The 55015-nt window shown below is 65.2% G+C and carries 56 protein-coding genes and 1 tRNA gene (1 of these 57 cut by a window edge); 36 read left to right on the top strand and 21 right to left on the bottom strand.

The genetic code is table 11. The features are described 5' to 3' along the window. Nucleotides 1-377, bottom strand: the 5' end (the start) of a protein-coding gene (locus G3572_RS20200) for a LysR family transcriptional regulator (RefSeq protein ID WP_164615255.1). It extends 529 nt beyond the left edge of the window; 377 of the gene's 906 nt are visible here — the first part of the coding sequence; the start codon lies at nucleotides 375-377; its stop codon lies off the left edge, out of view. Nucleotides 378-464: 87 nt separating this feature from the next. On the opposite strand from G3572_RS20200, the gene metF reads away from it, so the two are divergent. The 4 genes from metF (at nucleotide 465) to G3572_RS20180 (ending at nucleotide 4297) form a co-directional block, all read left to right on the top strand. Next, a complete protein-coding gene (gene metF, locus G3572_RS20195) occupies nucleotides 465-1331 on the top strand; it encodes a methylenetetrahydrofolate reductase [NAD(P)H] (protein WP_164615253.1) in 867 nt (288 codons plus the stop codon). A gap of 202 nt (nucleotides 1332-1533) precedes the next feature. Continuing rightward, a complete protein-coding gene (gene aroQ, locus G3572_RS20190; protein ID WP_164615251.1) occupies nucleotides 1534-1974 on the top strand; it encodes a type II 3-dehydroquinate dehydratase in 441 nt (146 codons plus the stop codon). Nucleotides 1975-2120: 146 nt separating this feature from the next. Then, nucleotides 2121-3227, top strand: coding sequence for a class I adenylate-forming enzyme family protein (locus tag G3572_RS20185; RefSeq protein ID WP_164615249.1), 1107 nt, complete (start codon nucleotides 2121-2123; stop codon nucleotides 3225-3227). Continuing rightward, on the top strand, nucleotides 3218-4297 hold the full coding sequence (locus tag G3572_RS20180; protein ID WP_164615248.1) for a thiolase family protein: 1080 nt from the start codon (nucleotides 3218-3220) through the stop codon (nucleotides 4295-4297). The genes G3572_RS20185 and G3572_RS20180 overlap by 10 nt, the downstream gene beginning before the upstream one ends. 25 nt (nucleotides 4298-4322) lie before the next feature. Here the strand turns inward: G3572_RS20180 and G3572_RS20175 are convergent, their stop codons facing one another. The 9 genes from G3572_RS20175 to G3572_RS20135 all read right to left on the bottom strand — a co-directional run bounded on the left by G3572_RS20175 (nucleotide 4323) and on the right by G3572_RS20135 (nucleotide 14218). Beyond that, complete coding sequence (locus G3572_RS20175) at nucleotides 4323-4865, bottom strand: biotin transporter BioY (RefSeq protein ID WP_164615246.1); 543 nt, start codon at nucleotides 4863-4865, stop codon at nucleotides 4323-4325. 72 nt (nucleotides 4866-4937) lie between these two features. Then, nucleotides 4938-5534: an energy-coupling factor transporter transmembrane component T family protein gene (locus tag G3572_RS20170; RefSeq protein ID WP_164615245.1), complete on the bottom strand. Its 597-nt coding sequence runs from the start codon at nucleotides 5532-5534 to the stop codon at nucleotides 4938-4940. Beyond that, the gene (locus G3572_RS20165) at nucleotides 5509-6252 is read right to left on the bottom strand and encodes an energy-coupling factor ABC transporter ATP-binding protein (RefSeq protein WP_164615243.1); all 744 of its coding nucleotides are present in this window, start codon (nucleotides 6250-6252) and stop codon (nucleotides 5509-5511) included. Before G3572_RS20165 ends, G3572_RS20170 begins: the two co-directional genes overlap by 26 nt. 155 nt (nucleotides 6253-6407) lie before the next feature. Further along, nucleotides 6408-6665: a YMGG-like glycine zipper-containing protein gene (locus G3572_RS20160; protein WP_164615242.1), complete on the bottom strand. Its 258-nt coding sequence runs from the start codon at nucleotides 6663-6665 to the stop codon at nucleotides 6408-6410. Nucleotides 6666-6848: 183 nt separating this feature from the next. Continuing rightward, nucleotides 6849-7187 (bottom strand): Hpt domain-containing protein, encoded by a 339-nt coding sequence (locus G3572_RS20155; protein WP_164615241.1) that lies wholly within the window; start codon nucleotides 7185-7187, stop codon nucleotides 6849-6851. A 31-nt stretch (nucleotides 7188-7218) separates the two neighbouring features. Further along, nucleotides 7219-8166: a response regulator gene (locus G3572_RS20150; protein ID WP_164615240.1), complete on the bottom strand. Its 948-nt coding sequence runs from the start codon at nucleotides 8164-8166 to the stop codon at nucleotides 7219-7221. Nucleotides 8167-8260: 94 nt separating this feature from the next. Then, the gene (locus G3572_RS20145) at nucleotides 8261-8668 is read right to left on the bottom strand and encodes a response regulator (RefSeq protein ID WP_164615239.1); all 408 of its coding nucleotides are present in this window, start codon (nucleotides 8666-8668) and stop codon (nucleotides 8261-8263) included. 203 nt (nucleotides 8669-8871) lie between these two features. Next, on the bottom strand, nucleotides 8872-12753 hold the full coding sequence (locus G3572_RS20140) for a PAS domain-containing hybrid sensor histidine kinase/response regulator (RefSeq protein ID WP_164615238.1): 3882 nt from the start codon (nucleotides 12751-12753) through the stop codon (nucleotides 8872-8874). Nucleotides 12754-12940: 187 nt separating this feature from the next. Further along, nucleotides 12941-14218, bottom strand: a complete 1278-nt coding sequence (locus G3572_RS20135; RefSeq protein WP_164615237.1) for a 4-aminobutyrate--2-oxoglutarate transaminase — start codon at nucleotides 14216-14218, stop codon at nucleotides 12941-12943. A 220-nt stretch (nucleotides 14219-14438) separates the two neighbouring features. Here G3572_RS20135 and dprA point away from each other — a divergent pair, with 220 nt between their 5' ends. Both dprA and topA read left to right on the top strand, forming a co-directional pair. Continuing rightward, complete coding sequence (gene dprA / locus G3572_RS20130; RefSeq protein ID WP_164615235.1) at nucleotides 14439-15581, top strand: DNA-processing protein DprA; 1143 nt, start codon at nucleotides 14439-14441, stop codon at nucleotides 15579-15581. 109 nt (nucleotides 15582-15690) lie between these two features. Beyond that, a complete protein-coding gene (gene topA, locus G3572_RS20125; RefSeq protein ID WP_164615234.1) occupies nucleotides 15691-18327 on the top strand; it encodes a type I DNA topoisomerase in 2637 nt (878 codons plus the stop codon). A 20-nt stretch (nucleotides 18328-18347) separates the two neighbouring features. Here topA and choV read toward each other — a convergent pair whose 3' ends face one another. The 3 genes from choV to choX all read right to left on the bottom strand — a co-directional run bounded on the left by choV (nucleotide 18348) and on the right by choX (nucleotide 21280). Next, entirely contained in the window at nucleotides 18348-19406 is a 1059-nt protein-coding gene (gene choV, locus G3572_RS20120) for a choline ABC transporter ATP-binding protein (RefSeq protein WP_164615232.1), read from the bottom strand. Next, nucleotides 19403-20239, bottom strand: a complete 837-nt coding sequence (choW, locus tag G3572_RS20115) for a choline ABC transporter permease subunit (RefSeq protein ID WP_164615230.1) — start codon at nucleotides 20237-20239, stop codon at nucleotides 19403-19405. The genes choV and choW overlap by 4 nt, the downstream gene beginning before the upstream one ends. Before the next feature lie 111 nt (nucleotides 20240-20350). Beyond that, a complete protein-coding gene (choX, locus tag G3572_RS20110) occupies nucleotides 20351-21280 on the bottom strand; it encodes a choline ABC transporter substrate-binding protein (RefSeq protein WP_240335658.1) in 930 nt (309 codons plus the stop codon). Nucleotides 21281-21368: 88 nt separating this feature from the next. On the opposite strand from choX, the gene betI reads away from it, so the two are divergent. From betI to G3572_RS20085, 5 genes are all read left to right on the top strand, one after another. After that, a complete protein-coding gene (gene betI, locus G3572_RS20105) occupies nucleotides 21369-21953 on the top strand; it encodes a transcriptional regulator BetI (protein WP_205518833.1) in 585 nt (194 codons plus the stop codon). After that, on the top strand, nucleotides 21950-23404 hold the full coding sequence (betB, locus tag G3572_RS20100) for a betaine-aldehyde dehydrogenase (protein WP_164615228.1): 1455 nt from the start codon (nucleotides 21950-21952) through the stop codon (nucleotides 23402-23404). The genes betI and betB overlap by 4 nt, the downstream gene beginning before the upstream one ends. 20 nt (nucleotides 23405-23424) lie before the next feature. Continuing rightward, nucleotides 23425-25074 (top strand): choline dehydrogenase, encoded by a 1650-nt coding sequence (betA, locus tag G3572_RS20095; protein ID WP_164615226.1) that lies wholly within the window; start codon nucleotides 23425-23427, stop codon nucleotides 25072-25074. 126 nt (nucleotides 25075-25200) lie between these two features. Beyond that, a complete protein-coding gene (locus G3572_RS20090; RefSeq protein ID WP_164615224.1) occupies nucleotides 25201-25860 on the top strand; it encodes a thermonuclease family protein in 660 nt (219 codons plus the stop codon). Between the two features lie 74 nt (nucleotides 25861-25934). Further along, complete coding sequence (locus G3572_RS20085; RefSeq protein WP_164615222.1) at nucleotides 25935-26189, top strand: HP1242/YdcH family protein; 255 nt, start codon at nucleotides 25935-25937, stop codon at nucleotides 26187-26189. 122 nt (nucleotides 26190-26311) lie between these two features. Here G3572_RS20085 and G3572_RS20080 read toward each other — a convergent pair whose 3' ends face one another. The 3 genes from G3572_RS20080 to G3572_RS20070 all read right to left on the bottom strand — a co-directional run bounded on the left by G3572_RS20080 (nucleotide 26312) and on the right by G3572_RS20070 (nucleotide 29411). Next, nucleotides 26312-27709 (bottom strand): helix-turn-helix domain-containing protein, encoded by a 1398-nt coding sequence (locus G3572_RS20080; RefSeq protein WP_164615220.1) that lies wholly within the window; start codon nucleotides 27707-27709, stop codon nucleotides 26312-26314. A 70-nt stretch (nucleotides 27710-27779) separates the two neighbouring features. Further along, nucleotides 27780-28991, bottom strand: coding sequence for a multidrug effflux MFS transporter (locus G3572_RS20075; RefSeq protein ID WP_164615218.1), 1212 nt, complete (start codon nucleotides 28989-28991; stop codon nucleotides 27780-27782). A gap of 63 nt (nucleotides 28992-29054) precedes the next feature. Next, the gene (locus tag G3572_RS20070) at nucleotides 29055-29411 is read right to left on the bottom strand and encodes a DMT family protein (RefSeq protein ID WP_164615216.1); all 357 of its coding nucleotides are present in this window, start codon (nucleotides 29409-29411) and stop codon (nucleotides 29055-29057) included. Nucleotides 29412-29603: 192 nt separating this feature from the next. Between G3572_RS20070 and G3572_RS20065 the strand changes: the two genes are divergently transcribed. The 6 genes from G3572_RS20065 (at nucleotide 29604) to G3572_RS21940 (ending at nucleotide 35715) form a co-directional block, all read left to right on the top strand. Beyond that, nucleotides 29604-30593, top strand: coding sequence for a serine hydrolase domain-containing protein (locus tag G3572_RS20065; protein ID WP_164615214.1), 990 nt, complete (start codon nucleotides 29604-29606; stop codon nucleotides 30591-30593). Nucleotides 30594-30857: 264 nt separating this feature from the next. Continuing rightward, nucleotides 30858-31997, top strand: coding sequence for a TRAP transporter substrate-binding protein (locus tag G3572_RS20060; protein ID WP_164615213.1), 1140 nt, complete (start codon nucleotides 30858-30860; stop codon nucleotides 31995-31997). Nucleotides 31998-32142: 145 nt separating this feature from the next. Further along, on the top strand, nucleotides 32143-32745 hold the full coding sequence (locus tag G3572_RS20055; RefSeq protein ID WP_164615211.1) for a TRAP transporter small permease subunit: 603 nt from the start codon (nucleotides 32143-32145) through the stop codon (nucleotides 32743-32745). A gap of 37 nt (nucleotides 32746-32782) precedes the next feature. After that, a complete protein-coding gene (locus G3572_RS20050) occupies nucleotides 32783-34207 on the top strand; it encodes a TRAP transporter large permease (protein ID WP_164615209.1) in 1425 nt (474 codons plus the stop codon). After that, nucleotides 34191-35549 (top strand): amidase, encoded by a 1359-nt coding sequence (locus G3572_RS20045; protein WP_164615207.1) that lies wholly within the window; start codon nucleotides 34191-34193, stop codon nucleotides 35547-35549. Before G3572_RS20050 ends, G3572_RS20045 begins: the two co-directional genes overlap by 17 nt. A gap of 4 nt (nucleotides 35550-35553) precedes the next feature. Further along, a complete protein-coding gene (locus tag G3572_RS21940; protein ID WP_205518832.1) occupies nucleotides 35554-35715 on the top strand; it encodes a hypothetical protein in 162 nt (53 codons plus the stop codon). 207 nt (nucleotides 35716-35922) lie between these two features. Here the strand turns inward: G3572_RS21940 and G3572_RS22330 are convergent, their stop codons facing one another. After that, entirely contained in the window at nucleotides 35923-36057 is a 135-nt protein-coding gene (locus G3572_RS22330; RefSeq protein WP_275897806.1) for a hypothetical protein, read from the bottom strand. Nucleotides 36058-36331: 274 nt separating this feature from the next. Here G3572_RS22330 and G3572_RS20040 point away from each other — a divergent pair, with 274 nt between their 5' ends. Further along, complete coding sequence (locus tag G3572_RS20040) at nucleotides 36332-36511, top strand: hypothetical protein (RefSeq protein WP_164615205.1); 180 nt, start codon at nucleotides 36332-36334, stop codon at nucleotides 36509-36511. 476 nt (nucleotides 36512-36987) lie between these two features. Here the strand turns inward: G3572_RS20040 and G3572_RS20035 are convergent, their stop codons facing one another. Then, a complete protein-coding gene (locus G3572_RS20035) occupies nucleotides 36988-37854 on the bottom strand; it encodes a hypothetical protein (RefSeq protein WP_164615202.1) in 867 nt (288 codons plus the stop codon). Continuing rightward, nucleotides 37851-39806, bottom strand: coding sequence for a DNA topoisomerase IV subunit B (gene parE / locus G3572_RS20030; protein WP_164615200.1), 1956 nt, complete (start codon nucleotides 39804-39806; stop codon nucleotides 37851-37853). The genes G3572_RS20035 and parE overlap by 4 nt, the downstream gene beginning before the upstream one ends. Before the next feature lie 136 nt (nucleotides 39807-39942). Between parE and G3572_RS20025 the strand changes: the two genes are divergently transcribed. Then, on the top strand, nucleotides 39943-40839 hold the full coding sequence (locus G3572_RS20025) for an NAD-dependent epimerase/dehydratase family protein (RefSeq protein ID WP_164615198.1): 897 nt from the start codon (nucleotides 39943-39945) through the stop codon (nucleotides 40837-40839). A gap of 172 nt (nucleotides 40840-41011) precedes the next feature. On the opposite strand, the gene G3572_RS20020 is transcribed toward G3572_RS20025, so the two are convergent. Further along, nucleotides 41012-41668 carry a glutathione S-transferase family protein gene (locus tag G3572_RS20020; RefSeq protein ID WP_164615196.1) on the bottom strand — a complete coding sequence of 219 codons (657 nt, stop codon included), beginning with the start codon at nucleotides 41666-41668 and terminating at the stop codon, nucleotides 41012-41014. Between the two features lie 242 nt (nucleotides 41669-41910). Between G3572_RS20020 and G3572_RS20015 the strand changes: the two genes are divergently transcribed. From G3572_RS20015 to G3572_RS19985, 7 genes are all read left to right on the top strand, one after another. Further along, nucleotides 41911-42567, top strand: coding sequence for a DUF1007 family protein (locus G3572_RS20015; RefSeq protein ID WP_164615194.1), 657 nt, complete (start codon nucleotides 41911-41913; stop codon nucleotides 42565-42567). After that, on the top strand, nucleotides 42552-43532 hold the full coding sequence (locus tag G3572_RS20010; RefSeq protein WP_240335657.1) for a nickel/cobalt transporter: 981 nt from the start codon (nucleotides 42552-42554) through the stop codon (nucleotides 43530-43532). The genes G3572_RS20015 and G3572_RS20010 overlap by 16 nt, the downstream gene beginning before the upstream one ends. A gap of 39 nt (nucleotides 43533-43571) precedes the next feature. Continuing rightward, nucleotides 43572-44954: an MATE family efflux transporter gene (locus G3572_RS20005; RefSeq protein WP_164615191.1), complete on the top strand. Its 1383-nt coding sequence runs from the start codon at nucleotides 43572-43574 to the stop codon at nucleotides 44952-44954. A gap of 340 nt (nucleotides 44955-45294) precedes the next feature. After that, entirely contained in the window at nucleotides 45295-46596 is a 1302-nt protein-coding gene (hisD, locus tag G3572_RS20000; protein ID WP_164615189.1) for a histidinol dehydrogenase, read from the top strand. Nucleotides 46597-46697: 101 nt separating this feature from the next. Beyond that, on the top strand, nucleotides 46698-47354 hold the full coding sequence (locus G3572_RS19995) for a glutathione S-transferase family protein (protein ID WP_164615187.1): 657 nt from the start codon (nucleotides 46698-46700) through the stop codon (nucleotides 47352-47354). Nucleotides 47355-47432: 78 nt separating this feature from the next. Continuing rightward, nucleotides 47433-47912, top strand: a complete 480-nt coding sequence (locus tag G3572_RS19990; RefSeq protein WP_164615185.1) for a UPF0262 family protein — start codon at nucleotides 47433-47435, stop codon at nucleotides 47910-47912. A gap of 3 nt (nucleotides 47913-47915) precedes the next feature. After that, nucleotides 47916-48389 carry an arsenate-mycothiol transferase ArsC gene (locus tag G3572_RS19985; protein ID WP_164615183.1) on the top strand — a complete coding sequence of 158 codons (474 nt, stop codon included), beginning with the start codon at nucleotides 47916-47918 and terminating at the stop codon, nucleotides 48387-48389. On the opposite strand, the gene G3572_RS19980 is transcribed toward G3572_RS19985, so the two are convergent. Then, nucleotides 48386-48793 (bottom strand): winged helix-turn-helix transcriptional regulator, encoded by a 408-nt coding sequence (locus G3572_RS19980; protein ID WP_164615181.1) that lies wholly within the window; start codon nucleotides 48791-48793, stop codon nucleotides 48386-48388. The two genes, G3572_RS19985 and G3572_RS19980, sit on opposite strands and share 4 nt — an antisense overlap. Before the next feature lie 95 nt (nucleotides 48794-48888). Here G3572_RS19980 and G3572_RS19975 point away from each other — a divergent pair, with 95 nt between their 5' ends. The 10 genes from G3572_RS19975 to G3572_RS21935 form a co-directional block, all read left to right on the top strand. Next, nucleotides 48889-49731, top strand: a complete 843-nt coding sequence (locus G3572_RS19975; protein WP_164615179.1) for an NAD(P)H-binding protein — start codon at nucleotides 48889-48891, stop codon at nucleotides 49729-49731. A 126-nt stretch (nucleotides 49732-49857) separates the two neighbouring features. Continuing rightward, nucleotides 49858-50268: a ketosteroid isomerase-related protein gene (locus G3572_RS19970; RefSeq protein WP_164615177.1), complete on the top strand. Its 411-nt coding sequence runs from the start codon at nucleotides 49858-49860 to the stop codon at nucleotides 50266-50268. After that, nucleotides 50265-50873 (top strand): GNAT family N-acetyltransferase, encoded by a 609-nt coding sequence (locus tag G3572_RS19965; RefSeq protein ID WP_164615175.1) that lies wholly within the window; start codon nucleotides 50265-50267, stop codon nucleotides 50871-50873. Before G3572_RS19970 ends, G3572_RS19965 begins: the two co-directional genes overlap by 4 nt. After that, complete coding sequence (locus G3572_RS19960; RefSeq protein WP_354004074.1) at nucleotides 50870-51739, top strand: carbon-nitrogen hydrolase family protein; 870 nt, start codon at nucleotides 50870-50872, stop codon at nucleotides 51737-51739. The genes G3572_RS19965 and G3572_RS19960 overlap by 4 nt, the downstream gene beginning before the upstream one ends. 189 nt (nucleotides 51740-51928) lie before the next feature. Further along, nucleotides 51929-52147 carry a translation initiation factor IF-1 gene (infA, locus tag G3572_RS19955; protein WP_054005112.1) on the top strand — a complete coding sequence of 73 codons (219 nt, stop codon included), beginning with the start codon at nucleotides 51929-51931 and terminating at the stop codon, nucleotides 52145-52147. A gap of 1 nt (nucleotide 52148) precedes the next feature. After that, nucleotides 52149-52724: a Maf family protein gene (locus tag G3572_RS19950; RefSeq protein ID WP_164615173.1), complete on the top strand. Its 576-nt coding sequence runs from the start codon at nucleotides 52149-52151 to the stop codon at nucleotides 52722-52724. Next, nucleotides 52721-53770 (top strand): ribonuclease E/G, encoded by a 1050-nt coding sequence (locus tag G3572_RS19945; protein ID WP_164615171.1) that lies wholly within the window; start codon nucleotides 52721-52723, stop codon nucleotides 53768-53770. The genes G3572_RS19950 and G3572_RS19945 overlap by 4 nt, the downstream gene beginning before the upstream one ends. After that, entirely contained in the window at nucleotides 53767-53946 is a 180-nt protein-coding gene (locus tag G3572_RS19940) for a DNA gyrase inhibitor YacG (RefSeq protein WP_164615169.1), read from the top strand. The genes G3572_RS19945 and G3572_RS19940 overlap by 4 nt, the downstream gene beginning before the upstream one ends. Before the next feature lie 492 nt (nucleotides 53947-54438). Then, nucleotides 54439-54514 (top strand) — tRNA-Phe (locus G3572_RS19935). A gap of 224 nt (nucleotides 54515-54738) precedes the next feature. After that, a partial coding sequence (locus G3572_RS21935; RefSeq protein WP_205518831.1) for a hypothetical protein occupies nucleotides 54739-55015 on the top strand: 277 nt, incomplete at its 3' end.

The raw sequence follows: 55015 nt of genomic DNA, 5'->3' as shown, positions 1-55015 counted from the left end.
ATGTCGACATCGACCTCGGGCCAGGCCTGCCGGAAAAGCTCCAGCACCGGGAACAGCCAGTCAAAGCAGGCATGGCACTGGATGGCGATGTGCAGCCGCCCCGTCTTGCCCGAGCGCAGGGCGCGGAATTCTTCCTCCATCAGCTCGATTTCCGGCAGGATACGGTCGGCGGCGCGCAGCATGCGGATGCCTGCCGCCGAGAGGCGCATGGGTTTGGAGCGGCGCACGAAAAGCTCCATCCCCGCCTGATCTTCCAGATTGGCGACCTGATGCGACAGCGCCGATTGCGTCATGTTGAGCAGGTCGGCGGCGCGGGCAAGGCCGCCCGCCTGATGAATCGCTCGGATGGTGCGCAGGTGGCGGAGTTCGATATACATGAGGTTTACCACAAGATCATCGTGAAGTTTATGAATTTGTCTCACATCGCCGAATCTGCGACAAGGGGGCATCAAAAGGAGACGACCATGGCAACGCCGCGCATTTCGTTCGAGTTCTTCCCGCCCCAGACGCTGGATGCGTCCTTCCGTCTTTGGGAAACCGTGCAGGCGCTGGCCCCGATGCAGCCGGAGTTTGTCTCGGTCACCTATGGGGCGGGCGGCACCACCCGCAAGCTGACCCATGAGGCAGTGACGGCGATCGGCAAGAATTACGGGCTGAACGTGGCGGCGCATCTGACCTGCGTCGATGCGACGAAGGCGGAGACGCTGGAGATTGCGGCAGCCTATGCCGAGGCGGGCGTGACCGAGATCGTTGCGCTGCGCGGCGATGCGCCCAAGGGGGCGGAGCGGTTTACCGCGCATCCTGACGGCTTTGCCTCGTCGGTGGAGTTGATCGAGGCGCTGGCGGCGACGGGCAGGTTCACGCTGCGCGTCGGGGCCTATCCCGAGCCGCACCCGGATGCTGCCGATACGCTGGCCGATGTGCGCTGGCTCAAGCGCAAGATCGATGCCGGTGCGTCGAGTGCGATCACGCAGTTCTTCTTCGATGCCGATACGTTTTTCCGCTTCCGCGATCTGTGCGTGAAAGAGGGCATCACCGCGCCGATCATACCGGGCATTTTGCCGATCACCAGCTGGGCGGGGGCGAAGAAATTTGCGCAGCGCTGCGGATCGCATGTGCCGGCGCGGCTGGACGAGGCCTTTACCACCGCCGCGCGTGACGGGCGCGAGGAGCTTTATGCCTTGGCGCATTGCACCCAGCTTTGCGACAGGCTGCTGGAGGGTGGGGTGCAGGATTTGCACTTCTACACGCTGAACCGTCCGCACCTGACGCGTGAAGTGGTGCGCGCGCTGGGCATCCAGCCCGAGGTGGTGCTGGAGAAAGTTGCCTGACATCAGGCTGATGGCGTCTCCCTGAGGCCCTTGCCCCGCGTGGCTCGGGCCTCTTTTTTTGCCCGGGGGGCTCTTCCAGCCTGACGGCTGTCATCGCTGGCGAAGAGGGCCATCAGGCCCGATGAGCGCTGGGCGGATGCAAAAGCCGGTTTCCTGCCGCGCGCGCTGTGGATAGCATGGCGCGAGTTGCGAAGAGGATATCATGGCAAAGCCCATCTACATTCTGAACGGTCCCAACCTGAACCTGCTGGGACTGCGCCAGCCCGAGATTTACGGGCGTGAAACGCTGGACGATGTGGCGGCATCCTGTGCCGCGCTGGCGGGCGATCTGGGCTTGGGGCTGCGCTTTTACCAGTCGAACCATGAAGGGGTTCTGATCGACTGGATCCATGAGGCCCGTGCGGAAGCGGCGGGGGTCATCATCAACCCCGGTGCGTTCACCCATACGTCGGTGGCGATTCTGGATGCGCTGAACGCCTTTGAAGGGCCGGTGCTGGAGGTCCACATCTCGAATGTGCACAAGCGCGAGACGTTCCGGCATCATTCCTATGTGTCGCTGCGGGCCGAGGGAGTGATCGCGGGATTTGGCACCGAGGGCTATCTGCTGGCGCTGCGGCGGATGCGGACGCTGGTCGGGTCCTGAGCGCGGTCGCGGGCGGGGCGCGGCGGATGCCTCCGGCGGGAGTATTTGGGAAAGCTGCAAGGGAGGGGTTTGCGCCCCATCCGGCGGCGCGTCTGGTCGGACCCGAGGGCGATGTTTTGCCGCTTGCGGGGCCGTTTGCGCCCGTGATGCCGGATCGGCCCGGGGGGGCGGCGCTTGCGTCGGTCTTGGCCGGGGCGGGGGCCGGGTTCAGGATTGGTGGCGAGGGCCCGCTGGAGGCGGGGTTCGGCTGTTTCGAGACGCTGACCGGCGGGTCTCTGGGCGGGGCGCGGCGGGTGCTGCGACGGCAGGCGACCTGGCTTGCGAGCTTTGCGGTCAACGCGGGGCTGTTTGGCATTGGGCCGGGGGTGCGGGTGGCGGTGCCGGGGCGGCTGTCGCAATCGCTGGCGCTTTATGCGGCGCTGGAGGGGCTGGCGCTGGGGGCGGAGGTGCATCTGCTGGATGGTTTGCGTCCCGACCGGATGGCGGCGGCGGTGGCGGCGCGGGGCATCGGGGTGATCTATGCCACGCCGGTGCATCTGGCGCAGATGGTCGCCTGCGGGCTGGACTGGCCCGCCTTGCGGCTGGTGCTGGTGGGCGGGGCCAAGCTGGAGGCGGGTTTGCGCGCGCGTTTGGCCGCGCTGGCACCTGCCGCCGTGGTGCGCGAGTTTTACGGCGCGGCGGAGGCGAGTTTCATCACGCTGGCGGGGCCTCAGGATGGGCCGGAGACGGTGGGCAGGCCCTATCCGGGGGTGGAGCTGCGCCTGTGCGATGCGGGCGGGGCCGAGGTGCCGCAGGGGGCGGAGGGGGAGGTCTGGGTGCGCAGCCCCTATCTGTTTGAGCGTTATGCCGGAGATGATGCCGGTGCCGCGCGCTGGCGGGACGGGTGGCTGAGCGTGGGAGAGATCGGGAGCATGACCGCTGCGGGGCTTGTCTTGCGCGGGCGGGCCGGGCGCATGGTGACGATTGCCGGGCAGAATGTGTTTCCCGAGGAGATCGAGCGCTTTGCCGCCAGCTTGCCGGGGGTCGCGCGGGTGGCCGTCTTGCCACGGGTGGACGGGCGGCGGGGCCATGTGCTCTGGGCGGTCATCATGGGCGAGCGAAGCCATGAAGCGGCGATTGTCGCGGCGATGCGGGCGCGCCTTGGGGCGATGGCCGCGCCGCGCGGCGTGATCTGGCGGGAGGACTGGCCGGTGCTGGCTTCGGGCAAGACCGATCTGGCCCGTTTGCAGGCCGAGGTGGACGCATGGCGGTGATTCTGTCGGCGCGACGGACGGCGGTGGTGCCGAAGGGCGGCGCCTTTGCACGGTTCTCGCTCGAGGAGCTGGCAGTGCCTGTGCTGCACGCCTGTCTGGCGGATGCGGGCATCGCGGCTGTGGACGAGGTGATTTGCGCCAATGCGATCGGGCCGGGGGGCAATCCGGCGCGGCGCGTCGCGCTGGCGGCGGGTCTGGCCGAGCGGGTGGCGGGGCTGACGATTGACCGGCAATGCGCGGGGGGTCTGGATGCGCTGCGGCTGGCGGCGGCGCTGGTCGATTCGGGGGCGGCCGATATTGTGCTGGCGGGAGGGGTGGAGAGTTTCTCGCGCCGGCCGCTGCGATTTTTGACCGACCCCGATGGCGGTGCGCCGGTAGCTTATGATGAGGCGCCCTTCACGCCTTGGCCTGCGCGCAATCCGCGCATGGCGGAGGCGGCTGCGGGTCTGGCGGAGAGCCGCGGCTATGACCGCGCGGCGCAAGAGGCTTGGGCCATACAAAGCCATGCCAAGGCCTTGGCGGTGTTGGCATGGCCCGAGGTCGTGTCGCTGGCGGGCGTGGCGCGCGACCCGTTTGCGCGTGGGCTGACGCCGCGCCTGCTGGCGCGCGCGCCTGTGGTTGCGGGAAGCGTGACGCGCGCCACGGCGGCGGTGGCGGCAGACGGGGCGGCGTTTTGTCTGGTTGCGGCGGATCGGTTCGCAAGGCCGGGGGCGTTGCACATCCTTGGGGCGCGCACGCTGGGCGCGGACCCCGAGCAGCCGGGGCTGGCCCCCGTGCCTGCGGGCTTGGCGCTGTTTGAAGACCTTGGCGTTGCCGCGCCCGATATTGCGCAGGCCGAGGTGATGGAGGCCTATGCGGCGCAGGCGATGGCCTGTGTGGAGGGCTTGGGGCTGGACCTTGCGCGGGTCAACACGGGGGGCGGCGCCCTGGCGCGGGGGCACCCCATCGGAGCCTCGGGGGCGATCCTTGCCGTGCGGCTGTTTCACAGCCTCGGGGACGGGGTGGGACTCGCCGCCATCGCCTCGGCGGGCGGTATCGGCAGCGCGCTGGCGGTCGAGCGCCAGCGCTAGGGAATGCGGGGGTGCCGCAGGGGCTTCAGGCCCGTGCCAGCAGGGCGGCGGGGCGCGCGCGCGCGATGGCCTGTGTCACCAGCCCCGCCACGACCGCCTTGATGACGTCGCCGGGCAGGAAGGCCAGCCCCAGCAGCGCGGCTTCGGACATCGTCTTGTCCAGCACGATGGCCATGCCGGTGATGCCAAAGACATAGAGCACTCCGATGCCGCCGATGACGGCGCCCGCCGCGGCGGCCCAGAAGGCGGGGAGTGTGGTGCGTTCCATCACCCAGCCCGCCACGAAGGCCGCGACCGGGAAGCCGATGAGGAAACCCGCAGAGGGGCCGACAAAGACGCCCAGACCGCCGCGCCCGCCCGACAGGAGCGGCAGGCCAAGTGCCACCAGCAGAAGAAACAGCAGCACGGCAAGCGCCCCGCGTTTGGCCCCGAGAACGGTGCCGCACAGCATGATCCCGAGAGACTGCGCCGTGATCGGCACTCCGGCGGCCAGATCGACGCGCGGGACAAGTCCCAGAACCGCGATCAGGGCGGCAAACAGGGCGATGTGGGTAAGGCTGCGTTCCATCTTGTCCTCGGAGATATGGGGGAGGCTGCCGCGCGGGGTCTTGCTGTGCTGCGGCGCAGGGTCGCGCTGTGTCTAGCCTGCACCACCGCGTGCGCGCAAGGCCTCGGCCGCAGTTTCGGCATCATCAAGGGCGGCGAGCGCGACCGGTGCGAAGAGCCGCCAGCGGGGCGCCTTGCCGGACCGGGCGCGCCATGCCTGTGCCAGTTGCGCCGCGCGTTCCGACAGGACGGGGATGAACCGGATCACCAGCGCGATGGCCAAGGCCAGCCGACGCGGCGGCAGGACAGGCGCAAGCGGGCGGGCCAGCCGTTCGAGCACTCCGATCATGTCGGAAAGGCGGGTTGTCATCGTCACCAGATTGGCGGCGGCGACGGCGGTGACCATGCGCATGATGATGGTGGCACCCGAGGCGGGGTCTTTCAGCCACAGGTGCCAGAGCGCGACCACCACCACGAAAGGCCAGAGCGGGCGCAACATGTGCAGTCCGTGCAGGCTAAAGCGGCGACCTGCGGCAAGATAGAGGCCCGCGACGACAAGAAGGGCCACGGACAGGACGAGCGGCGCGCTGACCCAGAAAAGCCCGAAGGTGAACACCGCCAGCGCGCCCAGTTTGTGGCCGGCGCGGAGCCGGTGCAGGGGGGTGTCAACCGGGGAGGTCAGCGTCAGCATCAAGGCCCCCCAGTCGGTGCATTTCGGATTCAAACTGCGGCAGGACCGCCGCTGGCGGACCATCGGCGGCCACGCGGCCAGCCTCGATCCAGATCACGCGGTCACTGCCCGCAAGGCTTGCCGGATCGTGGGTGATCGTGATGAGGCGTTGGGGCAGGGCAGCGAAGGCACGGGCGAGGCGGGCCTGGGTCGGCAGATCCAATCCGGCAAAGGGCTCGTCAAGCAGAATGGTGCGCGGCTGCATAAGCAGCACAGCTTGCAGGCAGAGCCAGTGCCGTTGTCCTTGCGAGAGGCTGGAGACGGGGACGCCCTGCCAATGGCTGCGACCATGTTCGGCCAAAAGCGCCCGAACCTGCGCCTGTGCCTGCGCTTTCGGCAGGCCCATCTGGATGAGCCCGAAGGCAAGTTCCTCATCCGCGGTGGGGAACAGGATCTGGTGATCGGGGTTCTGGAACAGGATGCCGATCTGGCCGAGCATCTCCTTGCGGGCGCGGGCAGGATCGAGCCCTGCGACGCGCACGCTGCCTGTCTCGGGGGCAATGAGGCCCGCGAGGAGGCGCAGAAGTGTGGATTTTCCGGACCCGTTGCGCCCGATGATCCCGATTCGCCGCTCTTGCAGCTGCAGCGTCAGATCATGCAGCACCCGTTTGCCGGACAACGCGGCGCAGGCCCCTTGCAGGACAAGAGCATCGCTGGCGGGTGCGGCGGGTTGGGTCATGCGGGGCGGCCTTTGTGCATGACCCGCTCTTATCGGCTGGGGCGCGGCCTGAAAAGCCCGCACAAGGGGGCAGGCGTGGCCCGTCAGCGTGGCGCGCGTATAGCAAAAGGCGCGCCCGGTTTCCCGGACGCGCCTTTGTGATCCGCCGGATCAGATCAGCAAGCGGCGATGAAGCGGTTGCCGTTCTGGTCGCGGTAGTAGCACTGACCGCGCTGCGGGGCGGGGCCAATCAGGGTCGAGGCGGCAACGCCCACTGCTGCGCCGATCAGAGCGCCGGTGGTGCGGTCTTCGCCGGAGGACAGTGCCGCGCCGACGGCAGCGCCGCCAAGACCGCCCAGAGCAGCGTTCTGGTCAGAGGTCTGGCAAGCGGCGAGCGACAGAGCCACGGCGGACAGGAGAGCGAATTTTTTCATGGGAAGGCCTCGTTTGTTGGCAGGTGTATTCGTTACATGCCCATACAACGCGTCAAAACGCGAAAAGGTTCCAGTCAGGAAAATGTGACTTGGCGGCTTCAGGCGCCTTTCCGCCTTTGCCGCTGCGTAACGCTCTGATCTGATTTAGGGACTTGGCCGCCCCCGCATCAAGGGCAAGGCCAGTCACACCGTGGTGACAAGCACCCGGTCAAGTTCCTGGTTCAGGTCATCGAGTGCGCGCAGCAGATGGCGCTTGAGTGCGGGGTCAAGATCGCGGGCAGGGGAGGCCGCGGCTTGGTGGCAAAGCGATTCTACCGTTTGCGCCTGCGCGCCAAGGCCGGGAAAGCCGAGGCTTGCGGCGGTGCCGGCAATCTTGTGCACGATTTTGCCGATCTCGCGGGCGGCATGTTTGGGATCGGTTCCGGCTTCGAGATTGCCGCGTTCGATTTCGATCTCGATCTGGCGGCTGGCCGTCAGATCGAGAAACTGCGGTATGATCGCCTGCGCCCACGACTCTGTCATGGTCTGCCCCGTGCTGGTTCCCACCAGCATCTTAGCCTGCCATATACTGCATGTGAAAGCCCGATTGCCCGCGCACAGAGGCGCGCGCGCGGCCCAGCATCGTCTTGACGGCCGAGGTCGAGAACAGGCCAGAATTGACCGTGGCCCCGATGCGCACTTCGAGCATCGGCAGGCCAAGGCTTTCATAGACGGCATCGAACACCATCAGTTCTGACGAAAGCTCCTGTTCCAGTTCCAGCATGTCGATCGGGTGTGTGCGATTGAGGATGCTGACAAACTCGGCGCTTCCGGCATAGGCGAGCAGGAAGTTCTGGCGCTTGAGGCAGGCGGCGATGGCTGATCCGACATCTTCCATGCAGTCCAGAAACTCCACCCGGTTCAGGCGGCGGAACAGCGCGGCCCCGCCCACAACCTGAAAGGCGAGCGCGGTATGGGCGTGCAGTTTCAGGCGGCTGAGCGTGAGCAGATGGTTTTCCAAGGCGAGATAGTCGATGAGAGAGCCGCATTTGGGCAGCGTCATCGGGTCTTCGAAGGCGAAGCCGAAGCTCTGGATATCGTCCATCGATTCCATTGCGAATTGAAGCGAACGGGCATGGGCATGCTCTTTCACCAGACGGTCAAGCATACCCAGACGCGCCTGCAATTCGATGCGGTTGATCGGCTTGGTCAGATAGTCGGTGGCACCGACCGCAAAGGCCTGATCGACGAACTCGCGCCCGTTCATGGTGGTGACCATCATGATGGGCGTGTCTTTGTGATGCGCCATCGCGCGGATGTGCTGGCAGGCCTCGATGCCATCCATGCCGGGCATCTGGATCTCGAGCAGGATCGCGTCGAAATGCTGTTTGGGGTCGGACAGGTAATTCAGGGCCTCTACCGCAGAAATTGCGCAGACAGGCGGTTGGTAGCCCAGATGGGTCATCATTTTGGTCAGAACAAAGTGAAATGCCGGATCATCGTCAACGGCCAAATATCTCATGCTGGCAGACATAATTACCACCCTCGGTTGCCTGAGCACAACCTAAGCTGGCATTTGCGGCATAAATGGGGCGCGAGGCAAAAATTTTGCCTGATTACTCGCAAGGCTGCCGGTTGAGCAGCCTCAGGACGGTAGAGCGGAACACCTCGCTCTGGATCGGCTTGGGAATGAGGACGTCTGCCTGATCGTGCGCGCGGTGGGTGACCGATGCATGTTGGGCATCGGCGGTGAACTGGATGATCGGCGTCGCAGTGTTGACGGTGCGCGCCGCCTTGAGGTGGCGGATCACCCGGTCGCCGGTGATGAGCGGCATCTGGCGGTCGAAGATCATCAGGTCGAACGGCTGCGAGATGGCCGCTTCCAGCGCCATCTTGCCATCGGAGGCAACCACGAGTTCGATAAAGGGGAAATCCGCAAGAAGATGACGAACAATCTGTTGATTGACTTCATCGTCTTCCGCCAGCAGCACGACTGCGGGCGAAGGACTGACATTCTGGGCCAACACTGAATCCCCCTCAAGACACACACTGACGCGAACATGACGTATGGATACGCCATAAGCTTAACGCAGAGCTAACTTATTTCATCAGAATGTGGCCGCACAAAGGACTAATCTGGGCGAGTGATGCCCAATTACACGGTTGAGAGTTGTCCATTTCCGTTTACACAATCTGGGGTTGTTTTTATACCGCTTTGGTTGTGCTGTCAGCGGGTGAGCAGGATAGAAATTGCGTGAAGCAGCTCTGCCTGCCGGAAAGGTTTGGGAACATGCGAATCAAATCCGGCCATGATGTATTCCGACACCTGATGCGACATCGCGTTGGCGGTCACCGCGATGGCCGGCACCTGTGAGCCTGCCAGATTGCTGTCACGGATCTGCTGGAGCGCGCCGGTGCCATCCAGAACCGGCATCGCGATATCGAGGATCAGCATGTCGAAGGGCGTTCCCGCCTCGGCCCGCTGACGCCAGGTATCCACCGCCTCGGCCCCGTTTACCGCCAGCACCAGTTCGGCCCCGGTGTCCTTGAGCATTTCGTTGATGACGATGCGGTTGGTTGCCGAATCGTCCGCGATGAGCAGGGACACCCCGTGAAGCGATTGCAGCACGGGCGTTTCGCCGCGCGCGGGTTCTGCGATGAGCGGCTCGCTCGTCTCCATCAGCGGGAGCGAGATGCGCACCCGCGTGCCTTGGCCGACGCGGCTGGTCACCGAGACGCTGCCGCCCATAAGCTCGACGAGGTTGCGCACGATGGGCATGCCCAGACCCGTGCCACCAAAGCGCCGCGTCGTGCCACCTTCGGCCTGTTCGAAATTGTCAAAGATACGGTCGACCTGTTCTGGCGACATGCCGATGCCGGTGTCGCTGACCTCGATCGTCAGCGGTTTGCCATCGCGGGCCGACATCACCAGAGAAACCGCGCCGCTTTCGGTGAACTTGATGGCATTGCTGAGCAGATTGTTTAGAATTTGCTGGATGCGGAACGGATCGCCGAGCCGCAAACGCTCTGCCCCCGAATTGGTGAGCACCTCGAAATCGAGGCCCTTTTCCTCGGCGCGCAGGCCGTGCAGCGGTTCGATCTGGCGGGCGATCTCGGCGGGGACGAAGGGGATCTGTTCGATCACCATCTTTCCGGCCTCGATCTTGGACATGTCGAGCACTTCGTTGAGCACATTCAGGAGCAATTCGCCGGAGCGGCGGATCGTGCCGATCATCTCTTTCTTGCGCGGGTCCTGAATGAGCCCGTCCAGCAGTTCGGCCATGCCCAGCACCCCGTTGAGCGGTGTGCGGATTTCATGGCTCATGTTCGCAAGGAATGTCGATTTCGATTGGCTCGCGGTTTTCGCTTCGACGAGCGCCTGTTCCAGCCGTGCGGCCTTGGTCAATTCTTCGGTGATGTCTACGAAAGAGGCGATCACCAACTTTTCGGCAGCCGTGGCATCAACCCCCTGATGCGGGACCGCGTTCACCGACAGGACGCGCCGCGTTCCATCGAGGCGGGTGATGGCAATCCGGATGTCTCTGACGATGGCGTTTTCGGCCAGCGCCCGCGATACCGGCAAATCCTCGACCGACATCTCGCTGCCATCGGGCGCGGTGATGCCCCAGACGGCATCGGCAAAGTTCATCCCTTCCAGCACGGTCCGGTCGCGGCCAAGGATGCGCTCCGCCTCGGCATTGGCATAGGTCAGCAGGCCCTGCGCGCTGACCACGACGATGGCGGAGATAGAGGTATCCATCACTTCGGTCAGGAAGGCTTGGTTGCTGAGCACGAGGTCCTCTAGCTTCTTGCGTTCTGTCACGTCGAGATGGATGCCGACGACAGCGTTATGCTTGCCGTCCTGCATCCGTTCGGTCACGGCAGAGCGTGACAGAATCCAAGCCCAAGTGCCATCCTTGCGGCGCATACGCAATTGATGCTCTCGCACGGGTTCGCGCCCGTCTGGCAGGGGGGCGAAATCATCATGCTCGGTCATGTCGAGGCGGGCCAGATCTTCGGGGTGCACGAGGGCGCGGAACATGGCATCCGAAGGCTCGCCCAATTCCTCGGGCGTGTAGCCCAGCATCTGGGCATAGCGGCCGCCAATGCGCAGCGCCCCCGTATCCACCCGCCAATCCCATGTGCCGACATCGGCGCTTTCGATGATCTGGGCGAGAGAGTCGCGCGCCTCGGCCAGCGAGCGGTGCGCCTCGTCGAGCGCATGCATCTGGCGGTGGCGTTCGGTTGTGTCGATGCGGACGGCGATGCGCCCCCCGTCGGGCGTGCGCAGGTCGACGCGGCGGATCCAGCGGTCATCCGCGCGCATCACCTCGTCGGTGTTGGGGTTGCGGTAGCGTTCCAGCTGTTCCTGAAACCATTCCTCCTCGCGGCCGAATGCCTCGGGAAACGCTTTCAGCTCTAACCCCATGCGCAGAAGGTCGACCTGAGCCACGCCGGGGACCAGATGGGGCGCGGCTTCGGGATACATGCGCTTATAGGCCGAATTGGCAAAGACCAGACGTTCGTTCGCATCCCAGATCAGGACGCCATCGGGCAGCGTTTCGATGGCGTCGTAAAGCTGCGCGCGCATCCGGTCGGCCTCGTCGGCGAGCTGGGCCATCTTGGCCTCACCCTCCTTTTGCGCGGTGACATCGGTTTCGATGGACACATAGCCGTTTACGTTGCCGTCGCGGTCATGCAGCGGCAGGATGTTGAAATCGATCCAATACCCCATGCCGTGACGGTCAAAGTTGATGGTGGCGCCGTGATAGGGCTGCTGTGTTTCGATTGCGCGGTCTACCTCGGCGGCATTGCGCGGATCACCGCGTCTGCCACGCACCACGTCGGCGAGGCGGCGCCCGATCACCTCGGGCAGGGTCCAGCCGGTGCGATGCTGCCACGCATTGTTGGCCCAGGTGATCTTCTGGTCCACATCGACAAGGACCACGAGGTTCGACATGTTCTCGACGACCCGGCCCAGCCGGCCCAGATCTTCGGATTTCTGCATGTCCTTGGTGACATCATGCACAACGAAAATCACCGTCGGCTGCTCGCCGGCGGCATGGGCCAGCTTGCGTGCGCCGGAGGTTTCATACCAGCGCATCCCCGCCGGCGAGTCGAGTTTGAAGCGCATGGGTGTGCTGCGCCCCGATTTCAGCGCTTCGGCCAGCGCCTTGCGGCTGCGCGCGGCCACATCTGGCGGCAGCACCTCTTCAAGGGTGCGGCCGGGAAGCGAGTCTCGCGCATCGCCCAGAAGTTCGGCAGGGCCTGCCATGAAGTCGGTGTAGCGCCCGTCTGCGGTGATTTCGAACACCAGATCCGGCAGCACATCGAGGACCGCCGACAGGCGCTGATAGGCCGAGATCGCCTGATGTTCCTGGTCGGACGGAAAGGGCCGTTCGGCGCTGACACCGGTATAGCCCAGAAACTGCCCCGTCCGGTCGCGCAGCGGTGTCGCATTGGTGCGGAGGGGCCGTTGGCTGCCATCGGGCAGGGTGATGGTGTGGAAAAGATCGCGGATCACGTTTTGCCGGGGCAGGCGGGCGCGAATGACAGACCAATCCGCACCGGCCCAATCCGCCTCGGCCAGAGGGGGGCCGTGCAGGCCGATGCCCGCGCCATCGGCCTTGGGCGGGGCCAGATGGGTGATCTGGCCCTGGCTGTCCATATCCCACAGCCAGGCCCCGGCCAATCCGGCAAGGTTGTTCAGCCGGTCCTGCTTGCGGCGCAGCAGCGTGTTTTCCAGCGCCAACCGCAAGAACGGGCCGAAGCGGGCCACATCGGCATCGGCTGCGGCAGGATTTGCCTGCGGCCCGAGATCAAGAAAAAGCGTGACGGGGCTGCCCTCAACCTCGCCCAGCGGGCGGGTGCGGTATTTGATCTTGTCGATCGGGGCGGCGGCCAAAGACTCCGAGAATTGCGCGAGACACCCCTCTGGCCAAGCCATCTGGAAACGTGCCGCTGCGTCATCCGCGCCCACCTGCACCATGCCCGCCGATGCGCCGCAGCGACGAATCAACCAGCACATCATGTCGTCCAGCGTGGCGCAGGCCGGAAAATCTTCAGTGTTTCTAAGCAGATCAGTGCCAAGCGCGGTCAATTTCGTCATTCTTTCGGTAATCGGTTTACCCAGTAGTCAGGACGAACATTTACAACCCATTAGCGAACACTTGCCACAGCTTCTGCAACTTGCGGCGCAGTTATGCCTGCCGCAAGGAGAATGGCGCCCGAAAAGCGCCGTCCTTGCGGCAGAACGCCATGCGCCCGCGCCCCTGTTTTTGCCATGCGGCCTGCGGTCAGGCGCTGCGCGCCGCCGCGATCGAGGCTTCGAGAATATCGAGCCCTTCGGCGAAATGGGCGTCAGGAATGGTGATCGGCGCGAGGAAGCGGACCACATTGCCGTAAACGCCGCAGGTGAGCAGGATCAGACCGCGTTTCTGCGCCTCGGCGCGCACGCGGCCGGTGAAGCCGGCGTCCGGCTCTTGCGTGCCGGGGTTCGCGAATTCTACCGCCACCATGAAGCCGGGGCCACGGATGTCGATGATCTCGGGTGTGGTCGCGCGGATGGCTTCCAGCCGCTGCTTCAGGCGGCTGCCCAGTTCATTGGCGCGGGCGCAAAGGTCTTCGTCTTCGATGACATCCAGCACCGCATGGGCTGCGGCGATGCCGAGGGGGTTGCCTGCATAGGTGCCACCCAAACCTCCCGGATTGGCGGCATCCATCAGTTCCGCCCGTCCCGTCACCGCCGCAAGCGGCAGGCCGCCTGCCAGCCCCTTGGCCATCGTGGTCAGGTCGGCGGCGACGCCGTAAGCTTCCATCGCAAAGAGATGGCCGGTGCGGGCGAAACCGGTCTGCACCTCGTCGGCAATCATCACGATGCCATGCTTGTCGCAGAGGGTGCGGATGGCTTTGACCAGATCGGCGGGCGCGGGGTAGAAGCCGCCTTCGCCCTGCACAGGTTCAAAGACGATGGCGGCCACGCGGGTCGGGTCCAGATCGGATTTGAACAGTTTCTCGATGCCCGCCATCGCATCCTTGGTGGAGATGCCATGCGGGGCCATCGGGAAGGGGACGTGGAACACATCCGGCATCATCGCGCCGAAGCCCTTCTTGTAGGGTTCGACCTTGCCGGTCAGCGACATGCCCATGAAGGTGCGCCCGTGAAAGCCGCCGCCAAAGGCGATCACCGCATTACGCCCCGTGGCGATGCGGGCGATTTTCACCGCATTCTCGCAAGCCTCGGCGCCGGTGGTGACAAAGATCGTCTTTTTCGCGAAATCGCCCGGCACTTTCTCGTTCAGGCGTTCGGCGAGGCGGATGTAGTTTTCATAAGGCATCACCTGATGGCAGGTATGGGTGAAGCGGCCCAGTTGCTCGGTGACGGCGGCCATCACGCGGGGGTGGCAATGCCCTGTGTTCACCACGGCGATTCCGGCGGCAAAGTCGATGTAGCGGTTGCCCTCGATATCCCAGACCTCGGCGTTCAACGCGCGGTCGGCGTAGATCTGGGTCATCATCCCCACCCCGCGCGAGATCGCGTCATCCCGGCGGCGGGCTACTTCGGCATTCAGCATGGCTTGGCGCTCCTTTTGGCCCGACATGGGCCGTTGTACGACATTTGATCAAACTTTGAAGGCTGCGTCCATCATCTTCCCGACCCTGTGCCGCCCGTTTTCGCCACGGGAGAAGGGCGAGGATGCGGGCCGTGCAAAAATCTTGGCGCGCGATGCGATGATTCACCTGCCGTTAACCTTGCGCGGTCCAAGGTGGCCCTGCGAATGAGGCGAGGCGGACATGGGACTGACATCCAAACCCACACCCCACCCCACACCCCTGGACGATGACCCGGTGGATTGTCTTCGTCTCATTCGTTCCCGGCGGGTCGGGCCGGTGACATGGCACCGGCTGATGGCCGAACATGGATCGGCCCGCGCCGCCCTTGCCGCCTTGCCCGATGTGGCCCGCGCGGCTGGCGTGGAAAATTATGCGCCCTGTCCGGTGGAAGTGGCCCGGCACGAAATGGCTCAGGGCCGCGCCGCAGGGGCGCAACTGATTGTCTGGGGCAGCGGCGCCTATCCGCCCGCCCTGTGTGATCTGCCCGACGCGCCGCCGGTGCTTTGGGTGCTGGGAGATGCGGGCCTGCTGCACCGCCCTCTGGTGGCGATGGTCGGGGCGCGCAATGCCTCGTCGCTGGGGCTGCGCATGGCGCGGCGGCTGGCCGAAGGCGTGGCGCAGGGCGGCTTTGCCACGGTATCGGGCCTTGCCCGCGGCATCGACACCGCGGTGCATGAGGCGACGCTGGCCAGCGGCACCGTGGCGGTTCAGGCTGGCGGTGTCGATGTGGCCTATCCCGAAGAGAATGCAACGCTCATGGCGCAGATCGCGGAAGACGGGTGTCTGGTATCGGAACAGCCGATGGGGATGCAGCCGCAGGCCCGCCATTTTCCGCAGCGCAACCGCATCGTCTCTGGCCTGTCGCGTGCCGTTGTCGTGGTCGAGGCGGCGGCGCGCTCTGGCTCGCTGATCACCGCGAAAACCGCGCTGGATCAGGGGCGCGATGTGCTTGCGGTGCCGGGCCATCCGTTTGATGCCCGCGCGGCGGGATGCAACCTTTTGCTGCGCGATGGGGCGACACTGGTCCGCGGGCCGGGTGATGTGCTCGACTCGCTGGGCGCGCAGGTGCTGCCCTTTGCCCCCGAGGTGGTGGAAGACGCGCCACCGCTGCCCGGCCCTGTCCCTGCGCGGCGCCCGCTTGCCGATGTTTCTGCCGTCCACAGCCAGATTCTGGCCCGCCTTGGTCCCAGCCCGCTGGCCGAAGACCAGTTGATCCGCGATCTGTCGATGCCGCCCGCCACCGTGGCGCAGCACCTTCTGACGCTGGAACTCGACGGCAAGGTTCACCGCGCTCCGGGCGGCCTGCTCAGCCGCGTAGAATGAGCCGCGCACAAATGCCCGCCGCGGCCCCGCCGTTTGTTGCATTGACATTCGCACCGCTTCGCCCACATCTTGCCGCGCCTCTCGGGGCGTGATGCAAAAAGGGTAATTCATGGCCGTCGTCGTAGTCGAGTCGCCTGCCAAGGCCAAGACAATCAACAAATATCTTGGGCCTGAGTTTACGGTTCTGGCATCCTACGGCCATGTCCGCGATCTGCCGCCAAAGGATGGCTCTGTCGATACAGAGCATGACTTTGCGATGAAATGGGAGGTGGCGGCCGAGTCCAAAAAGCACATCCGCGCCATCTCGGAGGCGCTGAAATCCGACGACACGCTGATCCTCGCCACCGACCCCGACCGCGAGGGGGAGGCGATTTCGTGGCACCTGCGGGAGGCGCTTGCGAGCAGCCTGAAGAAGGGCAAGACGGTGTCGCGCGTCACTTTCAACGCCATCACCAAAGAGGCGGTGACGCAGGCCATGAGGGCCCCGCGTGACATCGACACCCCTTTGGTCGAGGCCTATCTGGCGCGCCGCGCGCTTGATTATCTCGTTGGCTTCACCCTTTCGCCCGTGCTGTGGCGCAAGCTTCCGGGGTCAAAATCGGCGGGCCGCGTGCAATCGGTCTGCTTGCGCCTGATCGTCGAGCGCGAGATGGAGATCGAGGCGTTCCGCGCCCGCGAATATTGGTCGGTCAAGGCGGTGCTGGTCACCCCGCGCGGGCAGGAGTATGAGGCGCGCCTGACAGTGCTGGGCGGCAAGAAGCTTGACAAATTCGACATTACCACGTCGGAGGCTGCCGAACTGGCGGTTCAGGCTGTCACTTCCCGAACATTGACGGTGCAAAGCGTGGAGGCCAAGCCCGCCACCCGCAACCCCTATCCGCCCTTCATGACCTCGACCCTACAGCAGGAAGCGAGCCGCAAACTGGGCATGGGTGCCAAGCAATGCATGAGCACGGCGCAGCGGCTCTATGAAGCCGGACACATCACCTATATGCGGACCGATGGCATCGACATGGCCCCCGAGGCAGTGGCCCAGGCCCGCGAAGCGATCAAGGATCGCTTCGGGGCGGCCTATGTGCCGGATCAGCCGCGCATCTACAAGAACAAGGCCAAGAATGCGCAAGAGGCGCATGAGTGTATCCGCCCGACCGAAATGGCCGCCGCGCCCGAAAAGCTGCGCTTGGCCGAGAAGGATCAGGCGAACCTCTATGATCTGATCTGGAAACGCACGATTGCCAGCCAGATGGCAGCCGCGCGGCTGGAGCGGACCACGGTGGATGTGGGCAGCGCCGACGGGCAGGTTGTCTTGCGCGCAACCGGACAGGTCGTGCAGTTCGACGGCTTTCTCAAGGTCTATGACGAAGGCCGCGATGACGAGGATGAAGAGGGCGGCCGCCTGCCGCAGATCATGCAAGGGGAGCCTGCCGAAAAGCGCGCCCTGTCGCCCGAGCAGCACTTCACCCAGCCCCCGCCGCGCTATACCGAGGCGACCCTGGTCAAGCGCATGGAAGAACTGGGCATCGGCCGCCCGTCCACCTATGCGTCTGTCCTGTCCACGATTCAGGACCGCGAATATGTCCGCAAGGACAAGAACCGGCTGATCCCCGAGGACAAGGGGCGGCTGGTCACGGCCTTCCTGACCAATTATTTCCGCCGCTATGTGGAGTATGACTTCACCGCCGATCTGGAAAACCAGCTTGACGATGTTTCGGCCGGATCGCTGGACTACAAGGATGTGCTGGATCGGTTCTGGCGCGATTTTTCGGCCGCCGTGGCCGAGACTGCCGATCTGCGGATCGGTGAGGTTCTTGAAAAGATTGATGATTTTCTCTCGCCCCATCTGTATCCCTTGCGGGAGGATGGCTCTGATCCGCGCTCTTGCCCGACCTGTGGCACGGGCCGCTTGCATCTCAAGACCGCCCGTTCGGGTTCGGCCTTCATCGGCTGCGGCAATTATCCCGAATGTCGTTACACCCGCCCGATTTCCGGCGGGGACGAGGCGGGCGGTGCCGATGGCCGGATCTTGGGCCATGATGAGGCGGGCCAGCCCATCTCGCTGCGGGCGGGCCGCTTCGGGCCTTATGTCCAGCGCGGAGAGGCGAGCGAGGCCCAGCCCAAGCCGGATCGTGCCAGCCTGCCGAAAGGCTGGTCCGCCGACAGCCTGACGCTGGAACGCGCGCTCGACCTGCTTTCGCTGCCCCGTCTGATCGGCCAGCACCCCGAGGATGGCGAGCCGGTGGAAGCCGCGATCGGGCGCTTTGGCCCCTATGTCAAGCACAACAAGACCTATGCCAATATCCCCGACGTGGAAGAGGTATTCACCATCGGCATGAACCGCGCGATGGAGGTCCTTGCCCAAAAGGCCAGCCGTGGCCGCGCCGCAAGCGCTCCGGCAGAGCCGATCAAGGCGCTTGGCGCACATCCTGACGGGGGCGATATCACGGTGATGCCGGGGCGTTATGGCCCCTATATCAAATGGGAAAAGATCAACGCGACGATTCCCAAGGAGATTGTCCCGGAAGAGATCAATCTTGATCAGGCGCTGGAGTTGATCGCCGAAAAGGCCGCGAAGTCGCCGGGGAAGAAAAAGGCAGCCCCCAGGAAGGCGGCCGCCAAAAAAGACGCAGCCCCTGCGGAAAAGCCTGCAAAGCCCGCGACAAAGAAAGCCGCGGCAAAGAAGGCTCCGGCGAAGACGGCGGCCAAGACTGTAGCGGCGAAAAAGCCCGCGCCCAAAGCGGCGGAATAACCCGCGCCGGGGCGGAGCGATCAGCCCGTTCGCGGGTTGATCAGCCGCCCCATCACCGGCCCGGCGCGCAGCACCCCGATGCACGCGCCGTCTTCCACCACCGCAAGCTCGGCCACCCCGTCCCGCATCGCGGCCATGATCTCGCGCACCGGTGTCTCTGCGCCCACGCTGTGGGCTGACGTGCTTTCCCCCGCCACCATCACATCGCGGGCGGTCAGCACGGAAAGCGGGTTCATATGCGCCACGAAGTCCTGCACATACGCATCGACCGGATTTGCAATGATCTCGCGTGCGGTGCCGCATTGCACGATCCGCCCACCCTCCATCAGGGCGATCCGGTTGCCGATCTTGAACGCCTCGTCCAGATCGTGGCTGACAAAAATGATGGTGCGCTTCAGCGTCTGTTGCAACTCCAGCAATTCGTCCTGCAACTTGGCGCGGATCAGCGGATCGAGGGCCGAGAACGGCTCGTCCATAAGCAGGATCGGCGCCTCGGTGGCAAAGGCGCGCGCAAGGCCGACCCGTTGCTGCATGCCGCCCGACAGATCACCCACCTTGCGGTCGGCCCATTGTGACAGGTTCACAAGCTCCAGCTGCCGTTCCACCCGCTCGCGCCGCTCGGCCACGGGAACGCCGCCCAGTTCCAGACCAAGCCCGACATTTTCCCGCACGCTGCGCCAGGGCAACAGACCGAACTGCTGGAACACCATCGCCACCCGGCTCAGCCGGATCTGGCGCAAGGTGGCGGCATCGGCATGGGTCACATCGACGAGTCCCTTGCCATCGCTGACATGCACCGCCCCGCGGCAAACGGGGTTCAGCCCGTTGACCGCCCGCAGCAGCGTCGATTTTCCGGAACCCGACAGGCCCATCAGCACCAGGATCTCGCCTTCGGCGACATCGAGACTGCAGTCATGCACGCCCAGAACCTGCCCGGTTGCCTTCTGGACCTCGGCGCGGCTCTGCCCCTTGTCCATCAGCGGCAGCGCCCGCTCGGGTTGATCGCCGAACACGATCGACACCTTGTCGAAACGCACTGCCAGATTGGCCGCTTCTGTCTTGATCGCTGCCGGCGTCATTTGCGCGTCTCCACTCTCAACATCCGGTCCAGAATGATCGCCACCACCACGATGATGATGCCCGATTCAAAGCCGAGCGAGGTGTTCACCGTGTTCAGCGCCCGCACCACCGGCACGCCAAGCCCGTTGGCCCCCACCAGCGCCGCGATGACCACCATCGAGAGCGACAGCATGATCGTCTGGTTCAGCCCTGCCATGATCTGCGGCAGCGCATAGGGCAGCTCCACCTTCCACAGGCGCTGCCGCGGGGTCGCACCAAAGGCCGTCGCCGCCTCCAGAAGCGCCACCGGAGTCGAGGACACGCCCAGATAGGTCAGGCGTATCGGCGCAGGCAGCACAAAGATCACCGTGGCGATCAGCCCCGGCACCATGCCCAGCCCGAAAAAGACGATGGCGGGGATCAGATAGACAAAGGTCGGCAGCGTCTGCATCAGATCCAGCACCGGCGAGAGCGCGGCATAAAGCCGGGGCCGGTGCGCCGCCGCGATGCCGATCGGCACGCCAAGGCCCATGCAGACCACGCAGGCCGACAGGATCAGCGTCAGGCTTTCCATCGTGGCGGTCCAGTATCCTTGGTTGAGGATGAACAGAAAGCCCAGCAAGACCCCCAGCGCCACCGTCCAGCGACGCTGCAGCGCCCATGTCAGCCCGACAAACAGCGCCACGATCACAAGCGGGTGCGGGGTGGACAGGCACCACAGGATCGCCCCGATCATCGCCTGCATGGCGTCGGCGATCGCGTCGAAAACCCCGGCCATATTGTCGTTCAGCCAGTCGAACACCGCCTTCGCGGTCCGCCCGACAGGTATCTTGTGTTCGGTCAGCCATTCCATCGCTGCGGCAAGCCCCTTGCGCCTTTTGAAAAAAACTTAGCGGAGGTCCGGGGGCGCAAAGCCCCCGGGGCATGTTTCATGCGGCCCCCCCCGAGAACGCACAGGGCGCGCTCAGCCGAGCGCTGCGGCCACGGCGGCTTTTGCATCTCCCCCGTCGCGGGTGGTCACACCGTCCAGCCAAGCCTCCCATGTTGCGGGGTTTGCGGCCAGCCAAGCCTTCGCGGCGGCAGCCGGGTCTTCCCCGTCATTGAGGATGGCCCCCATGATCTCGTTTTCCATCGCCAGCGTAAAGGACAGGTTTTGCAACAGCTTACCCGTATTCGGGCAGGCAGCAACATAGCCTGCGCGGGTGTTTGTCGCCACCACCGCACCGCCGAAGTCGGGGCCGAATACATCGTCGCCGCCTGTCAGATAGGTGATCTCGAAGTTGGCGTTCATCGGATGCGGCTCCCACGCCAGAAACACGACCGGCGTGTCCGAACGGTTGGCGCGGGCCACCGCCGACAGCATGCCCTGTTCCGAGGATTCCACGATGGTGAAATCTGCGAGGCCGAAGGGGCCGCCTTCGATCATGTCAAGGATGAGGCGGTTGCCGTCATTTCCGGGCTCGATACCGTAAATCTGGCTGCCCAAAGCGTCTTTGTGGGTGGCGATATCCTTGAAATCCGCGATGCCCAGCGCCGCTCCGGCGGCATTGGTGGCAAGCGTATATTTCGCGCCCTCCAGATTGACGCGCACCGTATCGACGGTGCCTGCCTCGCGGTAGGGGGCAATGTCCGCCTCCATCGTCGGCATCCAGTTGCCGAGGTAGACGTCGATATCGCCGCTGGCCAGACCTGAATAGGTTACCGGCACCGACAGCAATTTGGTCTCTGTTTCATAGCCCAGGGCCTCCAGCACCACGGTCGTTGCCGCTGTCGTCGCGGTGATGTCGGTCCAGCCGACGTCGGAGAACACCACCTTGTCGCAGCTTTGCGCAAAGGCGCCGCCAGACAGTGCGATGGTGAGGGTTGTGGCCAAGAGCATGGAACGCTGCATCATGGGACCTTCCTGTTTTTTGTTGATTGACGAGTCAATGAACTTCACGCTTACTTAGTTTGGCAAGTTATTTTCTTAAGGTCACGCCAAAATGCCGAAACTCGGGATGGAGCCGATCCGAAAGGACGCCCTGGTCAAAGCCACGATCACCGAGATCGGGCGGGCGGGGTCTTTGGATGTGACCGTTTCGCAGATCGCGCGGCGGGCGGGGATGTCGCCCGCGCTGGCCCATCACTATTTCGGATCGAAGGAAGAAATGTTCCTTGCCGCCATGCGCCACATCCTGTCGCTTTACGGGGCCGAGGTGCGCGGCGCGCTGGGGGCGACCAACGGGGCGAGGGCGCGGCTCGAGGCGATTCTGCGGGCGAGCTTCAGCGCCGGAAACTTCCGCCGCGAGGCGGTGGGGGCGTGGCTCAACTTCTGGGTTCTGGCGCAGACCGTGCCGCAGGCGCGGCGTCTGCTTGCCATCTATCAGCGGCGCCTGCGTTCCAATCTCATGGCCTGTTTGCGCCCGCTGGCGGGGCCGCGCGCACCCGTGCTGGCCGATGGCTTGGGCGCGCTAATTGATGGTCTCTATCTGCGCGAAGTTCTCAAATCCGGCGCGCCCGACGGCGAGGCGGCGGTTGCCGCCGCGCTCGATTATCTCAATTCACAACTTTCCGGGGAGGACGCATGAAAGCGCAACCAGCCGCCAGCCATTTCATCGATGGGGCTTTCGTCGAGGACACCGCCGGCGCGCCCATCGAGGTGATCTATTCCGCCACCGGAGAGGTGATCGCCCGCCTGCACGAGGCCACGCCGGCCCTGATCGACCGCGCGCTTGCCGCTGCCGCCCGTGCGCAGGCCGAATGGGCCGCCGTGCGCCCGGTTGACCGCGCCCGCATCTTGCGCCGCGCCGCCGATCTGATCCGGGACCGTGCGGAAGAGCTTGCGCGTCTCGAGGCGCTCGACACCGGAAAGCCGATTCAGGAAACCCGCGTGGCCGATTGGCCCTCGGGGGCCGATGCGCTGGAGTATTTTGCCGGGCTTGCGCCGACCGTCACCGGAGAGACGATCCCGCTGGGGCGCGATTTCATCTATACCCTGCGCGAGCCTTTGGGGGTTTGCGTCGGCATCGGGGCTTGGAACTATCCCAGCCAGATAGCCTGCTGGAAATCTGCGCCTGCCTTGGCGCTTGGCAACGCGATGGTGTTCAAACCGTCCGAGGTCACGCCGCTTGGTGCGCTGAAACTGGCCGAAATCTATGCCGAGGCGGGCCTGCCTGCGGGTCTGTTCAACGTGGTTCAGGGCCGCGGGGCCGTGGGGGCCACGCTGGTGACTGATGCGCGCGTCGCCAAGGTCTCGCTCACGGGCTCGGTGCCGACGGGGCGCAAGGTCTATGCGGCGGCGGCGGAAGGGATGCGCCATGTCACGATGGAACTGGGTGGGAAATCCCCTCTCATCATCTTTGACGATGCCAATCTCGAAGATGCGGTTGGCGCGGCCTTGATGGCCAATTTCTATTCGGCGGGTCAGGTCTGCAGCAATGGCACCCGCGTCTTTGTGCAAAAGGGGCTCAAGGATGCCTTCCTTGCGCGGGTCAAGGCACGGGCGCAGGCGATCGTCATGGGCGATCCCTTGGACGATGCCACGCAGATGGGGCCATTGGTGTCAGAGCCGCAGCTCGACAAGGTGATGGGTTATATCGAGATCGCCAAGCGCGAGGGGGCGCGGCTTGTCACCGGAGGGGCGCGCGCAGACCTGAACACCGGCTATTATGTGCAGCCGACGGTGTTTGCCGATGTCACCGACGAGATGACGCTGGCGCGCGAGGAAGTCTTTGGCCCTGTGATGGCGGTTCTCGACTTCGACACCGAGGCCGAGGCAATTGCACGCGCCAATGCCACCGAGTTCGGGCTGGCGGCGGGGGTGTTCACCGCCGATCTGACCCGCGCGCACCGCGTCATAAGCCAGTTGCAGGCCGGCACCTGCTGGATCAATGCCTATAACCTGACCCCGGTCGAAGGGCCGTTCGGCGGCAACAAGACCTCGGGCGTGGGGCGCGAAAACGGCCATGCGGCGGTGCAGCATTACACGCAGGTCAAATCGGTCTACGTCGGTATGGGGCCGGTGGACGCTTCTTTCTGAACTTACGAAAAGTCAAAGACATGCACGCGGATTACGTTATCATCGGGGCCGGTTCTGCCGGTTGCGCAATGGCTTACCGTCTGGCCGAGGCCGGACGGCGCGTGACGGTGATCGAGGCGGGCGGGTCTGATGCCGGACCGTTCATCCAGATGCCGGCCGCGCTGTCCTATCCGATGAACATGGGCATCTACGACTGGGGGTTGCAGTCGGAACCCGAGCCGCATCTGGGCGGCCGGAGGCTGGCGACGCCGCGCGGCAAGGTGATCGGCGGGTCGAGCAGCATCAACGGCATGGTCTATGTGCGCGGCCATGCACGCGACTTCGACACTTGGGCCGAGATGGGGGCCGATGGCTGGGCCTATGCCGATGTGCTGCCCTATTTCAAGCGGATGGAGCATTCGCACGGCGGGTCGGGGCCAGAGTATCGCGGCACCGATGGCCCGCTGCACGTCACCCGCGGGCCGCGCGACAACCCCTTGTTCGACGCCTTCATCAAGGCAGGGGCGCAGGCGGGCTATCCGGTGACGCAGGACTACAACGGCGAGCAGCAAGAGGGTTTTGGCCCGATGGAGGCCACCATCTACAAGGGCCGCCGCTGGTCTGCCGCCAATGCCTACCTCAAACCCGCGATGGCGGGGGGCAATGTGCATCTGCTGCGCGGCAATGCCCGCCGCGTGGTGATCGAAAACGGCCGCGCCACGGGGGTGGAAGTGGATCAGGGCGGCGCGCCCTTTGTGGTGCGGGCGGGCCGCGAAGTGATCCTGGCGGCCTCGTCGATCAACAGCCCCAAGTTGCTGATGCTGTCCGGCATCGGGCCTGCGGCGGAACTTGCGCGCCACGGCATCGCACTGGTGGCGGACCGTCCCGGCGTGGGGGCCAACCTGCAGGACCATCTGGAAATCTATTTCCAGTTCGCCGCGACGCAACCCATTACGCTCTACAAGCACTGGAACATCTGGTCCAAGGCGCTGATCGGGGCGCAATGGCTGTTCACGGGCAAGGGCCTTGGCGCGTCGAACCAGTTCGAGGCCTGCGCCTTCATCCGCTCGCATGCGGGGATCGACTATCCCAACATCCAGTATCATTTCCTGCCGATTGCCGTGCGCTATGACGGCAAGGTGGCAGCGGGCGGGCACGGGTTTCAGGCGCATGTCGGCCCGATGCGGTCGAAATCGCGCGGGTCGGTCACCTTGCGGTCGGCCGATCCGAAAGATGCGCCGGTGATCCGCTTCAATTACATGTCGCACCCCGATGACTGGACCGAGTTCCGCGCGGCGATCCGCCTGACGCGCGAGGTGTTTGCGCAAGACGCGATGGCCCCTTTTGTCAAATCGGAAATCCAGCCGGGGCCGGAGGTGCAGACCGATGACGAGATCGACGCCTTCCTGCGCGAGCATGTCGAATCGGCCTATCACCCCTGCGGCACCGCGCGGATGGGGCGCAGGACAGACCCGATGGCGGTGGTTGACCCGGAGTGCCGGGTGATCGGGGTCGAGGGGTTGCGCCTTGCCGACAGTTCCGTCTTTCCGCAGGTGACCAATGGCAACCTGAACGCGCCGTCGATCATGGTGGGGGAAAAGGCGGCGGACCATATCCTTGGCCGCGCCCCCCTTGCGCCGATGAATCTGGGCCCGTGGATGCACCCCGACTGGCAGACCGCGCAACGCTGATCCGCGGGTGCAGCGGCGCGCGGGCACCCGCTGCGCGGGAGGTTCGCCACAGCGTCGTTAACCTTTCGTTAACCTCTCGTTAACTTTTGCCTTGCGCTCGGGGGGAAACTTCCCGATCACGGGGTGATGTTAACCTTTCGTTCACTCATCGTTCTGGCGGCGCTTTGCGCTGCCGCCCCCGTGGCTTCCGCGTTGACCCGTGAGGAGCCTGTGCGGGTGATCGATGGTGACACGTTGCATTGGCAAGGCCACCGTGTGCGCCTGTTCGGCATCGACGCCCCAGAGCGGGGGCAAAGCTGCCAGCGGGCGGGCCAGACGTGGGACTGCGGGGCGTGGTCGGCCAAGATGCTTGCCCAAGCGATCGGCAAGTCCCCCGTCTCCTGCATCCGTGAGGACACCGACCGCTATGGCCGGATGGTTGCCACCTGCACCGCGGGTGGCGTCGACCTGTCGCGCGCGCAGGTCCAAGCCGGGGCTGCGCAGGTTTATCGCAAGTATTCCCTGCGGTATCAAAGGGATGAGGCCAAGGCCAGGGCGGCACGGGTTGGCCTCTGGGCGGGGACGATGGACTCTCCCCGGGCGCATCGCGCCCGGGCCAGCAGTTCGTCACAAAGCGCTCCCAAGGGCTGCGACATCAAGGGCAACATCAGCAGTTCGGGTCGCATTTACCACCGCCCCGGGCAAAAAGACTATGACGCCACCCGCATTGACTCGGGCAAGGGGGAGGCGTGGTTCTGTGATGAAGCCTCGGCCGAGGCCGCCGGATTCCGGCCTGCCCGCCGGTGACTTGATCCCTGTCAATGTGGGGGTGCTGGCGCGCCTGCTAGGCTGCGTGTGACACAAACAGCAGGAGCAGTCCCATGTCGAACACGCCGCATGATCTGGCCGAGGAATTCCCGGGCCAGGCCGAAAAGATCCACGAGATGAAGCTGGCCGATGCCCATTTCGCCAAGTTGCTGGCGCAATATACCGAGGTCAACCGGGCGGTGCATCGGGCAGAGGCACGGATCGACGCCCTGTCGGAAGAGGCGGAAGCCGCCCTGCGCCGCCATCGGCTCCGCCTCAAGGATCACATCGCGCATAATCTGGCGCATGGTGCCGCCAGTCACAGCTGACCCCACTGGCGAGGGGGGCTTTGCCCCCCCCGCCTTCGGCTCCCCCCAGAGTGTTTGGGGAAACATGCAAGGCAAAGGGTCTTTGCGGGTTCTTGGGTCTGCGTCCGGCTGGCCTGATCCGGTCAGGACAGGATTTCATAGGGCAGCACGTCGCGCCGGTCGGGGTTCACGCGCAGGCGGCGTTCGAGCGGCGGGACAGAGCGCTGGTGGCAATCGGGGCGTTCACAGATGCGGCAGGAGATGCCGATCGGCTCGAAGCGGCCCTTGAGGTCCAGCCCGTCGGAATAGACGAGGGCACCGGCGTGCTGCACTTCGCAGCCAAGGCCGATGGCATAGCGGCGGGTGGGCGCGTGGAAAGAGCCGCCCGATTTCGAGACATCGCGCGACAGGCAGAGGTAGCGCACGCCATCGGGGGTCTCGGCCAGTTGACGCAGGAAGCGGCCGGGGGTTTCGAAGGCGCGGTGGACGTTCCACAAGGGGCAGGCCCCGCCGAAGCGCGCGAACTGGAGCCGGGTGGCAGAGTGGCGTTTCGTGATGGTTCCGGCCTGATCGACGCGGACGAAGAAGAAGGGAATCCCTTTGGAACCGGGACGTTGCAGGGTCGAGAGGCGGTGGGCAACCTGCTCGACACTCGCGCCGAACAGGTCCGCGAGGCGTTCGAGATCATGTCTTGTGCTGATGGCCGCCTCAAGGAAGGCGCGGTAGGGCAGGAGGGCGGCACCTGCGAAGTAATTGGCGAGGCCGATTTTCGCGATCTCGCGCGCTTCGGGCGATTGGAAACGGGCGAGGTCGAGGGTGGCTTCGAGCAGGTCGTTCTGGGTGATGAGGGCGACCTGATGCAGCAGCTGGAATCGCTGGGTGGGTTCGGAGGCGCGGGCCGAGACATCGAGCCGCTTTGCTGCCGGATCGTAGCGGCGCATGGCACCGCTGTCGGAAAAGTGCAGAGTGATGCCGCGCCGTTCCAGCGCCTCACGCGCGGCTTGCACCACGTTGCGGCGGCCTTGTGGGCCGGTGACGAAGGTTTCGGCGGCCCTGTCCACCGCATCGATGTAATTGTCGCAATAGTGAAAGAAATCGCGCACTTCCTCCCACGGGGAGGCGCGCAAGGCCGCATCTTCGCGGCCGAGTGCCTCGTCCAGCGAGGCGAGCCGTTCATGGGTCTGGCGATAGGCGCGGTGCAGGTCGAGGAAGGCACGGGCCAGCGCCGGGGCGTTGGACGCCGCAAGCCGCAGGTCGGCCAAGGGCGGGCTGGCCGCGCCGAAAACGGGGTCGGCCAGCGCCTCTTTCATATCGCTGACCAGCCGTTCGCTTTCGCCCACGGTAAGCTCGGTGACATCCAGACCGAACTCTTGCGCCAGTGCCAGAACCACTCCGGCAGAGACTGGCCTGTGGTTGTTTTCCATCTGGTTCAGGTATGGCAAGGATACCGACAATTTGTCGGCGAAGAGCTTTTGCGTCAGCCCGAGACGTCCGCGCATTTCGCGCAGCTTTGCCCCGGCATAAAGCTTTTGAGTGGCCATCCTGATCCCCGGCTTTGCAAAGCACTCTTGGCCTTTGCAAAGCCTGCGTCAAGCGGTCAATCGTGGCGGGTCAGCCGCGCAGGCCCAAGGCGCGGGCGCGCCGCATGACCCAGAGGATCGAGAGCAGCGAGCCGATGGCCGAGGCGAGCATCAGGAGCACCAGCGGGGTTTCATCCGACCCCGGCCCCAGAAGAACCCCCGCCAGCGCCGCCAGTGCCGCGCCGCCGCCGATCATGATCGCCCCGCCAAGACCCGACGCCGTTCCGGCCAGTTCCGGTTTGATCGACAGCAGACCCGCATTGGCATTGGGCAGCGTCATGCCATTGCCGAAGCCGACAAAGGTGGTGAAGCCGAAGAAGACGAAGGCCGAATGCACCCCCGCCAGCGTCAGGGCGGCCAGAGTGCCGAGTCCGGCGAGGGTGACCAGCGCCCCGATATAGACCATGCGGTTCATCCCGACCCGCACCGAGAACCGGCCCGCGACGAAATTGCCCGCCGCATAGCCCACCGCTGTCAGGGCAAACAGCGCGCCCACGCCCGAGGCCGACAGGTTGAACACCTCGGTTCCGACAAAGGGCGCGCCGCCGAGATAGGCGAAGAACGAACCGGAGGCGAAGCCCGCGCAGAGCGCATAGCCCCAGAACCGCTGCGAGCGCAGGAGTTGCGGATACTGCCTTATCTGCGTGCCCAGCGTCACCGGGCGCAGGGTCGCGGTTTCGCCAAGGTCGGCCCATGTGATCCAGAGGGTCACCAGACCCAGCACCAAGAGGAGGCCGAAATTGGCCTGCCAGCCGATGATTTCTTCCAGCACGCCGCCAATCACCGGACCGACCATAGGAACGATGCTCATGCCCATGGTGACATAGCCGATCATGCTGGCAGCCTGCGCATCGGGCACCATGTCGCGCACCACGGCGCGCGAAAGCACCATGCCCGCCGCGATCACCGCCTGCGCCATGCGGAACACCAGAAACACGGTGGCATTGGGGGCGACCAGCGTGCCGACGGTGGCGATCAGGAACAGGACCAGTGACCACAGCAGCACCTTGCGGCGCCCGTAGCGATCCGAAATCGGGCCGATCACGATCTGCAGGACGGCCGAGAGCGCCAGATAGAGCGCCACCGAAAGCTGCATCAGGGCATAGGGCGCGTCGAACCATTCCGCCATGCCGGGAAGCGAGGGCAGGAAGATGTTCATGGTCAGGGCCGAAAGCCCGGCAAGCAGGATCAGCGTCGCGATATGCGGCGGCGTCCGACGATCGAGAAATTTACTGTCAGCCATGACACCTTGCTATGCCCGCGCGGTCGGGCTGTCCACGCCGTTCCGGCAGAGAGCGCTGTGCGTCTATGCCCATTTGTGAAAGATGAAGAACGCCCCCGTTGCGATGAACGCAAAGCCGACAAGATGGTTCCAGCTTAGGGGTTCCTTGAGGTAAAATACCGAAAACACTGCGAAAACGCAGAGGGTTATCACCTCTTGAATGGTCTTGAGCTCTGCCGCGCTGAAGTGGCCATGCCCGATGCGGTTGGCCGGAACCATCAGCAGATATTCGAAGAACGCGATGCCCCAGCTGACAAGGATCACGGTGATGAGCGCTGTGCCCTTGAACTTCAGATGCCCATACCAGGCGAAGGTCATGAAGATGTTGCTGGCGAGCAGAAGCCCGATGGTGATGACGGGAACGGAAAAGGGGAGGGCCATGATGGGGGTTCCTGATGGGGCCTTGGCGCGCGGGTGCGGCGCGTGGGGCCAGAGATGTCAGAGCCTTTGTGCTTTGTCCATGTCGGGCGCGGGCGCTGTGGCCTCGCCGCTTTGTGACAGGCCGTGTTTTGCCTTTTCGGACGGATGCCGCTTTTGGGAAGTGACGGAACGGCTTTGCTGGGGAGATCGGGAATGAGGATGACACGCCGCAGCTTTTCTGCCGCTTTGGCGGGGTTTGTGCTGGCTCCGGCGGTCGTGCGGGCACAATCTGCCGGGGTGGCAGGGTTGCGCGCCGCTGCGCTTGGCTTGCCACAACTGCATGCCATCATGGTGCAGCGGGGCGACGAGCGCCTGTTGGCCGAGGCCCCGCGGGGCAGGGGCCTTGGTGCGGCGGCCAATATCAAGTCCTGCTCCAAGAGCCTGCTGGCGCTGATCCTCGGGACGGCTATCGCGCGGGGCGAGATTGCCGGACTGGAGGCACGGCTGGGCGATGTTGCGCCGCGGCTCATTCCGGCGGATGCCACCGAAGGCGTTGCCGATCTGACGATGGGCGATCTGGTGACGTTGCGGGCGGGGCTGCAAAGCACGTCAGGGGGCAATTACGGCGCTTGGGTCGGCTCGCGCAACTGGGTGGCGGCGGCGCTGCGCCAGCCGCGTATCGCGCCGAACGGCGGGCGGATGATCTATTCCACCGGAAGCACGCATGTGCTGGGGGCGGCGATTGCCGAAACAACGGGGCAGGATTTGCGGCGTCTGGCGCGTGAGAGGCTGGGGGCCCCCCTCGGCATCGATGTGCCGTCATGGACGCGGGACCCGCAGGGCTTTTACTTTGGCGGCAACGAGATGGCGCTGTCGCCCGAGGCGATGTTGCGGGTGGCCGTGTTGATGCGCGACGGGGGGCGGTTCGGCGGGGCGCAGGTGATTGCGCCCGATTGGGTGGCACAGTCGCAGCGGCCGTTGACGCGGTCGCCCTATTCCGGACTGACCTATGGTTTGGGCTGGTTCCAGAGCCAGAGCGGCTGGATCATCGCGCGTGGCTATGGCGGACAGATCATCGCCGCGCAGCCAAACCGCGCGCTTGCGGTCGCGATCACCTCTGACCCGATGCAGGCGGCGCGGTCGGGCGGGTATTTTGGCGATTTGATGCGTTTGCTCGAAGGCCCGGTCTTGTCGCTGGCCTGACGGGCCGGCACGGGCGGCCGCGCCGGCGAGGCCGCAGAAAGGCGACAGAGCCGAATTTTCTCCAGCGTTTCCAGAGGACTGAGCGGCCTAGGCAAGGCGCGCGGGGCTAGGGCCGCGGCGGGGCCTATCCTTTTGCCTCATACCGATGATTGGGTAGACGTGGTAAAACAAACTTACCAGTCTTGCATTTCATCGCCCCCGCATTAAACTGCACCCAGATAACAGGCTGCGAGGAGCAGCCACAATCGTCTGGGAGGACACCATATGACCGATACCCGCGATACCGGGCTTTCCCGTCGTTCGTTCCTGCGCAAGGGCGCTTTGGGTGGCTCTGCCGCCGCCGCCGCCTCTGTTCTGGCAGCGCCCGCCGTTCTGGCGCAGGCCCCGATCGTGATGAAGATGCAGACCTCTTGGCCTGCGTCCGACATCTGGATGGACTTCGCCCGGCAGTATGTGCAGCGCGTTGAGGAAATGTCGGGCGGCCGTCTGAAGATCGACCTGTCGCCGGCCGGCGCGATCGTCGGCGCGTTTCAGGTGATGGACGCCGTGCATGACGGTGTGATCGACGCCACCCATACCGTGCCGGTTTACTGGTATGGCAAGCACAAGGCCGCTTCCTTCTTCGGCACCGGTCCGGTGTTCGGCGGCTCGGCCTCGACCATGCTGGGCTGGTTCTATGAGGGCGGCGGTGCGGAGTTCTATCGCGAACTGACGCAGGATATCCTTGGCCTGAACGTTGTGGGCTACATGGGGATGCCGATGCCCGCACAGCCGTTTGGCTGGTTCAAGGGTGAAGTGAACACCGTTGCCGACATTCAGGGCTTCAAATACCGCACCGTGGGTCTGGCGGCAGACCTGCTGCAGGCCATGGGCATGTCGGTGGCGCAGCTTCCGGGCGGCGAAATCGTTCCGGCGATGGAGCGCGGCGTGATCGACGCGTTCGAATTCAACAACCCGTCGTCCGACCGTCGCTTCGGCGCGCAGGACGTGGCCAAGAACTACTACCTGTCGTCCTACCATCAGGCGTCGGAAGCGTTCGAATTCACCTTCAACAAGGACTTCCTCGAAGATCTGGACCCGGATCTGCAGGCGATCTTGAAATATGCGGTGGAAGCGTCGGCCACGTCGAACCTCGCCCTGGCGATGCGCGAATACTCCAAGGACCTTGCCGAGCTGCAAAGCGAAGCAGGCGTCACCGTCCACCGCACCTCGAAAGAGATCCTTGCCGCGCAGCTTGGCGCCTGGGATACACTGATCGCCGATCTGGAAGGCGACGAGTTCAACAAGAAGGTGATGGACAGCCAGCGCGCATGGGTCGAGAAAGTCGCCTATTACGAGCTGATGAACGCGCCGGACCTCGGGCTCGCCTACGAGCACTACTTCCCGGGCCGTCTGAAGCTCTGACCTGTCTGCGGGGCGCGCCATCAAGCGCGCCCCTTTTCTACACGCCGATGAACCTTGCGACGCATGCTAAGGCATGCGCCTTGTTGTCTATGATGCCTGCTGCGGGCTGGTCTGCCGACCGTGCTGCAAGAACGGAGCTTCCCACATGATCTGGTATATTCGCTTTGCCGATCGGCTTTCTGCCTTCTTTGGCAAGACCTTTGGCTGGCTGATCATCTTGATGACCTTCGGCATGGCCTACGAGGTCATGGTGCGCTATCTGTTCAACCGGCCGACCCCTTGGGCGCTGGACCTCAGTTTCATCATGTATGGCACACTGTTCATGATGGGCGGGGCCTACACGCTGTCACGCGGAGGGCATGTGCGCGGGGACTTCCTGTATCGCACATGGCGCCCCCAGCGGCAGGCACTGGTCGATCTTGTCCTTTACATCTTCTTCTTCTTCCCCGGTATCCTGGCCCTGGTCTTTACCGGATGGAAATACGCCAGCCGGTCCTGGAGCTATGGCGAAGTGTCGGTGAACAGTCCGGCGGGCATTCCGATCTACCAGTTCAAGTCGGTGATCGTGGCGGCAGGTATCCTGCTGCTGATCCAAGGACTTGCGCAGGTGTTCCGCTGCATCATCTGCATGCGCACCGGCGCTTGGCTGGAGGCGGAAGAGGACGTCGAAGAAACCGAGCAGGTGCTGCTGCGCCAAGCCGCCGAAGCGGCTGCCCAGAACAGCACCACCCCCGCCGCCCCAAGGTAATCGGCCAAACCGCCGTCCATTTCCGGAGTTCGCAAAAGTGACCGACCCGCAAATCGCCCTCATGATGTTGGGCATCTTCATTGCCTTTGTCTTTCTGGGCTTTCCGATTGCCTTCACCCTCATGGCCTTGGGGATCGGCTTTGGGTATTACGCTTATTTCGACCCGAGCCGGATGTGGCGCGCCTACAACCGACTGGCCGAAGACGCCAGCTGGTGGGACAGCACCAGTCTGTGGATAGAGGGGTTCTACAACAACCGTATCTTCGATTTGTTCGTGAACCAGACCTACACGGTGATCTCGAACGAGGTTCTGACCGCGATCCCGCTATTCCTGTTCATGGGCTATATCGTGGAACGCGCCAATATCGTGGACAAGCTGTTTGGCACGCTGGCGATTGCCACCCGTAACATTCCCGGCTCTATGGGCGTTGCTGCACTGGTGACATGCGCGCTGTTTGCCACCGCCACGGGCATCGTCGGCGCGGTGGTGACACTGATGGGCCTGCTGGCGCTGCCGCAGATGCTCAGGGCGCGCTATGACCACTCTTTCGCAACGGGGATCATCTGCGCGGGCGGAACGCTTGGCATCCTCATTCCGCCTTCGATCATGCTCATCGTCTATGCGGCGTCTTCGGGTGTGTCGATCGTGCGGCTTTACGCCGGGGCCTTGCTGCCGGGCTTCACGCTTGTCGGGCTTTACCTGATCTACATCATCGGGCGGTCGATCCTGAACCCCCAGCTGGCCCCGAAGCCGACCAAGGAGGAGATGCCCGAGGTCCCGTTCATGAAGCTGGCCTGGATGCTGGCGACCAGCTTCCTGCCATTGGCCCTTCTGATATTTTCGGTTCTGGGGTCCATCCTGTTCGGTCTGGCCACCCCGACCGAAGCCGCGTCGATCGGTGCTCTCGGCGGCATCGTGCTGGCTGTCGCCTACCGCGCCATGACGTTCCAGCGTCTGCGCGAAAGCGTCTACCTGACGGTGCGCACCACGGCGATGGTCTGCTGGCTCTTCGTCGGCTCCTACACCTTCTCGGCGGTGTTCAGCTACCTGGGCGGCGAGCATGTGATCGCGGAATTCGTGCAGGGTCTTGATCTGACGCCCTTCCAGTTCCTGATCATGGCGCAGCTGATCATCTTCCTGCTGGGCTGGCCGCTGGAATGGTCCGAGATCATCATCATCTTCGTGCCGATCTTCCTGCCGCTGCTGCCTGTGTTCGGGATCGACCCGCTGTTCTTCGGCGTGCTTGTCGCGCTGAACCTGCAGACCAGCTTCCTGACCCCGCCCATGGCGATGAGCGCCTATTATCTCAAGGGGGTTGCGCCGCCGCAGGTCAAGCTGACCGCCATCTTCAAGGGGGTTCTGCCCTATTGCGGTATGGTCATCATCTGTATGGGGCTGCTCTATACCTTCCCGCAGATCGTGTTTGCGCTTCCGGAGGCATTCTATGGGCCTTCGCGCTGATCAGGGCGAGGCGCTGCTGGCGTTGGATGCGGTCACCCTGCGGGACCGGCTCGCTTCGGGTGCGGTGCGTGCGGTGGAACTGGTCGAGGCTTGCCTCGCCCGGATCGCCGCCCGCGAGCCCGAGGTTCAGGCCTGGGCCTGGCTGGATGGTGATCATGCGCTGGAGCAGGCCCGCGCCCTGGACAAGCGCCGGCTCGCAGGCATGCCGATTGGTCCCTTGCACGGGCTTCCGGTCGGTCTGAAGGATATCATCGACACCAAGGGTATTCCGACCGCCAATGGCACCCCGATAGACGCGGGGCGGGTTCCGTCCGAGGATGCTTGGCTGGTCAGCCGCCTGCGGGCCTCGGGCGCGATTGTCATGGGCAAGACTGTGACGACGGAATGTGCCTTCATGCATCCGGGCAAGACGCGCAACCCGCATAACCCCGGCCATACGCCGGGCGGGTCGAGCCAAGGCTCTGCCGCCGCCGTTGCGGCAGGCATGGTTCCCTTGGCCATCGGAACACAGACCGGCGGGTCGGTGATCCGCCCCGCCAGCTTTTGCGGCGTGGTCGGCTTCAAGCCCAGCTTCGGGCTGATCCCGCGCACCGGCGTGCTGATGCAGTCGCCGTTTCTGGATACGATCGGGGTCTTCGGCAAATCGGTCGAGGATTGCGCCCTGCTGGCCGAGGTGCTGACGGGCCATGACCCGGCCGATGCCGCGACCGCTCCGGTGCCGGTGCCGCGACTTCTCGACGTGGCGATGGCCAAGGCCCCCGTCACCCCGGCCTTTGCCCTTGTGCGTCTGCCCGAGCAGGATCAGGCAGAGCCTGAAATGCTGGATGCGATGGCAGAACTGGCTGCGACCCTGCCGGATTGCTTCGAGGTGCCGCTGGCAGGGTTCGAGGGTCTGGCCGCCGCGCGTCAGGCCATCAACTTCGCCGAGATGGCCAAATGTTACTTCGGGCTGGAGCGGCGGGGGCGGGATCTGATGTCGGCCCCGCTGCGGGCCGCGCTGGACGAGGGCAAGGCGGTGCTGGCGCGCGACTATATCGCGGCGCAGGACTGGCGGGTGGTGATGAATGCCGCGCTGGATCAGGTGTTCGAGCGCTGCGATGCCCTCCTCTGTCCCGCTGCCTGCGGACCTGCGCCGGCGGGGCTCGACTCCACCGGCTCGCCCGTGTTCAACGGGCTGTGGACGCTGGCCGGGGTGCCTGCGATCACGCTGCCGCTGTTCACCGCCGGGAACGGCCTGCCGATGGGCGTGCAGCTTGTGGGGCGGCGCGGCGATGATGCCCGGCTGCTGCGGACCGCGCGCTGGTTGACCCAGCATATCCTCTCGCCGAATGAAGGGACCTGATCCGATGAACAATATCCTGGCCGTGCTGGCCTTCGCGATTTTCGTGGCCTTTCTGGGCATCCTTGTGTGGAAGGTGCAGCGGGTGGACCTGATGGTGGTCATCGGGTTCACGGTGGCGCTGGCGGGGTGGGACCTGCTGCAGACGATGCGCGGCAATCGCGGCTGAGCCTGCGGGCGCGGGCTCCCCTGTGTTACACGGGGGGAGTCGCAATGAATTCAACAGCTTGACCCTGCGGGATTCAGGGTTTGTTAAGGATTTCGCCGACTGAGGCGCGGCAGGGGCGCATCGCCCCGCCATCGCACCGCGCACCGGCACGGACCTTGCGGCCTCGGCCAATGCGCGGTGATAAGGCGGAGGCAACCCCGCCCCGCGCTATTGCTTGACGCGCTTGCCCGCGATGGTGGTGCCATCCTTGGACAGGCCCGCATTGGCGGTGGCCAGCACCTTGACGACCTCTTTCTTGGGCTTCTTGGCTTCCTTGTTGCCCTTGTTCTTCTCTTTTCCCATGGCTTTCCCTTTCGTGCCGAGGTTCCCGCCAGCCCATGCCGGAGGGATCGCTGCACATCGGCCCTGCGAGGGCGCGACAGGCATCAGGGGTGCACCCGCAGAGGCGGGGCGGAGCCTGTAGGGAAAGGATGGGGCTTTGGCCGCCCGTTGGCAAGGGCGCGCCGTGCCATCGCGCGGATCGCGACCGGTTTCACCGTCATGGCCTGTGTTCACGCGGGCTGTTGGGGCAGGCCGCAAAAGCGGCTATGCTGGCCCGAGGCTTGCGGGAGGCGACATGCTGTTCATCGGACGGATCATCGCGGCGATTGTTCTGGGCTGGTTTCTGGGGGTCGCGGTGGCCTGGCCCTTCATGATGATGCACGACTCGCCCGGCCCCTTGCCCGCGCTGACCATCCCCTTTGCGGTGCCGCTGGTCTATGCGCTGTCGTTTCTGGTGGTGAAACGGGGCGGGTGAGGGGCGGCGGGCAGCGCGCTGCGAAAGCGGTCCGGCGGACTGTTTCAGTACCCCATCGATGGCGCGACAGGTTCAGACGGAGCCTTGTCTTCCTTGCAGGCGGCAAGCGAGAGCAGAACGGCGAGGATGAGGGCGGTTTTCTGTGTCATGGGGTCCTCCTGCAGTAGGATACGGCAGGCGGGGGCGGAAGTTTCAAGGGAATTGGTGGGAGGGGCTTGCCGGAGGGTGGTTGAGCCAATCGGTGGTGGGGTGGAAGCGTGCAGGCATCAGGGGTGCCCCGGTGGTTGGGGCGGAGCCTGTGGGGTCAAGATGGGGGGGGAGGGAAGGCAAGGTGAACCGGCTTTGAAAGCAGTCCAGTGGAGTGTTTTCACGGTGAACGCCCGAGCACGCCTGCGAGGGCCGTTTCGTTGGCCAAGCGCACTTTTTTAACCTGTCCCCAAGGTGCAGCGATGGGGAGCAAATCTGACGGAGCAGGGTTACTTTAAAAATAATTCTAAAATCGCAGCTAGGGCTAGCACAAAAGTCAAAAATAGAGTTAATTTATTATTACGTTCAGAGCGATGCTGCTTTCGATTGTCGGTTTCATATGCAGAAATAGTTGCTAGAGATTTTGCATTCAACGTATATCTGCCGTTAGGCTCGTGACTTAGCTCTCCGGTGCTTACGAGAGAGTCCAAGATGAATTTTAATTCTGCTAGATGCCTGCTATGATCTGAGAGGCTCCAAGCACGCCATGTAGCGATTACAGTGAAAAGTTCAATGTGTGAGAATTCGCTTCCCAACGAGCGAACTCGCTGAGATTTTAAATCTCGTCGTTTCCATTCAACAATTTCAATTAGTATATTCATTCTTTCAGGAGTAAAGTCGAAACGATATTTGAACCACCAGCGAGAAATTACTTCTGTGCAATCCATCCAAAAGTGAAGGTGAAATAACTCACCCCAAAGATACCGCCATACTGATGAATACGCGATCGATTTAGTGCCATAGATCCTATTGAACTCGACATTAAAATTTCCTATCGTTTCGAATGGCAGAGACATGTTTCCCTCGATCCATGATACACCTTTGCTAGGTGACTGTGGTTCTGAAAGATCGAATCCGATTGGATAGTCTTTAACCTTTGAGAAACCCAACCCTGAAAGACCTTTCCAACTAGGCCGTTCACAAACAAGGAAGCTCTCAAAGCAGGGGTCGTCAACAAAACGCAAATAAAGTGAGCAAAAGTTCCATTTGCAACCAGCAGAATTATCTAGTGCGTAAGTTTGCGGAATTCTATTTCTTGTGGCGAGCCAAGCTGCAAATATGAATGCAATTTTCTTAAAAAACCCGATCTCACTCACACATCCAACTCCTCCACAAACCGCGCATTCTCCTGAATATACTGGAAGCGCAGTTCCGGCTTTTTGCCCATCAGGCGTTCGACCAGATCGCCGGTCATGCCGGGTTCGTCCTCGTCGATGCTGACGCGGATCAGCTTGCGCGAGGCCGGGTCCATCGTGGTTTCCTTCAGGTCTTTCGCGTCCATCTCGCCCAGACCCTTGAAGCGCTGCACGTCGATCTTGCCCTTGCCGCCGAGGCCCTTGGCAAGCCAGAGGTCTTTTTCCGCCTCGTCCGCCACATACATGCGGCGCGGGCCTTGCGTCAGGCGGTAGAGCGGCGGGCAGGCGAGATACAGGTGCCCCTTGTCGATCAGCGGGCGCATCTGGGTGAAGAAGAAGGTCATCAGAAGGCTGGCGATATGGGCGCCGTCGACGTCGGCGTCTGTCATGATGATGATCTTGTCATAGCGCAGGTCATCGACGTTGAACTTGGTGCCCATCTGGACGCCGAGCGCCTCGCAGATATCGCGGATTTCGGAGTTGTCGTTGAGTTTGCTCGACGCCGCGCCCAGCACGTTGAGGATCTTGCCCTTGAGCGGCAAGAGCGCCTGCGTCTCGCGTGACCGCGCGCCCTTGGCCGAGCCGCCCGCCGAGTCGCCCTCGACGATGAACAGTTCGGTGCCTTCGCGGTTTTTCGCGGTGCAATCGGTGAGTTTGCCCGGCAGGCGCAGTTTCTTGGTTGCGGATTTGCGGGCGGTTTCCTTTTCCATCCGGCGGCGCAGGCGTTCTTCGGCGCGCAGGATCAGGAAATCGAGGATCGCGCCCGCCGATTTCGGGTCGGCGGCGAGCCAGGTGTCGAAGTGGTCGCGCACGGCGAGTTCGACATAGCGGGCGGCCTCTTCGGTGGCGAGGCGGTCCTTGGTCTGGCCGACGAATTGCGGCTCGCGGATGAAGCAGGAGACGAGGGCGCAGCCGCCGGTCAGGAGGTCGTCGCGGGTGATCTGGTCGGCCTTGCGGTTCTTGACCCGCTCGCCATAGGCGCGGATGCCCTTGATGATCGCGGCCCAGAAGCCGGATTCATGGGTGCCGCCTTCGGGGGTGGGGACGGTGTTGCAGTAGGACTGGATGAAGCCGTCACGCGCGGGCGTCCAGTTGATCGCCCATTCGACCGAGCCGGGGACGTTGAATTTCTCGGTGAAGCCGACCTTGCCCGCGAAGGGGCGGTCGGCATAGGTGGTGGTTTTGGCCAGCGTGTCGCTGAGGTAATCGGCAAGGCCGCCGGGGAAGTGGAAAGTGGCCTCGAGCGGGGTCTCGCCATCGTTGACGGTGGTTTTCCAGCGGATCTCGACGCCCGAGAAGAGATAGGCCTTGGACCGCGCCGCCTTCATGATGCGGGCGGGCTTGAGGGTGAGGGAGCCGAAGATCTCGGGGTCGGGGTGGAAGGTCACGCTGGTGCCGCGCCGGTTGGGGGCGGGGCCGACCTTGGCGACGGGGCCTTGCGGGATGCCGCGGGAAAACTCCTGCACGAAAAGCTCGCGGTTGCGGGCCACCTCGACGCGCATGTGGTCTGACAGCGCGTTGACGACAGAGGCGCCGACGCCGTGCAGGCCGCCCGAGGTGGCATAGGCATCGCCGCCGAACTTGCCGCCCGCGTGGAGGGTGCAGAGGATGACCTCCAGCGCGGATTTGCCGGGGAACTTGGGGTGCGGATCGACGGGGATGCCGCGGCCATTGTCGCGGATGGTGACGGTGTTGCCGTCTTGGAGTTCGATCTCGATCCGGGTGGCGTGACCGGCGACGGCCTCGTCCATCGCGTTGTCGAGGATTTCGGCGACAAGGTGGTGCAGCGCGCGTTCATCGGTGCCGCCGATATACATGCCGGGCCGCTTGCGCACCGGCTCCAGCCCTTCGAGCACCTCGATGGAAGCGGCGTTGTAGGCAGGGGTGGCGGCGGAAAGGAGGTCACTGGCCATGTCATGCTCGATTCTTGTTCTGGGTCAGGGCTGGGGCGCATTAGATCACCTGCGGGGCAGGGGGCGCAAGATGTTGGGCCATTGTCAGGGCGGTGTGGCTGCCCTAGGTCTGGGAATCTGGAACGGAGGACAGAAGATGCGGGTGTTTTTCACGGGCGGATCGGGCAAGGCGGGCAAACATGTGATCCCCTATCTGGTGGGGCAGGGGCATAGGGTGCTCAACTTCGACAAGGTGCCGCTGGGGGGGCAGGGCGTGCATGACCTGATCGGCGATATCACCGATGCGGGGCAGGTCTATTCGGCGATGCATTCCCACGCGGGCTATGACGAGCTGGAAACCGGGAAGGGCGCGCGCGCCTTTGACGCGGTGGTGCATTTCGCCGCGATCCCGCGGATGATGATGTGCCCGGACACCGAGACCTGGCGGGTGAATGTCGTCGGCACCTACAACGTGATCGAGGCGGCGGTGAAGCTGGGCATCGCCAAGGTGATCATCGCTTCCTCCGAGACGACCTATGGCATCTGCTTTGCCGACGGGGTGACCGACCCGCACAGGCTGCCGCTGACCGAAGACTATGACATCGACCCGATGGACACCTATGGCACGTCGAAGAAGGTGAACGAGGTGACGGCGCGCAGCTTTGCGCAGCGCTCGGGCGCCGACATCTACGCATTGCGGATCGGCAATGTGGTGGAGCCGCATGAATATGAAACGCTGTTCCCCCGCTACTTTGCCCATCCGGAGATGCGGCGCAGGAATGCGTTCAATTATGTCGACGCCCGCGATCTGGGGCAGATCGTGGACCTGTGCCTGAAGAAGGACGGGCTGGGCTATCAGGTCTTCAACGCCTGCAACTCGACCAACGGGATGAACATCCCCAACGCCGACCTGCTGGCCCGCTTCTTCCCCGGCGTGCCGGTGACGGAAGACCTGGGGCCGTGGGACAGCCTGATGTCGAACCGCAAGATCCGCGAGGTGCTGGGCTTTCGGGACCAGCATGACTGGCGGGCGGTTCTGCCGGACCACGGGTAATCTGACAGAGCGGCTACGCCGCATTGTTTTTGTCTCGTCGCGCGGCTGCACCGCGTCTCCTCGGGGCGCGCTCCGCGCGGGAGTATTTGGGAAAGCAGCAAGACAAGGCGTGTTTGCATTGCTGCTTTCGAAATACTCCGGGGGGAGCGCGCAGCGCGGGGGGCTGGCCCCCCTACTCGGGTTCCGCTGCGCGCCGGTTCCAGACGGTCTGGAAGGCGGGTCGGGCCTGGGCGGCGGCGAGCCAGCGGGCGGTGTTCGGGTGGTCTGCCAGCAAGGGCTGGTAGGTCTGGCCGTAACGCAGGCATTCGGCCACCATGATATCGGCGGCAGTGAAGCGGTTCATCAACCAGTCGCGGCTGGTGAGATGCTTTTCCAGCCGGGCCAGCGGGCGTCTGAGCTTTTCGGCGGCGAGGCGGATGATGCCCTGGCCGGTCGGGGTCTCTGCCTGTCCGTCGCGGGTGGTGTAGAGGATTTCGATGGCGGCGGGTTCTACCGCCGTGGCCGCGAAGAGCGCCCATTGTTCCATCTCAGACGCCTCGTCATCCGAGGCGGGGCCGAGGGGTCCGCCGTATTTGCGGGCGATGTGCAGGCAGATTGCCAGCGATTCGGTGAGCAGCAGCGCCCCGTCGCGCATGGCGGGCACCTGCCCCAGCGGGTTGATGGCAAGGTATTCGGGCATGGCGGTGTTCAGCGGCGCGCCGGGGCCTGCGGGGCCGGTCAGGCGATAGGCCTGGATCACCGGAACATGGGTGAAGGGGGCCTCGCATTCTTCGAGCACCCAGAGCGGGCGGATCGCGCGGGATCGGTAGACGCCGTAGATTGTCAGCATGGCTTTGTCCTTTCTGGGCTGGGCGGATAGCAGCACGCCGCCGCGTCCTCGGCAAGGGTGGAGTCGGGCAGCGTTGCCGGGGCGGTGCGGGGCATCTGGCCCCTGACGCCGGCGTCGTCGCGGCGGGGGACCAAGGGGCGCGCAAGGGCTCTGGCGCCGGTTTGGCAGATCGCTGCTGATGCGGCGTTTTGGGTGGCTTGCGGGCATGGCGGCGGGCGGCGCTTTGGGCTAGGCTCCGGCCCATGCGATGGGGTTTTGCGGCAATGTTGGGAGGTCTGGTGGCGCTGCCTGTGGCGGTGTCGGCGCATCCCCATGTGTTCATCGATGCCACCATCGAGGTGATCTTCGATGCCGAGGGGCGGGCCGAGGCGCTGCGGATCGGCTGGCGGTACGATTCCCTGTTCTCGATGACCTATGTGGCCGAGCAGGGGTATGACCCCGATTTTGACGGCGTGTTGACAGCCGAGGAAGAGGCGGCGCTGGCCGGTTTCGACATGGGGTGGCATGAGGATTTCGCGGGGGACACCTATGCGCTTCTGGGCGAGGCGCCCTTGGCGCTGTCAGGCCCGCTGGAGCCGACGGCGGCCTATGTGGATGGCAGTCTGAGGTCCACCCATCTGCGGCGTCTGGCGGCGCCGGTGGCGCTGGGTGCGGAGGAGTTGGTGGTGCAGGTCTATGATCCGTCCTTCTACACCTCCTATCTGATCGCGGAGACGCCTGTGCTGACCGGAGGGGAAGGCTGCCGTGTGCAGGTTTACGAGCCGGACCGCGAGGCGGCGGATGCGCGGCTTCAGGCGGCGCTGGATGAACTCGCCGGGTCGGCGGATGCCGAGAGCGAGTTTCCGGCGATCGGGGCGGCCTATGCCGAGGAGGCGCGGATTTCATGCGGGGGGGAATGACGGCTTTGGCGCGCGGTCTGGCTTTGGCGGGCCTGGCGGTGGCCCTGGCTCTGGCGCTCTCGTGGGCCGGCGGGTGGCTGGAGCCTCTGGCGGTCTGGGCGGCGGGACAGCAGCGCGCGGTGCAGGAGGCCTTGGCCGCGGCGGTGCGGGCCTTGCGTGCGGGCGAGCCGGGGGCGTGGTCGGCGCTGCTGGCAGTGTGCTTTTCCTACGGCTTCTTCCATGCGGTCGGGCCGGGGCATGGCAAGGCGGTGATCGGCGGCTATGGCATGGCGCGGCGCGTGCGCCTGCCGGTGCTGGCCGGGTTGGCGCTGGCCTCGTCCTTGGCGCAGGCGGCGGTGGCGGTGGCGCTGGTGGCGGGCGGGGCGTTTCTGCTGGGCTGGACGCGGCCGCGGATGGAGGGCTTTGCCGAGGCCGCGATGGTTCCGCTCTCGCATGCTCTGGTGGCGGGTCTGGGGCTTTGGCTGGTGTGGCGCGGGCTGCGCGGACTGGTGGCGCAGGGGCGGGCGGCCACGGCGGCGACGGGGGCTGTGCGGCATGACGCGCCTCATGGCCACAGCCACGACGGGCACGGCCACGATCCCCATGCGCATGTGGACGGCGGGGCTTGCGGCTGCGGCCATGCGCATGGGCCGAGCGCGGCGCAGGTGGCCGGGGTGGCTTCCGCCCGCGATGCGGCCTTGCTGGTCGGGGCGATTGCCTTGCGGCCCTGTTCGGGGGCCTTGTTCCTCTTGATCCTGACCTTTGCGATGGGGATCGGCTGGGCCGGGGTGGCGGGCACCTTTGCGATGGGGCTGGGCACTGCGGCGGTGACGATCGTGGTGGCGGGTCTGGCGTTCTGGGCGCGCGAGGGGGCCTTTGCCGCGCTGCCCGGGGCGGGTCTCGCGCGGGTGTTGCCGGGGGTGGAGGTGGTGGCGGGGGCGCTGATTGCGGCGGTGTCGCTGCTGCTGCTGGCGGGGTCACTCTGAGGCTTGCCTCGGCACGGGGCGCGGCGTATCGCTTTGTGCATGAAAAATGATCGCTTTTCCCCCGCTCCGGCACAGACCGTGCCGGATCACGTCCGTGCGACGCTTTCGCTGGGGTTGCCGCTGATCGGCAGCCATGTGGCGCAGTTCGGGCTGCATGTGACCGATACCATCATGCTGGGCTGGTACGGGGTGGTGCCGCTGGCGGCGGGGGTGCTGGCGGCATCGAGCTTTTTCGTGCTGTTCATCCTCGGGTCCGGTTTTGCCAAGGCGGTGATGCCGATGGTGGCCAATGCGCAGGCGCAGGGCGACGAGGTGCAGGTGCGCCGGGTGGCGCGGATGGGGCTGTGGCTGTCGATCCTGTTCGGGGTGCTGATCTATCCGGTGTTCTGGTGGTCGGAGCCGATCCTGCTGGCGCTGGGGCAGGCGGCGGATGTCTCGGCGCTGGGGCAGGACTATCTGCGGATCGCGGGGCTGGGCATGATTCCGGCGCTGCTGGTCATGGTGCTCAAGAGCTATCTGTCGGCGCTGGAGCGCACGCAGGTGGTGCTGTGGATCACGGTGGCGGCGGTGCCGCTGAATGCGGCGATCAACTGGGCGCTGATCTTTGGCAACTGGGGCGCGCCGGAACTGGGCGTGCGGGGGGCGGCGATTGCGACGGTGATCATTCAGCTGCTGTCCTTGCTGTTCCTGTGCCTTTACGCGGGGTTGTTGCCGGGGTTGCGGCGGTATCAGCTGTTCATCCGGTTCTGGCGGCCCGACTGGGGTGCCTTTGCGGCGGTGTTCCGGCTGGGCTGGCCGATGGGGCTGACGGGGCTGGCCGAGAGCGGGCTGTTTCAGGCGAGCGCCCTGATGATGGGCTGGATCGGCACGGTGGAACTGGCCGCGCACGGGATTGCGCTGGAGATCACCGCGCTGACCTTCATGGTGCATGTGGGGCTGTCGAATGCGGTGACGGTGCGCACGGGCCGCTTTGCCGGCGCGGGGGATCATGCGGCGATGCGGCTGGGGGCCAAGGTGGCGATCGGGCTGTCGCTGGCGGTGGCGGGGCTGACGGTGGTGCTGTTCCTGACGCTGCCCGAGCCGCTGATTTCGGTGTTTCTCGACCCTGCCGAGCCGGCACGGGCGACGATCCTGCTGGTTGGCACCGCGCTTCTGGCCTGTGCGGCGCTGTTCCAGCTGGCCGATTCGATGCAGGTGATGGCGCTGGGCCTGCTGGCGGGCGTGCAGGACACGCGGGTGCCGATGATCTATGCCGCGATCAGCTATTGGCTGATCGGGATGCCGGCGAGCTATGTGCTGGCCTTCCCGCTGGGGCTTGGCGCGGTGGGGCTGTGGCTGGGGCTGGTGATCGGGCTGGCTTGCGCGGCGGTGAGCCTGATGGCGCGGTTCTGGGCGCGGTTGCCGGCAGCGCCTGCGGTCTGAGGGCGGAGGGGGGCGCTGCCCCCCGCGCTTCGCGCCCCCCCGGAGTATTTCGAAAGCAGCAATGCAGGGGGCGGGCTGGGCGGGCCTTGGCCTCTGGGGCTTGTGCGGTCTTGGGGCGCGGTGAGGGAGTCCGGCCGTGGTGCGGCGGGGTTGGCGGCGGGCGCGGGCCGGGGGGCTGCGGGGCGGGAGCGGCGGGCGGGGTGCGATGGCAACCGGCGGGCGGCGGGCGGCTGGGCACTTCGGCGGTGAGGGGTGATGGGCAGGCGGCAATCGCAATTGGCGGGTTGAGGGGGGGGCGGGGGCGCGCTATCTGGGGCGAAAGCTTGCGAGGGATGCGCCGATGCCTGAGTTCTTGACCGTGACCGATGCGGATTTCGAGGCGCGCTTTGCCGCGCTTTTGGGAATGAAGCGCGAGGAGGCGGAGGATGTGGATGCGGCGGTGGCCGCGATCCTTGCCGATGTGCGTGCGCGCGGCGATGCGGCGGTGCTGGAATTGACCGCGCGCTATGACCGGCTGACGCTGGATGCGGCAGGGATGGCGTTCTCGCCAGCCGAGATTGCCGCCGAGATTGCCAAGGTTTCTGCCGAGGACCGCGCGGCGCTGGAACTGGCGGCGGAGCGGATCCGCGCCTATCACGCGCGGCAGCGGCCCGAGGATGCAAGCTGGGTGGATGCGGCGGGGGCGCGGCTGGGCTGGCGCTGGACCCCGGTTTCGGCGGCGGGGCTCTATGTGCCGGGGGGGCTCGCCTCTTACCCGTCAAGCGTGCTGATGAATGCGATTCCGGCCAAGGTTGCGGGCGTGGGGCGGCTGGTGGTGACTTGCCCGACGCCGGGGGGCGTGGTCAACCCGCTGGTGCTGCTGGCGGCGCAGATTTCGGGTGTGGACGAGATTTACCGCATCGGCGGCGCGCAGGCGATTGCGGCGCTGGCCTATGGCACCGAGACCATTGCGCCGGTGGACAAGATCACCGGTCCGGGCAATGCCTATGTGGCGGCGGCCAAGCGGCGGGTGTTCGGCCGCGTGGGGATCGACATGATCGCGGGGCCGTCGGAGATTCTGGTGATCGCCGATGCGGGCAATGATCCGGACTGGATCGCGCTGGACCTGTTGAGCCAGGCCGAGCATGACCAGAGCGCGCAGGCGCTGCTGATCACCACCGATGCCGCGCTGGGCCGCGCGGTGGCGGAGGCGGTGGTGCGGCGGCTGGAGACGCTGGAGCGGCGCGAGATTGCAGGCGCGAGCTGGCGCGACAATGGCGCGGTGATCGTGGTGGAGACGCTGGCGCAGGCGGCGGCGCTGGCCAACCGGATTGCGCCCGAGCATCTGGAGATCATGGTGGAGGATGCCGAGGCGCTGGCCGATGCCATTCCGCATGCGGGGGCGATCTTCCTCGGGCCTTGGACGCCGGAGGCGATCGGCGATTATGTGGGCGGGCCGAACCATGTGCTGCCCACCGCGCGCTCGGCCCGCTTCTCGTCGGGGCTGAATGTGCTGGATTTCATGAAGCGCACCACGATGGCGCGGATGACGCCCGAGGCGCTGAAGGCCATCGGCCCCAGCGCGGAGCGGCTGGCGATCAGCGAGAGCCTCGAGGCGCATGGGCTGAGCGTGCGGGCGCGGCTGGACCGGCTGAACGGGTGAGCGGTCGCGGGCAGGAGACGGCGGGCAGGAGACAGGGGGCAGGTGACAGGGGGCCGGGGCTGCGCCATGATGGTGGCGAGTCGCTGCTGCGAGGCCCGCCGATGCCCTGCATCCTCTATTATTCGCGCAACCCCAACCCGCGCCTTGCGGTTGCGGTGGCCCGCCATGTGCGCGTGCCTGTCACCTTCGAATGGTGCGCGCCCTTCGATCCGGCAGAGCGGGCGCGCTTTCTGGCGCTGAACCCTTGGGGGCGCATTCCGATTCTGGTGGAGGACGGGCGGGCGCTGTGGGAGGCGGATGCGATTGCCTGCCGCCTGTCGCAGAGGGCGGGGTCGGCGTTCTGGCGGACGGGCGCGGCGCTGCCCGACATGATCCGCTGGATCAGCTGGGGCAAGGAGACCTTCGTGCGGGCCTGCGACATGGTGCATTTCGAGCGCGGCACCAAGCAACGCTACGGGCTTGGTCCGGTGGACCCTGCCCTGATCGCGGAGGGGTTGGCGCTGTTTCACGAGGCGGCGGCCCTGCTGGAGGCGGAACTGGCCGGGCGGGACTGGCTGATGGCGGACGGGCTGAGCTATGCCGATTTCCGCATGGCGACGTTCCTGCCGTTCAATGACGTGGCAGGTCTGCCGCTGGCGGAGTATCCGCATCTGTCGGCTTGGGCGGCGCGGTTGCAGGCGCTGCCGTTCTGGGCCGATCCCTTTGGCGGGCTGGATGCGCCGGCGTTGCCGCCCGTGGCGGGGGAGGCCGCGCCCTAGCGGTGCGGGTGCGCTTCGGGCTTGCGCCATGCGCGCGGCTCGGGCATCACCTCGGTATCCACGAGCAAGGCCCTGCCCATGACGAACCGCATTTGCCATATCGAGATCGATGACCGGGGGCTGGCGCGCCCGACGGCGGAGATCGAGCAGGAACGCCGTGTGGCGATCTTCGATCTGCTGGAAGAGAATTCCTTTGCCCTCCCCGCGCGCGAGGACCGGCCGGTGCCGCCGGGGCCCTACCGGCTTGGCCTTGCGATCCGCGACGGGCGGCTGGTGTTCGAGATCGGGTCCGAGGCCGGAGAGCCGGTGGGCGCCTTCCATCTGTCGCTGGGGCCGTTCCGGCAGGTGGTGAAGGATTACTTCCAGATCTGCGAGAGCTATTTCGAGGCGGTGAAACGCCTGCCGCCCAGCCAGATCGAGGCGATCGACATGGCGCGGCGCGGGATTCACAACGAAGGGGCGCGGGTGCTGCAGGAGCGGCTGGAGGGCAAGGCCGAGGTGGATACCGATACGGCGCGGCGGCTGTTCACGCTGATCTGCGTTCTGCACTGGGGGTAGGGCTTGGCTGATTTCCCCCAGTCGGTTCTGTTCTGCTGCGACCATAATGCGGTGCGCTCTCCTATGGCCGAGGCCATGATGAAGAAGTTCTACGGCCAGCGCGCCTATGTGCAATCGGCCGGGGTGCGCAATGACATGGAGGTGGACGGCTTCTCGGTGGCAGTCAGCCGTGAATGGGGGATCGAGCTGTCGCGGCACCGCAGCCGCAGTTTCGAGGAAATGAAGGAATGGGGGGATGATCTGTCGCAATTCGACCTGATCATCGCGCTGTCGCCTGCCAGCCAGCGCATGGCGCTGGAGTTGACGCGGCATTTCCATCTGGATGTCGAGTATTGGCCGATCCTTGACCCGACGGGCCTTGGCGAATCGCGTGAAAGCAAGCTTTCCGCCTATCGGCAGGCGCGCGACCAGATCCGCGACCGTATGGTGGGCCGCTTTGGCGCGCCGACCGAGGAGGGCGCGGCGGAGGCCGGCTAGGACGCGGCGGCGGCGGTCCCGCCTGCACCCTGCGGGCCAAGGATGCGCGGCAGGCTCGCCTCGATCCAGGCGGTGAGGGCCAGCACATGGCCCGCCGCTTCGGTGCCGAGCGGGGTCAGGCTGTAGCTGACATGCGGCGGCACCACATCGCGCGCGACGCGCAGCACAAAGCCGTCCGCTTCAAGCTGTTGCAGGGTCTGGGCCAGCATCCGCTCGCTTACCCCGTTGATGCGGCGGCGCAACTGCGCAAACCGGTGCGGGCCGGTGGCGAGCGTGACCATCACCAGCGCCCCCCATTTGCTGGTCAGGTGCTGGAGGATGGCGCGAGACGGGCAATCGGCGGCCAGAACATTGCCGCGCTCCCATTGGCCGATCAGGTGTTGTGCGGTGGTGGAGGGGGTCATCTGCGCCTCTGCGGTATACTTACAAAAATGTAGGTACTTACGGATCGGAAGTGAAGGCTCTATCTGCAAGACATCGCAAACAGAAGGAGCCCGTCATGACCACCATCGCCGTCACCGGAGCCAGCGGCCAGCTCGGCCGCCTTGCCCTCGCCGCCCTTGCCGCACGCGGCCTTGCGCCGGTCGCCCTTGCCCGCAGCCCGGGGAAACTGGCGGGCCTCGGGCTGGAGGTGCGGGCCTTCGACTACACCGCGCCCGATGTCGCGGCGCTCGCAGGGGTGGAGGTGCTGGTGCTGATCTCGTCGAGCGATTTCAACGACCGTGCGGGCCAGCATGCCCGCGTGATCCGCGCGGCGCAGGCGGCAGGGGTGGGGCGGGTGATCTACACCTCCATCCTCAAGGGCGATGCCTCGCCGATGCTGCTGGCGCAGGATCACATCGCGACCGAGGCGGCGCTGAAGGCCTCGGGGCTGACCTGCACGATCCTGCGCAACGGCTGGTATCTCGAGAACCTCACCGGCTCCATCGGTCCGGCGCTGGCGCACGGGGCGGTGATCGGCGCGGCGGGGGAGGGGCGGTTCTCTGCCGCCGCCCGTGCCGATTTTGCCGAGGCAATTGCGGTCACCGCCGCGACAGGGGGCCATGAGGATGCGGTTTATGAACTGGCGGGCGACAGCGCCTTCAGCATGGCGGAGTTTGCCGCCGAACTGGGCCGCCAGACCGGCAAGCCGATGCGCTATGACAGCCTGCCCGAGGCAAGCTATGCCGAGATCCTGATCGGGTTCGGCCTGCCCGAAGGCTTTGCCCGCGTGCTTGCCGACAGCGATGCATGGGCCGCCAAGGGGGCCTTGCAGGATGACAGCGGCACCCTGTCGCGGCTGATCGGCCGCCCCACCACGCCGGCGGCCGAGGCGATCGCGCAGGCACTTGCCGCTTTGTGAGGCTTGCTGCTTTCCAAATACTCCGGGGGGGCGGGGGGGCTGGCCCCCCCGTCTTGCCCGGCAAAAGGGGCCTAGGCATCCGTCGCAAAGCCGTTATCGTGCGGGCAAAACAGCGGAGCCTTGTCGATGTCCAGAACTGATGCCGAATCCCTTCTTGCCGCCTATTACGCCGCCTTCAACGCCGGCAATCCTGCCGGGATGCTGGCGCTTGTCACCGGCGATGTAGAGCATCGGGTGAACGAGGGCGGCATCCGGCGCGGGCGCGAGAAGTTTGCCGAATTCTGCGCGCATATGGGCGTCAGCTATCGCGAGGAATTGCGCGATCTGGTGGTTTTCGCCAGCGAGGACGGCACCCGCGGCGCGGCGGAATTCACGGTGCATGGCGAATATCTGCAGACCGATCCCGGCCTGCCCGAGGCGCGGGGCCAGCGCTATGTGCTGCCTGCGGGCGCGTTCTTTGACCTGCGCGAGGGGAAGATCGCGCGGATCACCACGTTCTACAACCTGTCGGACTGGGTTGCACAGGTGTCGGCATGACCCGCGCGGCGCTGCCCGAGGGCATCGCGGTGCGCGCCCTGCAGGGGGCGGAACTGGAGGCGCAGCTTGATGCGGTGGCGGGCCTGCGCATCGCGGTGTTCCGCGACTGGCCCTACCTTTACGACGGCACGCTGGAGTACGAGCGCGATTATCTGCAGACCTATCGCGACTCCGCCCATGCGCTGCTGGTCGGGGCCTTTGACGGGGATCGGCTGATCGGGGCCTCGACCTCGACCCCGATGGAGGATCATGCCGAGGAATTCGCCGCGCCGCTGGCGGGGCTGGGCCTGCCGCTGAGCGCGATCCTGTATGGTGCCGAATCGGTGGTGCTGCCCGAGTATCGCGGCTTTGGTCTGGGGCATCGCTTCTTCGACCTGCGCGAGGATCATGCCCGTGCGCTGGGGCGCAGCCATGTGGCCTTTTGCTCGGTGCAGCGGCCCGACGGGCATCCGGCCCGTCCGGCAGAGGCGCGCAGCAACGATGCCTTCTGGCGGGGGCGGGGCTATGCGCCGCTGCCCGGGATGTTGGCCGAGTTTTCATGGCGTGACGTGGGGGATGAGGTGGAGACCAGAAAACCGCTGCAATTCTGGATGCGCGCGCTGTGAGCGGGTTCGGTCTGGCCGCCGCCGCCTATGATCTGACGTGGTTCGACCATTTCGACGATCACGCCGCCAAGCTGGGCGCCTGGGTGGCCGATGCGGCGGGGCAGGGGGCCAAGCTGCTGGTCTTTCCCGAATATGGCTCGATGGAACTCTCCAGCCTTGGCGGGCGGGCGGTGGCGGGGGATCTGGAAGCCGCGCTGCACGAGGTGTCGCGGCATGGCGCGGCAACCGATGCGCTGCATCTGGAACTGGCGCGGCGGCATGATTGCCTGATCCTCGGGGCGTCGCGGCCGTTCTTTGCAGGCGCGCGCCCGGTGAACCGCGCCACGCTCTATGGGCCCGACGGGATCATCGGACATCAGGACAAGCAGATCATGACGCGGTTCGAGCGGGAAGAGTGGGATGTGGTGGCAGGGCGCGGCCTTGCGCCGTTTGACACAGATCTGGGGCGGATCGGGGTGATCATCTGCTATGACAGCGAGTTTCCGCTGCTGGCGCGGCATCTGGTAGAGCAGGGGGCCGAGGTGTTGCTGGCCCCGTCCTGCACCGACAGTCTGGCCGGGTTCACGCGGGTGCGGATCGGGGCAATGGCGCGGGCCCTCGAAAACCAATGCGTTGTCGCGCAATCGCCCACGGTGGGCTTGTGCGATTTCTGCCCGGCGGTGGATGAAAACGTGGGCTCCGGCGCGATCTATGGCCCGCCCGATCTTGGCTTTCCGCCCACCGGCATTCTGGCGGAAACGCCGCTGAACGCGCCGGGCTGGGCCTTGGCCGGGGTCAGCCTTGCGGCGATCCGCGAGGTGCGGCGTAACGGGCGCGTGCTGAACCACCTGCACTGGGACGAACAGGGGGCGCGGCTGGCGCGGTGATCTGCCCCGGGGGCTCTTCCGCCCTTACGGGCGTCATCGCGCTGGCCGTAGTCCGGGCCAGCGAAGAGGCCTGTAAAGGCCGATGAGCGCGCCCTCGGGGCAGAATCCTCTTGAAAACCCAGAGAATCGGGCGCATATGCCCCGCCTATGGCCTGCGGTTCCCGCGGGCTCATATTTATTGGAGTGACCATGGCCAAGGAAGACATTCTCGAATTCCCCGGTGTCGTCAAGGAACTCCTGCCGAATGCGACATTCAAGGTTGAACTCGACAATGGCCATGAATTGATCGCGGTGATGGCAGGCAAGATGCGCAAGAACCGCATCCGCGTTCTGGCTGGCGACAAGGTGCAGGTGGAAATGACCCCCTACGACCTGTCGAAGGGCCGTATCAACTATCGTTTCAAGTAAATTGCGGCTGATCCTCGGATCGGGAAGCCCGCGCCGGAAGGAGCTTCTGGCGCAGATCGGGCTTCTCCCTGATGCCATCCTGCCCCCCGACATCAACGAAGACCCGCACCCGCGAGAATTGCCGCGCCCCTATTGCGCGCGGCTGGCGCGGGAAAAGGCGCTGGCCGTGGAGGCAGATGCCGATGACGTGGTGATCTGTGCCGATACCACGGTGGCGCTGGGCCGCCGGATTCTGGGCAAGCCTGCCGATGCCGGAGAGGCGGCGGCATTCCTCACATTGCTGGGCGGGCGGCGCCATGAGGTGATCACGGCGGTGGCCGTGCGGCGCGGCGGGCGCATCCTGACGCGCGAGTCGGTGAGCACGGTCAAGATGAAGCGGCTGTCGGATGCCGAGCTGAATGCCTATCTTGCCAGCGGTGACTGGCAGGGCAAGGCGGGCGGCTATGGCATCCAAGGGCTTGCGGGCGCGCTGATCCCGTGGATTCAGGGCAGTTATACCGGGATCATGGGGTTGCCGGTGGCGGAAACCGCGGTGTTGCTGGAGGCCATCGGCTATCCGGTCTGGAGGCAGGCATGAAGGGTCGTGTGGTGATCGCCGACGAGATCGGCGGGCGGCAGGTGGCGGCGCTGGTGGTGGACGGGCAGCTCGAAGAGCTGTCGGTGGACCCCGAAGGTGATGCGGTGCTGCCCGGTGCCATCTACCGCGCGATTGCCGACCGCCCCGTGAAGGGGCAGGGCGGCATTTTCGTCAAACTGCCCGGCGGGTCGGGCTTTTTGCGCCAGATCAGCGGCATCGCGCCCGGCCAGCGGCTTCTGGTGCAGGTGTCGGGGCCTGCCGAGGCCGGAAAAGCCCTGCCGGTGACCACGCGGCTTTTGTTCAAGTCGCGCTTTGCCATCGTGACCCCGGATGCGCCGGGGCTGAACATCAGCCGCCGTATCCGCGACGAGGATCTGCGCGCCGATCTGGCCGATCTTGCGGGCGCGGGCATGGCGGGGGCGGCGGCCAATCTGGGCCTGATCCTGCGCTCGGCCTGTGCCGAGGCCGAAGAGGACGCGGTTGCCGAGGATATCGCCGCGATGCGTGGCCTTGCCGAGGCGGTTCTGGCCGATACGCAAGGCGAGGCGGAATTGCTGGTCGATGGCGCGGGCGCGCATGACATTGCGTTCCGCGACTGGCTGGACCCTGCGCCAGACGAGGCGGTGATGGAACCCGGCGGTTTTGCAGCGCATGGCGTCGACGCGATGGTCGAGGCGCTTTTGCTGCCGCGTGTCGACCTGACGGGGGGCGGGCATATGATGATAGAGCCGACCCGCGCGCTTGTGGCGGTGGATGTGAACACCGGACCCGACACCAGCCCTGCCGCCAGCCTGAAGGTGAATATCGCCGCCGCCCGCGATCTGCCGCGCCAGTTGCGGCTGCGCGGCCTTGGCGGGCAGGTGGTGGTGGATTTCGCGCCGATGTCGAAGAAGGACCGCGCCATCCTCGATCAGGTGATCAAGGCCGCGTTCAAGGGTGATGGCGAGGCCAATCTGGCCGGATGGACGACGCTCGGTCTTTACGAGCTGACGCGCAAGCGCGACCGCCTGCCGCTGGCCGAGGTGGCGCGGGAGCTGTTCGCATGAGCTGCCCGATCTGCCTCAAGCCGACCGATGCGAAATACCGCCCCTTCTGCTCGCGCCGCTGCGCCGATGTCGATCTGGCCCGCTGGCTGAACGAAAGCTATGCGATCCCCGCGCCCGAGGGCGAGGAGGAGACCCCGCGCGCTGCCGGTGACGAAGACGGCCCCCTGCGCGACTGAAGGGGCGCGGCGCGGGCTTTGCGCGGCGGGGGCGCCTTCCTGCGCCGCCGACCCGTCTGTTTGCCGGAGCGGGTCAGGGAACGGATGGGCCCCGCGCCGGCGGCCCCGGATGCTTGGCAGCCTGCAAGCGCCCCTTGACGGGCAAGATCCCGGCGCGTCCTTCGGCCTTTTGGCCTGCTTAAAGAGGTGGGCTCTGGCAACGGCGCAGTCTGGCGACAGCGTGACGGAGCGCCGCTTCCCTTTCCCGCCTCTGGCGTCTGACCAAAAGTCTCCGTCCGCCACCAAGGCGCGGGCCGTAAAGGAGACCCGTGTTTGCCTTCGGCTGCGCGGCGCACCCCCTTTGCAACAGGATGAAGACCCACTTGGCGGTGGCCGTTCCGGACAGCCCGAAACAAAAGTTGCCTGCCACCAGATTTTTCCCGCGACCCTCTGGACAGTCCCGCAACCCTCGTCTATTCAGCCGCTACCAAGCGAGAGATCGTTTGATACGGTGCCCAGATAGCTCAGTTGGTAGAGCAGCGGATTGAAAATCCGCGTGTCGCTGGTTCGATTCCGGCTCTGGGCACCATCTTTTTCAATTTAAAATCGGCAGATGGAAATCAGGGCGCATCGTGCTGTGTCCAGTGCCATCCTGCTTGTTGATCTGCCGTGGCTTTGCAGGGTCGGTCTATGGCTGCTTGCGCGCGCCTTGGCGTCCTTGGGTGCGTCTTCGGGGCGGGGCGATATTGCGCCCTCGCTGCGACGCCTGCCGTCACGCCGGAGCTGCGCGCGCGGCGAGTCGCGGATCGGGCTGTGTGTCGGTCGATTCCCCTGTTTCGAGGGCGAAGGAGCGCGATTCAGGGCATCCGGCAGGCGACGGGCGGCTTCCGGCATCCGCCGCGCGAAGATTTTTCAGCGATTTTCGCCAAGGAAACTTGGGTGTTTTCAAGAAAGTGCGTGCGGGCTCAACTTTTCTGCTTGCGTGTTTATTTTCTTGGACCTAAACAGCGCCTCACCGAAGCGGAAGTGATGCGGGAACGCGGAACGAAGCGGTTGGTGCGGTGGCGGAAGCTGCTGTTGACATCTGAAG

This window comes from Pseudotabrizicola algicola (assembly GCF_010915705.1).
Lineage (GTDB): Bacteria > Pseudomonadota > Alphaproteobacteria > Rhodobacterales > Rhodobacteraceae > Pseudotabrizicola > Pseudotabrizicola algicola.
This window is presented reverse-complemented; position numbering and strand designations above follow the sequence as displayed.

What these genes read in the sequence shown, in the direction of transcription:
- G3572_RS20180 (WP_164615248.1), top strand. Translation starts at nt 3,218, where the DNA reads ATGGCGGTGATTCTGTCGGCGCGACGGACGGCGGTGGTGCCGAAGGGC.
- betB (WP_164615228.1), top strand. Translation starts at nt 21,950, where the DNA reads ATGAAAGCGCAACCAGCCGCCAGCCATTTCATCGATGGGGCTTTCGTC.
- infA (WP_054005112.1), top strand. Translation starts at nt 51,929, where the DNA reads ATGGCCAAGGAAGACATTCTCGAATTCCCCGGTGTCGTCAAGGAACTC.
- G3572_RS19940 (WP_164615169.1), top strand. Translation starts at nt 53,767, where the DNA reads ATGAGCTGCCCGATCTGCCTCAAGCCGACCGATGCGAAATACCGCCCC.
- G3572_RS20185 (WP_164615249.1), top strand. Translation starts at nt 2,121, where the DNA reads ATGCCGGATCGGCCCGGGGGGGCGGCGCTTGCGTCGGTCTTGGCCGGG.
- G3572_RS20160 (WP_164615242.1), bottom strand. Translation starts at nt 6,665, where the DNA reads ATGAAAAAATTCGCTCTCCTGTCCGCCGTGGCTCTGTCGCTCGCCGCT.
- G3572_RS20175 (WP_164615246.1), bottom strand. Translation starts at nt 4,865, where the DNA reads ATGGAACGCAGCCTTACCCACATCGCCCTGTTTGCCGCCCTGATCGCG.
- G3572_RS20075 (WP_164615218.1), bottom strand. Translation starts at nt 28,991, where the DNA reads ATGGCTGACAGTAAATTTCTCGATCGTCGGACGCCGCCGCATATCGCG.
- G3572_RS19945 (WP_164615171.1), top strand. Translation starts at nt 52,721, where the DNA reads ATGAAGGGTCGTGTGGTGATCGCCGACGAGATCGGCGGGCGGCAGGTG.
- G3572_RS20045 (WP_164615207.1), top strand. Translation starts at nt 34,191, where the DNA reads ATGGGCCTTCGCGCTGATCAGGGCGAGGCGCTGCTGGCGTTGGATGCG.
- G3572_RS20080 (WP_164615220.1), bottom strand. Translation starts at nt 27,709, where the DNA reads ATGGCCACTCAAAAGCTTTATGCCGGGGCAAAGCTGCGCGAAATGCGC.
- choX (WP_240335658.1), bottom strand. Translation starts at nt 21,280, where the DNA reads ATGATGCAGCGTTCCATGCTCTTGGCCACAACCCTCACCATCGCACTG.
- G3572_RS19970 (WP_164615177.1), top strand. Translation starts at nt 49,858, where the DNA reads ATGTCCAGAACTGATGCCGAATCCCTTCTTGCCGCCTATTACGCCGCC.
- G3572_RS20065 (WP_164615214.1), top strand. Translation starts at nt 29,604, where the DNA reads ATGAGGATGACACGCCGCAGCTTTTCTGCCGCTTTGGCGGGGTTTGTG.
- choV (WP_164615232.1), bottom strand. Translation starts at nt 19,406, where the DNA reads ATGACGCCGGCAGCGATCAAGACAGAAGCGGCCAATCTGGCAGTGCGT.
- G3572_RS20015 (WP_164615194.1), top strand. Translation starts at nt 41,911, where the DNA reads ATGCGATGGGGTTTTGCGGCAATGTTGGGAGGTCTGGTGGCGCTGCCT.
- G3572_RS20055 (WP_164615211.1), top strand. Translation starts at nt 32,143, where the DNA reads ATGATCTGGTATATTCGCTTTGCCGATCGGCTTTCTGCCTTCTTTGGC.
- G3572_RS19995 (WP_164615187.1), top strand. Translation starts at nt 46,698, where the DNA reads ATGCCCTGCATCCTCTATTATTCGCGCAACCCCAACCCGCGCCTTGCG.
- G3572_RS20025 (WP_164615198.1), top strand. Translation starts at nt 39,943, where the DNA reads ATGCGGGTGTTTTTCACGGGCGGATCGGGCAAGGCGGGCAAACATGTG.
- G3572_RS20170 (WP_164615245.1), bottom strand. Translation starts at nt 5,534, where the DNA reads ATGCTGACGCTGACCTCCCCGGTTGACACCCCCCTGCACCGGCTCCGC.
- G3572_RS20150 (WP_164615240.1), bottom strand. Translation starts at nt 8,166, where the DNA reads ATGAGATATTTGGCCGTTGACGATGATCCGGCATTTCACTTTGTTCTG.
- G3572_RS22330 (WP_275897806.1), bottom strand. Translation starts at nt 36,057, where the DNA reads ATGGGAAAAGAGAAGAACAAGGGCAACAAGGAAGCCAAGAAGCCCAAG.
- G3572_RS20070 (WP_164615216.1), bottom strand. Translation starts at nt 29,411, where the DNA reads ATGGCCCTCCCCTTTTCCGTTCCCGTCATCACCATCGGGCTTCTGCTC.
- G3572_RS20020 (WP_164615196.1), bottom strand. Translation starts at nt 41,668, where the DNA reads ATGCTGACAATCTACGGCGTCTACCGATCCCGCGCGATCCGCCCGCTC.
- G3572_RS20165 (WP_164615243.1), bottom strand. Translation starts at nt 6,252, where the DNA reads ATGACCCAACCCGCCGCACCCGCCAGCGATGCTCTTGTCCTGCAAGGG.
- aroQ (WP_164615251.1), top strand. Translation starts at nt 1,534, where the DNA reads ATGGCAAAGCCCATCTACATTCTGAACGGTCCCAACCTGAACCTGCTG.
- G3572_RS19965 (WP_164615175.1), top strand. Translation starts at nt 50,265, where the DNA reads ATGACCCGCGCGGCGCTGCCCGAGGGCATCGCGGTGCGCGCCCTGCAG.
- G3572_RS20140 (WP_164615238.1), bottom strand. Translation starts at nt 12,753, where the DNA reads ATGACGAAATTGACCGCGCTTGGCACTGATCTGCTTAGAAACACTGAA.
- G3572_RS21940 (WP_205518832.1), top strand. Translation starts at nt 35,554, where the DNA reads ATGAACAATATCCTGGCCGTGCTGGCCTTCGCGATTTTCGTGGCCTTT.
- betA (WP_164615226.1), top strand. Translation starts at nt 23,425, where the DNA reads ATGCACGCGGATTACGTTATCATCGGGGCCGGTTCTGCCGGTTGCGCA.
- topA (WP_164615234.1), top strand. Translation starts at nt 15,691, where the DNA reads ATGGCCGTCGTCGTAGTCGAGTCGCCTGCCAAGGCCAAGACAATCAAC.
- choW (WP_164615230.1), bottom strand. Translation starts at nt 20,239, where the DNA reads ATGGAATGGCTGACCGAACACAAGATACCTGTCGGGCGGACCGCGAAG.
- parE (WP_164615200.1), bottom strand. Translation starts at nt 39,806, where the DNA reads ATGGCCAGTGACCTCCTTTCCGCCGCCACCCCTGCCTACAACGCCGCT.
- G3572_RS20090 (WP_164615224.1), top strand. Translation starts at nt 25,201, where the DNA reads ATGTTAACCTTTCGTTCACTCATCGTTCTGGCGGCGCTTTGCGCTGCC.
- G3572_RS20005 (WP_164615191.1), top strand. Translation starts at nt 43,572, where the DNA reads ATGAAAAATGATCGCTTTTCCCCCGCTCCGGCACAGACCGTGCCGGAT.
- G3572_RS19980 (WP_164615181.1), bottom strand. Translation starts at nt 48,793, where the DNA reads ATGACCCCCTCCACCACCGCACAACACCTGATCGGCCAATGGGAGCGC.
- G3572_RS20040 (WP_164615205.1), top strand. Translation starts at nt 36,332, where the DNA reads ATGCTGTTCATCGGACGGATCATCGCGGCGATTGTTCTGGGCTGGTTT.
- G3572_RS20060 (WP_164615213.1), top strand. Translation starts at nt 30,858, where the DNA reads ATGACCGATACCCGCGATACCGGGCTTTCCCGTCGTTCGTTCCTGCGC.
- metF (WP_164615253.1), top strand. Translation starts at nt 465, where the DNA reads ATGGCAACGCCGCGCATTTCGTTCGAGTTCTTCCCGCCCCAGACGCTG.
- G3572_RS19990 (WP_164615185.1), top strand. Translation starts at nt 47,433, where the DNA reads ATGACGAACCGCATTTGCCATATCGAGATCGATGACCGGGGGCTGGCG.
- G3572_RS20085 (WP_164615222.1), top strand. Translation starts at nt 25,935, where the DNA reads ATGTCGAACACGCCGCATGATCTGGCCGAGGAATTCCCGGGCCAGGCC.
- betI (WP_205518833.1), top strand. Translation starts at nt 21,369, where the DNA reads ATGCCGAAACTCGGGATGGAGCCGATCCGAAAGGACGCCCTGGTCAAA.
- G3572_RS19975 (WP_164615179.1), top strand. Translation starts at nt 48,889, where the DNA reads ATGACCACCATCGCCGTCACCGGAGCCAGCGGCCAGCTCGGCCGCCTT.
- G3572_RS20135 (WP_164615237.1), bottom strand. Translation starts at nt 14,218, where the DNA reads ATGCTGAATGCCGAAGTAGCCCGCCGCCGGGATGACGCGATCTCGCGC.
- dprA (WP_164615235.1), top strand. Translation starts at nt 14,439, where the DNA reads ATGGGACTGACATCCAAACCCACACCCCACCCCACACCCCTGGACGAT.
- hisD (WP_164615189.1), top strand. Translation starts at nt 45,295, where the DNA reads ATGCCTGAGTTCTTGACCGTGACCGATGCGGATTTCGAGGCGCGCTTT.
- G3572_RS20010 (WP_240335657.1), top strand. Translation starts at nt 42,552, where the DNA reads ATGCGGGGGGGAATGACGGCTTTGGCGCGCGGTCTGGCTTTGGCGGGC.
- G3572_RS20155 (WP_164615241.1), bottom strand. Translation starts at nt 7,187, where the DNA reads ATGACAGAGTCGTGGGCGCAGGCGATCATACCGCAGTTTCTCGATCTG.